Source organism: Paraburkholderia heleia NBRC 101817 (genome assembly GCF_000739775.1).
GTDB lineage: Bacteria > Pseudomonadota > Gammaproteobacteria > Burkholderiales > Burkholderiaceae > Paraburkholderia > Paraburkholderia heleia.
Genome location: NZ_BBJH01000007.1, coordinates 1 through 57671, shown reverse-complemented (window position 1 = coordinate 57671; position 57671 = coordinate 1). Strand labels below are relative to the sequence as shown.

General features: G+C 61.5%; 45 protein-coding genes (1 of these 45 running past the window's edge). 33 read left to right on the top strand and 12 right to left on the bottom strand.

Annotation, left to right across the window (positions count from 1 at the left end; all coding sequences use genetic code 11):
* The 3 genes from BHE01S_RS07545 to BHE01S_RS07535 form a co-directional block, all read right to left on the bottom strand.
* Window positions 1–230: the beginning of a condensation domain-containing protein gene (locus BHE01S_RS07545; protein WP_042262271.1), read on the bottom strand. Its footprint begins 2071 nt before the window's first position; 230 of the gene's 2301 nt are visible here — the first part of the coding sequence; its start codon is at window positions 228–230; its stop codon lies beyond the left edge, outside the window.
* A 3-nt stretch (window positions 231–233) separates the two neighbouring features.
* On the bottom strand, window positions 234–10178 hold the full coding sequence (locus BHE01S_RS07540) for a hybrid non-ribosomal peptide synthetase/type I polyketide synthase (protein ID WP_052405758.1): 9945 nt from the start codon (window positions 10176–10178) through the stop codon (window positions 234–236).
* Window positions 10179–10608: 430 nt separating this feature from the next.
* Entirely contained in the window at window positions 10609–11376 is a 768-nt protein-coding gene (locus tag BHE01S_RS07535; RefSeq protein WP_245639666.1) for a 4'-phosphopantetheinyl transferase family protein, read from the bottom strand.
* Between the two features lie 606 nt (window positions 11377–11982).
* On the opposite strand from BHE01S_RS07535, the gene BHE01S_RS07530 reads away from it, so the two are divergent.
* The 3 genes from BHE01S_RS07530 to BHE01S_RS07520 all read left to right on the top strand — a co-directional run bounded on the left by BHE01S_RS07530 (window position 11983) and on the right by BHE01S_RS07520 (window position 16402).
* Window positions 11983–12891, top strand: coding sequence for a glycosyltransferase family 2 protein (locus BHE01S_RS07530; protein ID WP_245639665.1), 909 nt, complete (start codon window positions 11983–11985; stop codon window positions 12889–12891).
* Window positions 12892–13188: 297 nt separating this feature from the next.
* On the top strand, window positions 13189–15060 hold the full coding sequence (locus BHE01S_RS07525; RefSeq protein ID WP_052405756.1) for an HAD-IIIC family phosphatase: 1872 nt from the start codon (window positions 13189–13191) through the stop codon (window positions 15058–15060).
* Window positions 15061–15205: 145 nt separating this feature from the next.
* Window positions 15206–16402 (top strand): acyltransferase family protein, encoded by a 1197-nt coding sequence (locus tag BHE01S_RS07520; protein ID WP_052405754.1) that lies wholly within the window; start codon window positions 15206–15208, stop codon window positions 16400–16402.
* Window positions 16403–16489: 87 nt separating this feature from the next.
* Here BHE01S_RS07520 and BHE01S_RS07515 read toward each other — a convergent pair whose 3' ends face one another.
* The 7 genes from BHE01S_RS07515 to BHE01S_RS07485 all read right to left on the bottom strand — a co-directional run bounded on the left by BHE01S_RS07515 (window position 16490) and on the right by BHE01S_RS07485 (window position 24463).
* Window positions 16490–17644: a hypothetical protein gene (locus BHE01S_RS07515; protein WP_157025211.1), complete on the bottom strand. Its 1155-nt coding sequence runs from the start codon at window positions 17642–17644 to the stop codon at window positions 16490–16492.
* Window positions 17645–17872: 228 nt separating this feature from the next.
* Entirely contained in the window at window positions 17873–19303 is a 1431-nt protein-coding gene (locus BHE01S_RS07510; RefSeq protein WP_042262693.1) for a UbiA family prenyltransferase, read from the bottom strand.
* Between the two features lie 150 nt (window positions 19304–19453).
* The gene (locus BHE01S_RS07505; RefSeq protein WP_174479493.1) at window positions 19454–19879 is read right to left on the bottom strand and encodes a GtrA family protein; all 426 of its coding nucleotides are present in this window, start codon (window positions 19877–19879) and stop codon (window positions 19454–19456) included.
* Window positions 19876–20619, bottom strand: coding sequence for an SDR family oxidoreductase (locus tag BHE01S_RS07500; protein WP_042262263.1), 744 nt, complete (start codon window positions 20617–20619; stop codon window positions 19876–19878). The genes BHE01S_RS07505 and BHE01S_RS07500 overlap by 4 nt, the downstream gene beginning before the upstream one ends.
* Window positions 20619–21938: an FAD-binding oxidoreductase gene (locus tag BHE01S_RS07495; RefSeq protein WP_042262261.1), complete on the bottom strand. Its 1320-nt coding sequence runs from the start codon at window positions 21936–21938 to the stop codon at window positions 20619–20621. Before BHE01S_RS07495 ends, BHE01S_RS07500 begins: the two co-directional genes overlap by 1 nt.
* A gap of 549 nt (window positions 21939–22487) precedes the next feature.
* Window positions 22488–23576 carry a TAXI family TRAP transporter solute-binding subunit gene (locus BHE01S_RS07490; protein ID WP_042262259.1) on the bottom strand — a complete coding sequence of 363 codons (1089 nt, stop codon included), beginning with the start codon at window positions 23574–23576 and terminating at the stop codon, window positions 22488–22490.
* A 59-nt stretch (window positions 23577–23635) separates the two neighbouring features.
* A complete protein-coding gene (locus tag BHE01S_RS07485; RefSeq protein WP_042262257.1) occupies window positions 23636–24463 on the bottom strand; it encodes a RodZ family helix-turn-helix domain-containing protein in 828 nt (275 codons plus the stop codon).
* Between the two features lie 916 nt (window positions 24464–25379).
* Here BHE01S_RS07485 and groES point away from each other — a divergent pair.
* Both groES and groL read left to right on the top strand, forming a co-directional pair.
* Entirely contained in the window at window positions 25380–25670 is a 291-nt protein-coding gene (gene groES / locus BHE01S_RS07480) for a co-chaperone GroES (RefSeq protein WP_028202123.1), read from the top strand.
* 44 nt (window positions 25671–25714) lie between these two features.
* Window positions 25715–27355: a chaperonin GroEL gene (gene groL / locus BHE01S_RS07475; RefSeq protein ID WP_042262253.1), complete on the top strand. Its 1641-nt coding sequence runs from the start codon at window positions 25715–25717 to the stop codon at window positions 27353–27355.
* Window positions 27356–27500: 145 nt separating this feature from the next.
* On the opposite strand, the gene BHE01S_RS07470 is transcribed toward groL, so the two are convergent.
* Window positions 27501–28346 (bottom strand): hydroxymethylpyrimidine/phosphomethylpyrimidine kinase, encoded by an 846-nt coding sequence (locus tag BHE01S_RS07470; protein ID WP_042262690.1) that lies wholly within the window; start codon window positions 28344–28346, stop codon window positions 27501–27503.
* A gap of 285 nt (window positions 28347–28631) precedes the next feature.
* Between BHE01S_RS07470 and BHE01S_RS07465 the strand changes: the two genes are divergently transcribed.
* From BHE01S_RS07465 to BHE01S_RS07430, 8 genes are all read left to right on the top strand, one after another.
* Window positions 28632–28802: a rubredoxin gene (locus BHE01S_RS07465; protein WP_008342674.1), complete on the top strand. Its 171-nt coding sequence runs from the start codon at window positions 28632–28634 to the stop codon at window positions 28800–28802.
* A 172-nt stretch (window positions 28803–28974) separates the two neighbouring features.
* Window positions 28975–30477 carry a hypothetical protein gene (locus BHE01S_RS07460; RefSeq protein WP_042262249.1) on the top strand — a complete coding sequence of 501 codons (1503 nt, stop codon included), beginning with the start codon at window positions 28975–28977 and terminating at the stop codon, window positions 30475–30477.
* A 233-nt stretch (window positions 30478–30710) separates the two neighbouring features.
* Entirely contained in the window at window positions 30711–31289 is a 579-nt protein-coding gene (locus BHE01S_RS07455) for a YqgE/AlgH family protein (RefSeq protein ID WP_042262247.1), read from the top strand.
* Window positions 31286–31720, top strand: a complete 435-nt coding sequence (gene ruvX, locus BHE01S_RS07450) for a Holliday junction resolvase RuvX (RefSeq protein WP_042262245.1) — start codon at window positions 31286–31288, stop codon at window positions 31718–31720. Before BHE01S_RS07455 ends, ruvX begins: the two co-directional genes overlap by 4 nt.
* Window positions 31721–31739: 19 nt before the next feature.
* The gene (pyrR, locus tag BHE01S_RS07445; RefSeq protein WP_042262243.1) at window positions 31740–32261 is read left to right on the top strand and encodes a bifunctional pyr operon transcriptional regulator/uracil phosphoribosyltransferase PyrR; all 522 of its coding nucleotides are present in this window, start codon (window positions 31740–31742) and stop codon (window positions 32259–32261) included.
* Between the two features lie 91 nt (window positions 32262–32352).
* Window positions 32353–33372 (top strand): aspartate carbamoyltransferase catalytic subunit, encoded by a 1020-nt coding sequence (locus BHE01S_RS07440; RefSeq protein ID WP_042262242.1) that lies wholly within the window; start codon window positions 32353–32355, stop codon window positions 33370–33372.
* Between the two features lie 26 nt (window positions 33373–33398).
* On the top strand, window positions 33399–34682 hold the full coding sequence (locus tag BHE01S_RS07435; protein ID WP_042262240.1) for a dihydroorotase: 1284 nt from the start codon (window positions 33399–33401) through the stop codon (window positions 34680–34682).
* A gap of 84 nt (window positions 34683–34766) precedes the next feature.
* The gene (locus BHE01S_RS07430) at window positions 34767–35540 is read left to right on the top strand and encodes a lysophospholipid acyltransferase family protein (protein ID WP_084068647.1); all 774 of its coding nucleotides are present in this window, start codon (window positions 34767–34769) and stop codon (window positions 35538–35540) included.
* Between the two features lie 36 nt (window positions 35541–35576).
* Here BHE01S_RS07430 and BHE01S_RS07425 read toward each other — a convergent pair whose 3' ends face one another.
* Entirely contained in the window at window positions 35577–36428 is an 852-nt protein-coding gene (locus BHE01S_RS07425; protein ID WP_042262238.1) for a symmetrical bis(5'-nucleosyl)-tetraphosphatase, read from the bottom strand.
* Window positions 36429–36847: 419 nt separating this feature from the next.
* Between BHE01S_RS07425 and rfbB the strand changes: the two genes are divergently transcribed.
* From rfbB to BHE01S_RS07330, 20 genes are all read left to right on the top strand, one after another.
* Window positions 36848–37909, top strand: a complete 1062-nt coding sequence (gene rfbB, locus BHE01S_RS07420; protein WP_042262236.1) for a dTDP-glucose 4,6-dehydratase — start codon at window positions 36848–36850, stop codon at window positions 37907–37909.
* 10 nt (window positions 37910–37919) lie between these two features.
* Window positions 37920–38813: a glucose-1-phosphate thymidylyltransferase RfbA gene (gene rfbA / locus BHE01S_RS07415; protein WP_042262235.1), complete on the top strand. Its 894-nt coding sequence runs from the start codon at window positions 37920–37922 to the stop codon at window positions 38811–38813.
* Window positions 38798–39349 carry a dTDP-4-dehydrorhamnose 3,5-epimerase gene (gene rfbC / locus BHE01S_RS07410; RefSeq protein WP_042262232.1) on the top strand — a complete coding sequence of 184 codons (552 nt, stop codon included), beginning with the start codon at window positions 38798–38800 and terminating at the stop codon, window positions 39347–39349. The genes rfbA and rfbC overlap by 16 nt, the downstream gene beginning before the upstream one ends.
* A complete protein-coding gene (gene rfbD / locus BHE01S_RS07405) occupies window positions 39346–40239 on the top strand; it encodes a dTDP-4-dehydrorhamnose reductase (protein WP_042262230.1) in 894 nt (297 codons plus the stop codon). Before rfbC ends, rfbD begins: the two co-directional genes overlap by 4 nt.
* 30 nt (window positions 40240–40269) lie before the next feature.
* Window positions 40270–41094 carry an ABC transporter permease gene (locus BHE01S_RS07400; protein ID WP_042262228.1) on the top strand — a complete coding sequence of 275 codons (825 nt, stop codon included), beginning with the start codon at window positions 40270–40272 and terminating at the stop codon, window positions 41092–41094.
* Entirely contained in the window at window positions 41084–42466 is a 1383-nt protein-coding gene (locus BHE01S_RS07395) for an ABC transporter ATP-binding protein (RefSeq protein ID WP_042262226.1), read from the top strand. The genes BHE01S_RS07400 and BHE01S_RS07395 overlap by 11 nt, the downstream gene beginning before the upstream one ends.
* The gene (locus BHE01S_RS07390; protein WP_042262224.1) at window positions 42463–45819 is read left to right on the top strand and encodes a methyltransferase domain-containing protein; all 3357 of its coding nucleotides are present in this window, start codon (window positions 42463–42465) and stop codon (window positions 45817–45819) included. The genes BHE01S_RS07395 and BHE01S_RS07390 overlap by 4 nt, the downstream gene beginning before the upstream one ends.
* Window positions 45820–45829: 10 nt before the next feature.
* A complete protein-coding gene (locus BHE01S_RS07385; protein ID WP_042262221.1) occupies window positions 45830–46873 on the top strand; it encodes a GHMP family kinase ATP-binding protein in 1044 nt (347 codons plus the stop codon).
* Window positions 46873–47454, top strand: a complete 582-nt coding sequence (locus BHE01S_RS07380) for a D-sedoheptulose 7-phosphate isomerase (RefSeq protein WP_042262218.1) — start codon at window positions 46873–46875, stop codon at window positions 47452–47454. The genes BHE01S_RS07385 and BHE01S_RS07380 overlap by 1 nt, the downstream gene beginning before the upstream one ends.
* The gene (locus BHE01S_RS07375) at window positions 47451–48158 is read left to right on the top strand and encodes a nucleotidyltransferase family protein (RefSeq protein WP_052405752.1); all 708 of its coding nucleotides are present in this window, start codon (window positions 47451–47453) and stop codon (window positions 48156–48158) included. The genes BHE01S_RS07380 and BHE01S_RS07375 overlap by 4 nt, the downstream gene beginning before the upstream one ends.
* 4 nt (window positions 48159–48162) lie before the next feature.
* Window positions 48163–48732 (top strand): D-glycero-beta-D-manno-heptose 1,7-bisphosphate 7-phosphatase, encoded by a 570-nt coding sequence (gene gmhB / locus BHE01S_RS07370; RefSeq protein ID WP_042262215.1) that lies wholly within the window; start codon window positions 48163–48165, stop codon window positions 48730–48732.
* 187 nt (window positions 48733–48919) lie between these two features.
* Window positions 48920–49780, top strand: coding sequence for an acyltransferase family protein (locus tag BHE01S_RS07365; RefSeq protein WP_042262213.1), 861 nt, complete (start codon window positions 48920–48922; stop codon window positions 49778–49780).
* Between the two features lie 401 nt (window positions 49781–50181).
* Window positions 50182–50955 (top strand): glucose-1-phosphate cytidylyltransferase, encoded by a 774-nt coding sequence (rfbF, locus tag BHE01S_RS07360; protein ID WP_042262211.1) that lies wholly within the window; start codon window positions 50182–50184, stop codon window positions 50953–50955.
* Window positions 50952–52019, top strand: coding sequence for a CDP-glucose 4,6-dehydratase (gene rfbG / locus BHE01S_RS07355; RefSeq protein WP_042262209.1), 1068 nt, complete (start codon window positions 50952–50954; stop codon window positions 52017–52019). The genes rfbF and rfbG overlap by 4 nt, the downstream gene beginning before the upstream one ends.
* Window positions 52020–52032: 13 nt before the next feature.
* On the top strand, window positions 52033–53346 hold the full coding sequence (gene rfbH, locus BHE01S_RS07350; protein ID WP_042262207.1) for a lipopolysaccharide biosynthesis protein RfbH: 1314 nt from the start codon (window positions 52033–52035) through the stop codon (window positions 53344–53346).
* Window positions 53347–53359: 13 nt separating this feature from the next.
* Entirely contained in the window at window positions 53360–54406 is a 1047-nt protein-coding gene (locus BHE01S_RS07345; protein ID WP_042262205.1) for an NAD-dependent epimerase/dehydratase family protein, read from the top strand.
* Window positions 54403–55209 (top strand): transketolase, encoded by an 807-nt coding sequence (locus BHE01S_RS07340; protein ID WP_042262204.1) that lies wholly within the window; start codon window positions 54403–54405, stop codon window positions 55207–55209. The genes BHE01S_RS07345 and BHE01S_RS07340 overlap by 4 nt, the downstream gene beginning before the upstream one ends.
* Entirely contained in the window at window positions 55206–56123 is a 918-nt protein-coding gene (locus tag BHE01S_RS07335) for a transketolase family protein (RefSeq protein WP_042262201.1), read from the top strand. Before BHE01S_RS07340 ends, BHE01S_RS07335 begins: the two co-directional genes overlap by 4 nt.
* Window positions 56110–56562, top strand: coding sequence for a GtrA family protein (locus BHE01S_RS36565; RefSeq protein WP_084068646.1), 453 nt, complete (start codon window positions 56110–56112; stop codon window positions 56560–56562). The genes BHE01S_RS07335 and BHE01S_RS36565 overlap by 14 nt, the downstream gene beginning before the upstream one ends.
* On the top strand, window positions 56559–57539 hold the full coding sequence (locus BHE01S_RS07330; protein ID WP_042262199.1) for a glycosyltransferase family 2 protein: 981 nt from the start codon (window positions 56559–56561) through the stop codon (window positions 57537–57539). Before BHE01S_RS36565 ends, BHE01S_RS07330 begins: the two co-directional genes overlap by 4 nt.
* Window positions 57540–57671: the final 132 nt, after the last annotated feature.

Genomic DNA, 57671 nt, shown 5'->3' with positions numbered 1-57671 from the left:
CCCGTGCGCAATATCTCGTGCCGCGCGACCAGTTCGCCGAGCACCTGTTCGATGCCCGCGGCCGTGAGCGGCCCCGACAATTGCAGCCGGAAGGCGATGTTGAGCGCGGAGGCCTTCGGCGACGCCTTCTGCTCGTGCCAGTAGCGTACCTGGCAGGCGGTCGCCGGGAACAGGGCATGGCCCGCTTCGACCTCCTGCACAGGTGCGATATTCAAGGCTATCGAGTTCATCGCTCAGGCTCCCTCGGCAATCCTGCGCTTGAAGTTGAGGATCGACGGCCTCGCCACGGCAGGCGCTTCGACCAGCGCGTCCGTCTGCGTGCCGTCGAGGCTCGCGGCCAGCTGCTCGATCGTGACGTTCTTCATGAGCTGACGCGCATCCACGCCCAGCCCCCGTTCGTTCATTCGCGCGACGATGCGAAAGAGCTGCAGGCTGTCCGCGCCGAGGCTGAAGAACTTCTGGTCGATACCGACCTGCTGGAGGCCGAGCACGTCGCCCCAGATCGCGGCGATGGTGGACTGCGTCGGCGTCAGGGCCACGGGTGCGGCCTGGGCGACGACGATCTGCGCCGGTTCGCCCGGCTGCGGCTCGACAGCCGCGGATTCGACCGGCATCGGCGCTGGCGGCACGACCTTGAGCGCGGCATGCGGCTGGCGCACCGGGGCGGCTACCATATCGGCCGTCGGCACGGGCAGGGCCTTGCGGTCGAGCTTGCCGTTCGGGGTCTGGGGCAGCGCATCGAGCGTCATCCATAGCGTCGGCACCATGTAGGACGGCAGTTGACCGGCGGCATACGCTGCGACCGCGCTCTGGTCGGGCTTGTCAGAGCCCGTGCCGACCAGGTAGCCCACGAGGCGCGGGCTGTCGCCCACGGTGTGCAGGGCGACGGCGGCTGCGGCAACGCCGGGCGCCCGGCGCAAGGTGGCCTCGATATCCTCGATCTCGATGCGGAAGCCCCGCAGCTTGATCTGCTGGTCGCGACGGCCCAGGTGCTGCAGCGAGCCGTCGGCGAGCCGCTTCGCCAGATCGCCGGTGCGGTAGAGCCGGCGCGGCGCGGCGCCTTCGATGGCGACCGACCTGAACGCGGCATCCGTCAGGTCGGGGCGGTTGAAGTAGCCCTTCGCCAGGCCTTCGCCGCCGATCCACAGTTCGCCGCTCACGCCTTCGGGCGCCAGATGCAGGTCGTCGGTCAGCACGTGCAGGTCGGTATTGGCGAGCGGTGCGCCGATCACCACCGGTGCGTTCGCCATGACGCGCGAGGCGGAAGACCAGATCGTCGTCTCGGTCGGGCCGTAGAGGTTCCACACCTCCGCACCGGTCGCGAGCAGTTCGTCGGCGAGGTCGCGCGGCAACGGCTCGCCGCCGCACAGGATCTTGAAGCCCTTCGGCGCCTTGAAGCCCGCCTCGAGCAGCATGCGCCACAGCGAAGGCGTCGCCTGGAGAACGGTGGCGGCTTCTTCCTTCAGGCGCGTCACCAGCTCGAAGCCGGTGCGCACTTCCGCGTGCCCGGCGATAAAGGTCCGCCCGCCCGCGATGAGCGGCAGGAACAGCTCGAGACCCGAGATATCGAAGGAGAACGTCGTCACCGCGACGATGCTGTCCCTGACCGTGAAGCCCGGCGCGTGCGCCATCGAAAGCAGGAAGTTGCTCAGCGCGCGATGGCCGATCTCCACGCCCTTGGGCTGACCCGTCGAGCCCGACGTGAAGATCACGTAGGCCGAATCCGCATCCGTTACGGCGGGCAGCGCGACAGTCTCGTCGTCGTCCTGCGCGAGGAGCGCCTCCACGTCCAGCACGCGATGCGCGCCCGGTTCCAGCAGCGTGAGGCTCGCTTCGTCGCTGAGGACGGCGGCGATGCCTGCGCCATCGAGAATCTGGCGCAGGCGCGCAGGCGGCATCGTCATGTCGAGCGGCACGTAGGCGCAGCCGGCGCGCCATACGCCGATCATGGCGGCCACGGTCGTCGCCGTGCGCTCCATCGCGATGGCGACGCGCGAGCCCGCTGCGATTCCCGCCGCCACGAGCCGGCGGGCGATCTGGTTGGCGCGCGCGTCGAGTTCGCCGTAGGTGAGGCTCGTCGATTCGTCCGACACGGCCGTCGTATCCGGGGCCTGCCAGGCCTGCGCGGCGATCAGCGCCGGGGTCGTCTGCGAGAGATCGTAGTCGCGCCGGGACGCGTTCAGCTCGTCGCGCAGATGGTGGATTTCAGCGTCGCTCAGCAGCGGCAGGGCGGCGACCGGCGTTTCGGCGTCGCGTGCGATCGCCGTCAGCAAGGTTTCGTAGTAACCGAGCCAGCGCTGGATCGTCGCTTCGTCGTAGACGTCGGTGTTGAAGTCGCAATCGAGCCGCAGGCCCTGCGCCGATTCGATCACGTTCAGGAACAGATCGAAGTTGCTGTAGGCCTTCGCGTTCGGCGTGAAGTGCGTGGTGACGCCTGCCATGTCGAGTTCGCCGTCGACCTTTTCCAGGTTGAACTGCAGATCGGTCAGCGGCAGCCGGTTGAGATCGCGCTTGATGCCGAGATCGCGCACGAGCGCGCCGTAGGTGTAGTTCTGGCGGTCGCCTGCGTCGTAAAGATGGTCGCGCACCGCCTTCATGTGCGTGGCGAAAGGCTTCTCGCGGTCGAACTTCACGCGCAGCGGCAGGAAGTTGACGCAGTGCCCGACCAGCAGCGCTTCGCCTGCTTGCGACTGGCCGGCCATCGGTGCGGCGATCACGACATCGTCATTGCCGGACAGGCGGCCGAACAGCACCTGGGCCGCGCCGAACAGCGTGGCGAACAGCGAGCAGCCCTGCTTCGAGGAGGCGGTCTTGACCTGCTTGAGCAGGTCGGCGCCCAGATGGCGGGTCGTCGAGGCGCCGCTGAAGCTCTTGCGTTCCGGGCGCGGACGGTCGCCGGGCAAATCGGGTTGCGGCGCCGGGTTGCGATGGACGTTCATCCAGAACTCGCGCGTTTCCTTCTCGACGCCGATTTCGTCCTGCGCCTTGGCGAAGGCGAGGAAGCTCTGCACTTCGTCGAGTTCGGGCTGCGTGCCCCAGACTTGCGCAGCGTACAAGGCGGCCAGATCGCGCAGGATGATGTTGATCGACCAGCCGTCGCAGACGATGTGATGCGCCGTGAACACGAACGCCCACTTCTGCGCTTCGAGGCGCACCAGTGCGGCGCGCGCGAGCGGGGCCTGGGTGAGATCGAAGACCTCGCGGGCTTCCGCGTCGATGATGGCCTTGAGCTCGCCCGCCGGATCGGCGTGGCCCGAAAGGTCGATCGGGACCAGCGGCACGGTCGTCGCCGGTTCCGCGAACATCCTGTCTCCCACGCGCGAGAAGTGCACGCGCAGCGCATCGTGGCGGGCGACCGTCGCGGCGAAGGCGCGTTCGAAGGCGGCCTCGTTCAGCTTGCCGTTGAGTTCGAGCGTGAACGACTCATTGAACGCGAGCGAGGCCTCGTGGCCCTGCTGGGCCGACATCCAGATCTCCTTCTGCGGCTCGGTGAGCGCCGACTGCGTGAGCGGCGGCTCGGCCTGCGCAAGCGCCGCGGCGTCGTGCGCGCCGCCGAGAATGCCGACGCGCTGGAGCGCGTCGATACTCGCGATGAAGGCGTCGCCGATCTTGCGGATGTCCTCGTCCGAGTGGCTCGTCGTCAGGAAGCAGGGGAAGCCTTCCATGATGTGCACGCCGAGGTAGCGCATATACGGATAGAAGAGGCTGCCGAGGCGATCCTCGCCCGCGAGATTCACATAGAACCAGCTCGAGAAGGACTCGGCGCGCGTGGCGATGCCGACCTTCTCCAGATGCGCGTTGATGCGCTGCACGAGGCCGGCCATGCGCTCGCCGAGCCCTTCCTGCAGTGCCGGGCCCGCTTCCTTGAGATGCAGCAGGACGGCTTTCATCGCGGCCAGCACGACGGGGTGGCGCACGAACGTGCCTGCGAAGAACGTAGGCGGCACTTCGGGTACCGAAGCATCGCCGAACTGCCATTGACCGCCGTCGAGCGCGTCCATGTACTGCGTGGTGCCGGCGAGCACGCCGATGGGCAGGCCGCCGCCGACCACCTTGCCGTAGGTCGCCATGTCGCCCTGGATGCCCCACAGGCCTTGCATGCCGGCCGGATGGACGCGAAAGCCCGTCACAACCTCGTCGAAGATGAGGGCCGAGTCATTGGCGGCCGTCACGTCGCGCAACTGCTGCACGAACTCCTTCGGACGCAGATTCGGATGGCGCGACTGCACGGGCTCGATGAGCACCGCTGCAATGTCGTCGATGTTGGCCTTGATCCACTCGAGGCTTTCGGGGCGGGCATACGGCAGCACGACCATGTTGCCCACGGAGGTCTGCGGGATTCCGGGGGCGAGCGGGAACGCGCGCGGCACGCCCGCTTCGCTGCCGGGCTTCACGAGCACTTCGTCGAACTGGCCGTGATAGTCGCCGTCGAAGCAGACGACCTTGTCCTTGCCGGTCACCGTGCGCGCGAGGCGCATCGCCGCCATCACGGCTTCCGAACCGGTATTGCAGAACGTGACGCGCTGATGGCCCGTCATCTCCGAGAACATCTGCGCGACTTCGCCCGCGAGCGGCGACTGCGGTCCGATAGCGAAGCCTTCTTCCAGTTGCGCGTTGACCGCGGCGACCACGAAATCGGGCGTGTGGCCGAACGCGGTCTGGCCGTAGCCGTTGACCACGTCGATGTATTCATTGCCGTCCACGTCCCAGATTTTCGAGCCCTTCGAGCGCTGGGCGACGATCGGATAAACAAGCTCCTTCCATTCCTCGCGGAAGCCGCTGGCGGTGCGCGGGTCGGCGAGCACGGCCCGGCAGGACTGCGTGCGCGCCTTGGAGGTGGCGGTTTTGGCCGAGTAGCGCGCGGCCAGATCGGTGATGAACGCCTTCTGGGCGTCGGTCATCTGGGCCGAATGCGTGGCGCCGGGCTTGTACGCGGTGAAGCGCGAGGGGCGGTTTTCCTCGAACTTGATCTCGGGGCCGGCAGCGTGCGCGGGCGCGGCGGCGGGTGCGGGCGCTGCCGTTGCAACGGCCGGGGCGGCTGCCACGGCTGCCGGTGCCGCGATTTGTGCCGCTGCAGGTTGCTGCACGGCCAGTGGCGTACCTTGGAGCACCTCGAGTTGACGCGCCATCACCGACTGCATCGCGGCGAGCTGGTCGCGGATCACCGACTGGAGGTCGCCCGTGGCCGGCGCAACAATCGCTTGCACTGCTACAGGCGCGCCCACCTGAACTGCCGCAACGGCGGCAGGCGCGGCCGCAGCCTGAACCGCGACCGGCGCAACAGCAGATGCCGCAACAGGCGCAGCCTCGGCAGGCACTTCCGGATCAGGCGGCATGGCGCCATCGAGGAACTGCGCGAGGGCAGGCAGCGTCGGATAGTCGCTCATGATCTGCCGGAAGCTGATCGTGACGTCGTAGCGGCGGCGCAGCTGGCGGGACACTTGCCCCATGAACAGCGAGTCGTAACCGAGATCCCAGAAGGTCACGTCCGGATCGGACGTATCGGGTGCTTCGCCGGACATTTCGGCGAGCAGTGACGCCAGTTCGGCAATGAGACGCGGTTTGCGGTCGATTTGGACGGTTTGGGCCATGGCGGTCTGAGGAATATCGATTAGGGCTTCGGACGGGGCTGGTGCGGCAATCGCTGGAACAACGGTCGTCGGCTGGCGTGAAGAGGCGGGTGCCGGGGCGTCAATCCAGTGCCGTTCCGGCTCGAAGGGATAGGTCGGTAGCGAAACGCGGCGGCCGGCTTGCGCCCGCAGCGTTTTCCAGTCCGGCTTGACGCCGTTCAGCCACAGGCGCCCGGCTGCCTCGGCGAGGACGGCGAACTCGCGCTCGCGCGTGGCGAAATCGGGCAGCGAGGTAATCGCGCCCTGATGCCGGTCCTTGGGCAAGCCCTGCAGGACGAAGGTCGAGAGCGTGCGTCCGGGGCCGATTTCGAGCAGCAGCGGCTTGCCCTCTGCCGTGACCGTGGCCAGCGCGTCGCTAAAGCGCACGACATTGCGGCAATGGCTGGCCCAGTACTGTCCCGGGACCGGCTGATCCATCGCCGCCCACTGCCCGGTCACGCAGGACACGTAGGGGATCTTCGGTCTCGCGAAAGAAAGGCCGTTGGCCACTTTCGCGAGATCGTCGACGACGCCCGACATCATGCGCGAGTGGAACGCGTGCGAAGTGTGCAGACGCCGATGCTCGATATCGCGCGCCTTGAGCGTGGCCTCGAAGGCCTCGATCGCGGCGAAGGGGCCTGCCACGACGCTGAGCGCGGGCGCATTGATCGCGGCGAGATCGACGTCTGCGGGCAGCATCGGGCTGAGCTCGGCCTCCGACAGGCGCACGACCAGCATCGCGCCCGGCTCGGCCGACTGCATGAGCGCGCCGCGTTGCGCGATGAGGCATAGCGCATCCTCGAAAGCGATCGCCTCTGCCACGCAAGCGGCCACCAGCTCGCCGACGCTATGGCCGATCATGGCTGCCGGCCTGATGCCGCGCGAGATCCACAACTGCGCCAGCGCATATTCGACGAGGAAGAGCGCAGGCTGCGCGTAGATCGTCGAGCGGATCGGGTGTGGGGTGTCGTCGCCTTCCGGGACTTCGCCGAGCAGCAGCGTGCGGATGTCGAGGCCGAGGTGGGGCGCGAGCGCCTCGGCGCCCTTGTCGATCCATTGGCGATAGACCGGCTCGGTGCGATAGAGCTCGGCGCCCATGCCCGGATACTGCGCGCCCTGGCCCGGAAACATGAAGACGACCGTCGGCGTGGCCTGCGGCGCCTGCGCTTCGATCGCGCCTTTCTGGAGCCTCGCCTGGGCCTGCTCCACGCTCCCGGCGATCACCACAGCACGGTGCGCGAAATCGCGGCGCCCCGTTTGCAGCGTCGCGGCGACGTCGGCCAGCGCGATCTCCGGATGGCTAGCGAGATGGGTCGCGAGATTCGCCTTTGCGCGTTCGAGTGCGGCGGCGCTGCGGGCCGATACGGGCAGGATCTGGAGTCCTTCGCTTTGCGCGTTCGAGGCGCTACCGCAAGGCGCCTCCTCCAGCACCATATGGACGTTCGTCCCGCCGACGCCGAGCGAACTCACGCCGGCACGGCGCGGCGTGGCGCCATCGGTCCAGGGACGCACGGCCGTATTGAAGAAAAACGGACTGTTGCTCGGGTCGATGCCCGGATTGGGCGAACGGAAATGCGTGAGCGGCGGCAAGGTGCGGTTGCGCAGGGCGAGCGACGCGGCGATGAAACCCGTCACGCCCGCAGCCGCGTCGAGGTGCCCGACATTGGCCTTCGCGGAGCCGAGCGCGCAGAACTGCCCGCCCTCGGCGCCGCCCAGGCGAAACGCCTGCACGAGGCCCGCGAATTCAATCGGATCGCCGAGCGGCGTCGCCGTGCCGTGGGCCTCGATATAGCCAATCGACGATGGATCGATGTCGGCCTCGGCGTGCGCGATGGCAATCGCGCGAGCCTGGGCATCGACGCTCGGGGCAGTGAAGCCGACCTTGTCGGAGCCGTCGTTGTTGATGCCCACGCCGCGGATCACGGCATAGATCGGATCTTCGTCGGCGATGGCGTCTTCGAGACGTTTGAGCAGGACCACGCCCGCGCCGCTGCCGAATACCGTGCCCTTCGCATCGGCATCGAACGGACGGCACACGCCGTCGGGCGCGCCCATGCCGCCTTCTTCGTAGAAGTAGCCGCGCTTTTGCGGGAAGGTGATCGAGACGCCGCCGGCCAGCGCCATGTCGCAGCGTCCCGCGCGAAGATTTTCGACCGCGAGGCTGATCGCCGTGAGCGACGTGGAGCATGCCGTCTGTACCGAGATGGCCGGCCCCGTGAGCCCGAGCTTGTAGGCGGTGCGGGTGGCGACGAAGTCACCGGCCCCCATCAGCTTTTGATACTCGCCGATCTGGAACTGGCTCGTAAATTCGTCGATGACCGCGCGATCGGACAGGACGTGCTTGAGGAAGTAGGTGTTCATCGACGTGCCGGCGAACACCCCGACGGCGCCGGCGATCGTTGCCGGGTCGTACCCGGCATCTTCGAACGCTTCCCACGCGATTTCGAGGAAAAGGCGTTGTTGCGGGTCGGTCAGCGCCGACTCGCGCGCCAGCATGCCGAAAAAGCCCGCATCGAAGCGGTCGACATCCGCGAGTATCGGCCGCGCCTTGACGTAGCTTTTATCGCGGCGCGAGCCGTCATCGAAGCTGTCCTCGAGTTCCGCCACGTCGAAATGCGTGACGCAGTCGCGCCCAGCGAGGATGTTGGCCCACAGTTCGGAGACATTGCGCGCGCCCGGAAACCGCCCGGACATGCCGACGACTGCGATGGCTCCGCCTTGCGCCCCCCGGCGCTGGCGGATTGCGTCTTTGTCCGGTGTTGGGAGTGTCGTGCGCAGTTGCGCGGCCAGTGCCTCGACATTGGGGTGGCGGAACAAGTCCACCAGCGCGACCCTGGCCGCGACGTCGCGCGCGATGATGGCGTGCGCGCGCATCAGATCGAGCGAGCGCAAGCCGAGGTCGAAGAAGTTCGCGCGGCGATCGACGGGCTTGCCGAGAAGCCCTTCGAACACGGATGCGAGCCTGTCTGCAACATCATCGTCCACGGGTGGGGCCGCTGCCGATGCTTCGGATTGCGTATCGATTTGTGCAAGCAGCGCTTTGCGGTTGATCTTGCCATTGGGCGTCAGTGGAAAGTCCGGCAGCACACGCAGCTCCGACGGCATCATGTAGTCGGGCAGCGCGGACTTGAGATAAGCGCGGATTTCCTTCAGGAGGCCGGCGGCGTCCGCGGCATCGGCTTTTACGAAGCCCGCAATGGCTTTGCCCATGCGGCCGTCGAACGCCGCCACGGCCGCGTCGGCCACGCCGGGCGCCACGCGCAGTGCATGCTCGATTTCGTCGAGTTCGATGCGTTTGCCCGCAATCTTGATCTGCCGGTCGTTGCGGCCCAGGAATTCGATCGCCCCGTCCGGGCGGCGGCGCACGAGGTCGCCCGTGCGGTAGAGCCTGGCGCCGGGTGCGAAAACGTCGTCGACGAACTTCTCGGCCGTCAGCTCGGGACGGTTCAGATAACCGAGCGCGACGCCGTCGCCGCCCGTGACCAGTTCGCCGACTTCGCCGTCGGCAACCGGCACGAGCTTGTCGTCCACGATGTAGGCGCTCGTGCCCGCGATGGCGTAGCCGATGGGAATGGCGTCGCCATTGGCGAGCGCCTCGCCGTCGCGCGGAATGCGGTAGCAGCAGGTAAAGGTCGTGTTCTCGGTCGGGCCGTAGCCATTGATGATCTGCAGACCCGGATGAGCCTCCATGACCTTGCGTACGTGGACGGGGGACAGCACGTCCCCGCCCGTTAGCGCCTCCCTGAGCGGAAGAAAGGCTTCCAGCCGATAGTCGGCGAGCGCATTGAAGAGGCCAGCCGTGAACCAGGCGCTGGTAACGCCGAGTCGCGCTATCTCGGACGCGATCGTGTCGAGAGAGGGCTGGACCTCGTTGACGATGGCGGCGCAGCCGCCGTTCAGGAGCGGTCCCCAGATCTCCAGCGTGCTCGCATCGAAGGCGAGCGGCGCGAGGTTGAGGAAACGCGTGTGGGGCGCGAGCTCGGTAAAGGTCTGGCCCTGCACGAGGCGCAGAATCGCGCGCTGCGGCACGATCACGCCCTTGGGCTTGCCGGTCGAGCCGGAGGTGTACATCACGTAGGCAGCGTCGTCACGGCTGCTCGCGTGGAGCGGTGCGGGCTCGGCCGCTTCGGCTGCCGCCACGACATGCTCGAGATCGACCGAGACGCCGTTCAGTTCGCCGACGCTGGCGAGCGCCGCCGCTTCGGCGATGATGAGCCTGGGTGCGCAATCGGAAACGATAAAATCGAGCTGCGCCTTGGGATAGGCGCGGTCGAGCGGCACGTAGACGGCGCCCAGCCGGAGGATCGCCAGCATCAAGGCGAGCGTGTCGCGGCTGCGCGAAACCATGATCGCGCAGCGCTCGCCCGGCTCCAGTCCCATTTCATGCAGGACGGTTGCGAGCCGCGCCGAACGTGCGCCGAGGGCGGCGTAATTTTCTTCGCCCGTGGCGTCAATCACAGCAAGATGATTGCCGAACCCGGCACATAGGGCATCGAAGCGCGCTGCCACGCCGGGCACATGATCGGTCCCGTCCGGCAAAACGCCTGAAAGTCCATCTCTGTGTGACATTTGCTACTCCCCCACAATTTCGACGAAGGTCCCGTACCGGGCAAGGGCTGGCGATGGGCTCGCGGCACTTGCGCAGAACGGCAACCGGTCACGGGAAGCACAAGCGCCAGGCGGCTTTGCGCACCTGGCTCGTGTCCCAAGTTTGAAATTTGCTGTAGGAGGAAGGTAATCTTCCGCGGGATGCCTATCCGTTCGCCGTCGCACACACGATGTGCTGCAGCAACACGTCGCGCTCGGACTGCATGGGCGTGGGGGCGCGCGGGCTGTGGCCCGCCTTGCGCCGTGCGGGTGGGTTTGGCGGCAATCGCGGCGCGGGTCCTGGGTGCGCTCTTTCGGGGCGAAAAGCGGCGTGATGTTGTGCGTCACAACAACCGGATCGCGCGCTGGACGCTGGACGCGACGATGACGGTGCGCCCGAAGCCTCGCGAGATCAGTTCATGTCGACGATCGACCAGCCACTGTGGCGGGCCGCCACGGCCCCCGCGCAGGTTGCGCTGGGTGACAGGGCGCGAATGCACCAATGCGACGCTTCTGCCGCCTCGCCGCCGACGAACCGGGGTGTCGTGTCGCCGTGAACGGAAAGATCGAACTCGAAATGCTCCGGCGGCAGGATGAAGCCCGTGCCGAGCGCTTTCAGGCTGGCCTCCTTGCGCGCCCAGGTTTCAAAGAAAACCGTTTGCCGTTCCGATGCCGGGAGCGCGTCGAATTGTTCGCGCTCGCGAGCGGAGAAGACTTCGAGCGGCAGGCTTTCCTCGATCGGACGATGATGTTCTACATCGATGCCCACTTCGAAGCCGCTCGAAACGGCGAGCGCCGCCGTGTTCTCGCTGTGGCTCAGGTTGAAGCAGATCCTCCATCCAGCGGGCTGGCTCGTGCAAAACGGTTTGCCTTCCGGACCATATTCGAGTGCGATCGCCCGCGGGGAGCGCGCGAGATAACGGCCAAGAATCTGTCTGAGTTTTCCGCGTCCGCTCACGTAGCGGCGGCGATGCCGTTCGAAGCGAAAGTTGCCGGCCCGCTCGTGCTCCTGTGCGGATAGCATTTGCCAGTACCGATCAAAATCACTTTCGCAGGCGTCAAGGTCCCATTGCCAGACGTGGACTTCCTGCGGGGCCGGCGGCGTGAGTGGCGACGAGGACATTGAGGGCCTGATTCGACTTGGAGACATGCCGGTGCGGCACGGGGCTTCGCGCACCACCCGGTTGAGTCCGCAACGAGTGTCACACGCACCAGAGAATGTACAGATACAACTCTCGCGGATTTGTTGGGCAACCCACGGAACCGCACCGGCGACACGGCCTACGATTCATCAAGGCGTGATGCAATTACGCTGCACTGCGTGCGCGCATCCGTGCGGGGATCGACGAGTCGACGCGGCAATTGCCGGAACAAGGTGTCGAGCAAACCTGTGGCGCTCACCGGAAGTAGCCAGGCTGCCTGGTTCTTTGCGACACGACGCGGCGCTGGACGAATCATCTATGGCCTTGGCTTCCAGAACGCCGGTCGATTGCCTTCGTTATTGAACTGCGTCAGCGTTGGCGTTCGAGAGAAACCGGGCCGAAGTCCGCTGGAGGAAGATTTGCCGTCAATATCCGTATGATTCTGGAAAGTAATATCAATATTTTTGTAATGTTTCTCGCCAAACGAGTGTGACCTGCTTATGCGAACGATGTGGCAATGCAAGGCTGAGTGTAATTAAAGCGCTACCAGAGCAGGCCGGATGGTTTTGCTCTCTGCGCAAGGAAGTTGTCGAAATTCAGATTCGAGGTGCGGGATGCGGTGTGATTTTGACAATGCCTACAACGTGAGTGTGATCATTCCACACTACAACAGCCTTGATTTGCTGTGGGTAGCAATAGAATCGATATCCAGTCAAACCGTTGTTCCGCAGGAAATTATCGTCGTAGACGATGCATCGGGGCTGCAGTTCGAACTGCCGGGTCGTTGCGGAAACAACATTGTCTTGCGCCTCATTCGCGAAAGCGAGAACCATGGTGCGGCGTGGTGTCGGAACCGGGGCATTGAAGAGGCCACCGGCGATCTGATCGCCTTCCTCGACGCCGATGACCGATGGCTCCCTAACAAGCTCGAGCGCTGCATCGCCGCGTTCGGCCCAAAGCCCGCCGGAAACGAAGCGAAGGTTCTCTTCAGCAACGTCGTGCTAACGGATGCGGGGCGGCGTATCCTGGGCAACCGTTCCCCCTATGATGGGCAGTCGATGCTCGACTTCATCCTGCTGGAGGGGGGCTATATTCAGACCTCGTCGATCATGATGTGGCGTCATCAGTACCCGCTGATCAGCTTCGATGGATCGCTGCGCCGTCATCAGGACTGGGATTTCGCCATTCGGGCCGAAATGGCTGGCTGCGTATTCGTTTATTTGCACGATGCACTGGTGGAGTATTCCCTGAGCGAAAGTCCCGCGAGAATATCGAAGGCGATCAGTTGTGAACCCAGCCTGGTATTTTTTGAAAAATACAGCAAGCTGATGTCCAAAGGGCATGTCTCATCATTTATATTTAATGTTCTGATTTACAAGAAAATGAGTATTGCCTTGAGACTTGCCATTGTCGAGCGGGTTTTGTTGAGAGAGGTAGAGCTTCCCAGCAAGGACTGGGCGTCACTGTTTGCGAGGCTGGTTATCGGTTGGGGAGGTGTGAATTTAATCAAACAGTTGATACGGATATTCCTCGACCAGGATTATTCGGCTTGATTTGCATCGGCCTCGAAAAATAAAAGTTTCAGCCGGCGGCCCGGCAAGCTTGCAGACCCAGTTTCCTCCCCTCCCGTTTGACCCGCCTTTAATTTCGAAGCGCTAGACCAGGACTGGTTCTTCCCCTTTATATCTCCCCGATCGCCCGATTATGTCGTGGACGTTCATAAACGTCGAGCGCGCCATATCCGGTTGGGGTTGTGTATGTCGGCGCACAGATGGTGCATCTGCGCTCTGCTCTAATCTCAGAGCCGATACCGCCTGCGTGTGGAGAACGTTTCGACTTCGAGGTCCCAAATGCGTCAATTTGTCCGCGATTTGTTTTACTCGTCTGTCGCCGATAAACAGGTCAATCTACCGCTGCCGCCGACGTCGCTCGCGATCCATTCGCGCAAGCTCAATATCCTGCTGCTCGGCACCTGTTCCGTGGAGATGCTCGTCAAGCGAAGCGCAAACTCCGGGCACACCATCCGCCACATACTGATGGGCTCGAGACGCCACGCCCCGATCCCGGAGGCTGCGCCAACCGATGACGTCGTCGTCGTGAATTTCACGCTCCGTCACATTCTGGGCGAAGTGACACAAACGCCCGAACCGGTGGTGGACATGGTTTTTGCGCGTTTGCGTTCAGACGGCGAAGTTCGCTCCTTTCTGGAGAGAACGGGGGAATATCTCGCCCAGAAGGTGGCGCAGGTCGCCGCGCAGATCACGACGGCTCCGATTGTCTTCATGTCGTTTTTCGAGCCGAGCTTCAATTACGACGGCGATCTCATCGATCCATTCGCGATGACATCGCCTGGATATCTGGTGCGTGAGATCAACCGGCTTCTGTCTGACGCCGTGCGCAGGACGAATAATTGCTATTTTCTCGATGCCAACGAAATATTGAACTTTGTCGGCCGCCGGCACCTGCAGGACGACGTCCTGCTGAGCAGCTCCCATGCCTCGTTCATCAACGACTGGGATTTCAAGCTGGACGCGAATCGGCTGATTGCGCCTAAAGCAATTGGGAATATCGTGACCTATGAGGTCGCGTCCCGCGAATTTACTCTCGCGTTCCTTTCCCGGATCGAAGCGATAGTCAAGGTTATCGAGCAGCGAGACCCGGTGAAGCTGATTATCGTCGACCTCGACGACACCATGTGGCGCGGCGTGGCAGCGGAAGGCGAGAGCGTGAGTCTCGAACAACGCATCGAAGGCTGGCCGATCGGTCTAGCCGAAGCTTTGCTCTTCTTCAAGAAGCGCGGCGGATTACTGGCGATCTGCAGCAAGAATGAAGCAGCGCCCACCATTGAACGGTTCAACGCCATCTGGCGCGGCGCCATTACCATGGACGACTTTGCGTGCGTGCGCATCAACTGGAAGCCCAAGTCGCAGAACATCCTTGAAATCCTCGAGGAGGTGAATCTGCTTCCGGGCAACTGTGTCTTTATCGACGATAACGACCGTGAGTTGTCGGAGGTGAAGGCGGCGATCCCGGCCATTCGTTGCCTCGGCGGCAACCATTACGACTGGCGGCGCATCATTTTGCGGTCGGCCGAAACGCAGGTCCCCATCGTCACCGAAGAGTCATCGCGCCGCACCGAACTCGTGCGCGCGATCTCGCAGCGCGAAGCCAGCGCCGACACCGGCAATGGCGTTTCGCGGGAGGCGTGGCTAGCTTCGCTGCAACTGCGCCAGTCGTTCTTCCTGATCAGGACACCGCAATCGAGGCACTTTGATCGCGCGTTCGAACTGATCAACAAGACGAATCAATTCAACACGACCGGGAAAAGATGGGAGCGGTCGGAGTTCGAGACGTTCATCAGGCAGGGCGGATACTGCGTGGTCTCTTCGCTGCGGGACAAACTGATCGACAACGGCATCATCTCCGTTTGCCTGATTCGTGGCGAGAAGATCGTCCAGGTCGTCCTGTCGTGCCGCGTGTTTGGGCTTGGCGCGGAGCTGGTCGTCGGGGCGATTGCGACGCGCCTGGCGCTGAAGTCCGGCGCCGAAGTCCGCGCCGAGCTGGTCGATACGGGAAGGAACGCAACCTGCCACGACTATTTCAAGAGGCTCGGGTTCTCCCAAACGGCTGCGGGATTGTACTCGCGCACCGCGAACGAACTGCCGTCCTATATCGAGATCGAGAATAGGGGCGCGGCCGAGTTTCCACCTGTGCGGATTTAGTGCAGCGCTCGATCGAGGCGTTTGCAAGACAACGCAAGCTCTCGACCGCCATCCACGGCCCCCAATGAAGGTGACCGGGTGGGAAGGCCCGGTATGCTGACGTGGCTGCTCCCGCAGCGCTGGTTCTACAGAGAGGTCAAAAAGAATGATTAGCCCGACCAGTCCCTTCCCGGTTTTTGCCGCTGTGCTCCTCGCACTCGCGACTGCCAAAGTCTTGATCTGGCGATTCGGCGCTCCCAACGCTGCGGGACGCTTTGCGACGATCGACGGATTGAGAGGATACCTGGCGTTTTTCGTTTTTCTGCACCATTCCTGCATATGGTACTTCTACATCAGAACCTCGCAGTTTGACTCACCCCCAACGAATTTCATGGCGAATATCGGACGAGCCAGCGTGTCACTGTTTTTCATGATTACCGGCTTTCTGTTTTCGACGAAAATAATCAATGACAAAGAGAAGGGCGTTGACTGGGTCAAGCTTTACGTCTCCCGGGTCCTGCGGCTGACGCCATTGTATCTGTTCGCCATGCTACTGCTTTTCGTAGCGGTCGCTTGCATGTCGGGTTTCACGCTGGCGCAATCTCCTTTAACGCTGACGGTCAATGCATTGAGATGGATAGGCTTTTCAAGTTTTGGTGAGCCGGATCTCAACGGAGTAGAGGGCACGAAACTCATTTTATCCGGTGTGCCGTGGACACTCGCCTATGAGTGGGGATTCTATCTTTGCCTCCCGCTGCTGGCGGTCGTAATTGGAGCGATTCCGCCATTTGCGGTATTGATTATCGGACTTTTCGGCGTGCTTGACCTAGTTCATTTTCACGCAGAATCAAGATTCCTGGCGCCGTTTCTTGGGGGGATCATTGCGGCACTTCTTTGCCGTCACGCCTGGTTCCGCAACCTTTCACAGAAGAAGATCGTCTCGCTCGTTGCAATCGCCGCGATCGCCGGGGCGATCATCCTGTTTCCGACGACCTATGCGCGCATCCCGTTGGCGCTGCTCTCCCTGAGCTTTGCCGTGATTGCCGGCGGCGCCACCTTGTTCGGCGTCTTGACCAGCCAGCTATCCCGCATGCTGGGAGAGCTTGCTTACAGCATCTATCTCCTGCACGGGTTCATTCTGTTTACGCTTTTCAACCTTGTCGTTGGAAAGCAGGGCGCGAGAATATTCACCCCTCTGGAGCACTGGTTCACGATCCTGCTGACCACCCCCGTCTTGATTCTCGTCAGCTATACGACCTTTCGATTGATTGAGAAGCCCGCCATGCAATACACCGAAAGCGTTAGCAAATGGGTGCGCCAGGTCGTATTGACGAAGCGCGGCGCGTTGGAAGAGTCGCTTTGAATGCATGCGCGCGGCTTCCACTTTGACCGGCACCAGCAGCAACCCGTAGTGTTCGAATCTGCAGGGGAATATCGGCCGGCAGCCGGGTCAGGAGGACCGGGTCAGGGGGAGTCGCAAGGGCCAACGGCAGGCCACCGCCGCAACCAGCAGAACGTAGGTTGCGAGGAAGTAGTAGGTTAGAGAATGCACCCGAATATCAAACAATCCTTCGAGGCATAGAGGCACGATGGTCAGGAAAGGGAAAATCTTTAAAAACAATCCCACCCACCCATCGCCTCGTGACGAAAGGATCATGGACAAATAGAGGCAAACCGCAAAAACGCTGAAATCATAGGACATCAACCTCGGGTTGAGCAGAATGAGAATGGCGAGGAAATAAAACAACTCGCTCGCCGAGCTGATCTGCACAGCGCGTTGCCCATGCCTGACCCGCAGAACTACCGAAATCAATATGACGAGAAGCATCAGGAAAAGATGGAGGACGAACCCGACCTTTCCCATCCCAAACCTGGAAAACACACCAAAAATAGTCAGCCCTGCGTCCCCATGCTGGACGATCTGATTGTAGATGGCGCCCTGGAATCCCGCCCACAGTTGTGGGTAGAGGGCAGGTTGGGCGATGTAGATGCCGGCAACCGACAGCAGCACCGCGACGAATGCGAACCAGCTGCGGCGGGGCAGAACGAGATAGAGCAACGCATAGGCAAGGAAGTAGGGCTTGATGGCAGAAAATAATATGATCGCGATCGCATGCGGCACCAACGTGTAGACGGACCGCTTCGTGTATAGAAAGTAGGATAGCGACACGAGGAGCAGGTGAGCGAAGACGCTGATGTTTCCCGTCTGGATCGAAGCAAAGCCCGATCCGCCAATCAGGAAGCCAAGAATCAGGCAAGGCGCCAGGCGATGATAGGGGATCAAGGACTTCAGACTCAGGCTAACGCAGGCAATGCCTGCCGCCGAGGCTAGAACCAGGAAGGCAAATGCTGTCGGGAAGTCGACAACGGAAAATACCTTGAGGAAAGCGGGCGGGTAAACAAATGGAAAGTCGCCCGATGCGCATACGTAGGGGTCCGGTCCCTGCGAGTAGCAACTCAGGCCTTTCTCATAGACATGGTAGTCCCAGAAAAACGAGCCGCCTGTTCCGCTGAATGCGAGAACCAGTAAGAAACAGGTGGCGGCAGACAGGCTCCATAGAGGCCATGACTTGTCGTCGGTAACGCTCGCGATATCCAGCTTCAAGGACGCCCCCATTTCGGCTGATGATCATCAAATGGCACGGCAGCCGTGCGGCTTACGCATTACTCGCAGCTTCATTGGAAGCCTCACACGCGCTTTGCCAGATTCAGAGGACTACCGTAGGCGATGGCAGGGCCTGGGTCTGTGCACTAGCGCACGTCGCCGGATGGTGGCTGGCATATGGGAAGGCAATATGGGAAGGCAAAAAACTCGAGGTGCCCTGATGCGATATCAGATCGCGAGCAGCATGCTCAAGCCCGATAGTGCGATCACAGCGAGGCTCGCACGATCCTTGAACGCGAATACGATCGGGTCGTCGTGCATCGTGCCGCGAAACGCGCACATCCAGATCCGGCTCACCCAAAAGAGCGTGAGCGCAAAGGTGGCCCACAACGCTTGTGGATGGAGGTACAACGCCTTCATCTCCGGCGTATTCAGGTAGAGAGCGAGCACGAGCACGGCGAGGTAGGCGGAAGCCGTGCCGAACGAGCGCAGGATCGAGATGTCCTGGGTGATGTAGCCGCGTCCGGCGGCTTCAGTCTTGCCTTCGCGCAGGATCATGTCGAGTTCGACATAGCGCTTGACCATGGCGAGCGAGAGGAAAATCGGCACGCAGAAGAGGATCAGCCAGTACGACAACGGAATACCGGTTGCCGCTCCGCCCGCGATGACGCGCACGGTATACAGGCACGCGAGCGTGAATACATCGACAAGCGTCACGCGTTTGAGTGCGAACGAATAGGCGACAGTGGTCGCGAAGTAGGCGGCCAGCACGGCTCCAAACTCCCACGGCAGGAGTGCCGCGAGGCCGCCGCCGATGCCGAGCAGTGCGATCGTGAGCAAGATGCCGAACTTCAGGGACAGCTTGCCGGAAGCGAATGGCCGGCTGCGCTTGCGTGCGTGGCGACGGTCGGCGTCGAGATCGAGCATGTCGTTGAGCAGGTACACCGACGACGCGGCCAGGCTGAACGACAGGAAGGCGATGCACGCGGCGGAGAGCGTGGAAAAATCCGTGAAGCGGTGGGCAGTGAGAAGCGGCACAAAGATCAGTACGTTCTTCACCCATTGATGCACGCGCATTTCCTTGAGTACGAGTGGAATCAGCCGGCGCTTCTCTTCGAAAAAGATGACGGCGGCATTTGCCTTGCGGGCTGCAGAGGCAATGTGACTGTCACCCACCACGATCGCCTTGCGAGCCTGGCGCCATACCGGCAAGTCCGCGCGTGCGTCGCCACAATAGTCGAAGCCGTGGTCGCCAAACTGCTCGACCAGCGCCCGCGCCTTGTTTTTTCCGAGCAGGTTGTTGGTGACCGTGCTCGCGAGCACGCCGCTAAAGAGTCCAACGTGTGCGGCGATCTGGGAGGCGAGGCGCTGGTTCGTGGCCGTGCACAGATACAGATCGCGCCCGCTAGCCCGCTCGTCTCGCAGCCACGCGAGCAGCTCGGTGTTGTAGGGCAGGACGCCGACGTCCATGTTCACCCGCTGTGCAATCTGCTCCTTCAGATAAGCACGACCGCGCAGTGCCCAGACAAGGCACAGGAAGATCGACAGCGGACTCTGCTTGACGAGTACGAAGAAGGCTTCAAACAACAGGTCGGTGCGAGTGAGCGTTCCGTCCAGGTCCACGCACAGCGGGACTGGGTGGGCGGCGGGCGTGGCCATGTTCATTCTCCGTGCCGGGACAGGAACAGGGGGGTCCCCTGATGGAACCTGGTCGGAAGCGGGGCACCGGCGGCACGTGCGCGGTCCTCGATCCGGGACAGCATCGTAACTACGGCGGCGCGCAGGCTCTGTGCTGCAACGCACACGTACTCATGCAAACACGAAGCGTTTGTCGAGCTGGTATTTCGTGACATAGCCGATCACCAGGCCGAGTGCGCCGCCGGCGAGGCGCGCGATTTCATCGTGAAAGAGCGCATCCGCGGCGAACTCTACTGCCCAGAAAACGACGGTCGTACCGAGTCCCATGGCGACGTACAGCGTGAACGTCCGTACGCCGTGTGCGACGCTGCGGTGCTCGTAGCGGAATATCCAGGCCTTGTCGAGCAGGTATTTGACGATGAGCCCGACGCCCGTGCCCACGCATACCGAAATGGGCACGGCAAATTCGCCCTGGTACAGATGGAACGCCAGGCTCTGGCTGCCTAGGTTCGCGCCGATCGAAATGGCCGCGAACACCGCGTACCAGAAGACGAGGCGGGGGCGGCTCAGCACGACGCCGGTGGCCGGGCTGCTCATAGGGAAATCCTCTTGAATACGAAGCCGGGCAGCGAGCGGATGACGAGCATGATCTCGGCCCAGAACCACGGCGTATAGATCGAATCCTTGCCGCGCTCCACGGCGCGCACGATGTCCGCCGCCACGCGTTCCGGTGAAGCGACGAGCGGACCGGGCAGCGCGAGTCCGGCCGTCATGGGGGTGTTCACGAAGCCCGGCTTGATCGTCAGAACTTTCACGTTCGACTTGAAGAGCCGCGCGCGCAACCCTTCGCAGAAGGTTGTCACTGCTGCCTTGGCGGCGCCGTAGACATAGTTCGAAGGGCGCCCGCGGTCGCCTGCCACCGACGAGATGACGGCGATCGATCCGCTCTTCTGTGCTTCGAACACACCGGCGAGCAGTGTGAGCAGGGCGATTGTCGAGAGCGCGTTGACGGTGATTTCACGCACGGCGGCTTGCGGATCGCGTTCGCATTCCGACTGGTCGGAGAGCGTGCCGTGTGCGAGTAGAACGATGTCGATGCGGCCAAGCTCGGTCGTGGCGGCGTCGAGCATCGGGCGGTGCTGTCCGAAATCGTTGACGTCGAGAACGAAGGTGCCGACTCGCCCTGCGCCACGTACGCGCAGATCCTGCGCGACGGCCTCGAGACGCGTCGCATGGCGGCCAGCCAGCATGAAGTTCGCGCCGCGCTTGATCCATTCTCGAGCGCAGGCCACTGCGATGGCGGAGGAACCGCCGATGATCAGAATGTTCTTGTCCATTAGCGGGTTGTCCGTTGCCAGAAGCGCGACATCAAGGCCGGATCGCGCAGTTGTTCGAGCGCCTGCCACGCAGGGTAGGCGGCGCGAAAATCCGCACCGCTCATGTGAGCATCTTTGGCCGGATACTGGCGGCCGCCAGCGTCGCGCACGATCGCGTCGAGCCGCGCGAAAAGCGTGGCGTTGCGCGTGTCGTGCTGGGGAAAGTCGAGTGCGAGCGAGATGCCCTGCATCGGGAACGAGAGCAGCCCAGGGGACGCCAGCGGACCACAGCGTTTGAGCACCGCGAGGAACGAACCCGCGTGGGTCGAGGCGATCGCGTCGAGGAATGCGTGCAACGCGTCGCGAGCGGTTGCATCGGGCACGACCAGTTGATACTGCTGGAAGCCGCGCCGTCCGTAGAGGCGATTCCAGTCCCTGATGCTGTCGAGCGGATAGAAGTAGCTCGCGCAATTGACCACCCCGGGGCCCGCCCTGGCTGCCGCCCGGCGGTAATAGAGCTCGTTGAAGAGCTTGAGCGTGAAGCGGTTGACAGGCGACCAGGGCGGCGCGAACGGTACGCTTCGCACGGCTCGATTCGGCATGTCGAAGCATTGGTCGCTCGCATGGTCGGCGCAGACATAGATGCCGCGCCCAAGAGACGTGCCGCGCCCCAGACAGTCGATCCATGCCACGCCGTACTCATGCTGCGCGTCGTACTCGTGTGACAGTGCGAGAAACGCGTCGAGATTGCCGAACGGAATCGTCTGGGTGGCGAGGCGGCTCGACTGGACGGGCATCAGCTGCAACTCGACCCATTCGACGATCCCCGTGAGGCCAAGACCGCCGATCGTTGCGCGAAAGAACGCAGCGTTTTCTTCGGGCGCGCATTCAAGTGGCTCGCAATCGGAGCGCAGCAGCGAAAATCGTCGAACGTGTCGGCCGAACGTGCCGCGCACGTGGTGGTTCTTGCCGTGGACGTCGTTGGCGATCGCGCCGCCGAGCGTGACGAATTGCGTGCCGGGCGTAACGGGCAACATCCAGCCGCGCGGTACCGCGAGCGCGAGCACTTCGCCGAGCGTGACGCCCGCCTCGGCGCGCACGACGCCGGTTTTCCAGTCTGCGGCAATGAAGCGGTCGAGACCACGCAGCGCAACAACGTGATCGGTGGCGGCGAGACAACTGTCTCCGTAGCTGCGCCCATTGCCGAACGGCAACGTCGTGCCGAAGCGCGTTCCCGCGTCGCGAAGCGCGGATTGCGCGTTCTCTCGCCAACCGGGCTCGCGGCCGGTTTGCGGTGCGTACGGGTAGTGGCCCCAGGAACTGAGCTTCGAGACGCTCATGTGCAGTCGCCGGACAATGAATTGACAGTTGGCGCATGTTAGGCGGGATGCCTCGGAATTACCGTTCGCCGGAGCACAAAGCCCGCCTTCAAGCACGCACGTGCTCCCTCGCTGACAGCGTTCGGGATCACGGGCGAATCCAGTTGATCGCGAGACGTACCAAAAAACGATCTGTGGCGTAGCCAAACGCGACGGGAGTGCGCCGCGTGGTCATCCGTGATCGACGCGCTGTATTTCTAGCGCATCCGAGGGCGCGGCTGCGTCACGTGGCGGAACAAGCCTGTCATTTGTCGGGGCCTCGGCAATTGCGGTCACTCATATGGCCGCGCTTGGCATTGCCGATTGCGACCGGGCCCTGTTGGTGAATTTAGCCATCGTGTGCGGGAATCGTCGTCCAGTCAGCTCCTGGCCAGCGATATTGCGCAATGATTGAGTGCTATTTCAGCATTTGTAAATTCGAACTTTTTTCGCTTTGGTGCATTTGCCTCGAAACTATTTCCGTGTCGCCCTGTTCCGCCGCCTGTTAGCAGATGTCCATTCCATGTCCCATTACTTGCAAAGCAACAGCAGTCGCTCCTGGTCCGGACACGGCCGCGCATTGACCTGTTCCATGGCGGCGGTGCGCGGCGGCGCGGCCGCCTGCGCAGCGGCACGATGTGCGAAACAAGCCTTCAGACGTTGCTCAACGGGCGGATAGTATTGCCAGCCTTTGCCGAGGCCCGGCAGTTCGAGTTTCACCTGCTTCCACTTTGGATGGCCGTGCTCCTGCAGGTTGGTGAAGTTCTCGCAGAGCGAATCGCCAAAGCGCTTCAGGTTGCCGACCGTGCCGCGCAGGTTGTAGTCGTAGGTGACGAGAAAGGCCTTGACCGTCCACGTCGGCACGTCTTCTTTCAGCCAGTTCGGGTAGCTCGACACATGGATCGTCGCGGGATAGTAGGTTTGCTTCGCGCGCGCCGTTTCTGGCGCGTTCGGATCGACGCGCAGGAAGCGGATCTGCTGCAGCAGTTCGGGATTCATGTCGGTAAAGAGCTTGGCGGGCTGCCCGGCGACGATGATCGCCACATCGATCTTTTTGACGATGAGCGCAGCCAGTGCGTCTTCGTTGCTCAGGTGCTGCGCGTTCTGCTCGGGAATCGGCTGGCCGAACATGAGTCGGTACAGCGTCGTTGCCGACTGCGCGGTGCCGCTGCCGATCAGGCCGACGCTGATCACCTTGTCCTTGATCTCGTTGATCGTCTTCATCGGCGAGTCGCTACGCACGACGAAGTAAATCTCTTCGTCATAGAGCGGCATGATGAGCCGCAGCGGCCGGATCAGCTTGCCCGCCTCTTCGTTGCCGGAATTCGCCATATCGACGTAGGCCTGGTAGACGTCGGATTGCACGAGCGCGAGTTTCACGCCGCGCTCGAAACGCATGCGCTGCACGTTTTCCGCAGAGCCTTTCGACGGGATCACCTTGAGGTCGATGCCCGCCGGCAGCGCCACCCATTTCGCCAGGTCCTGGCCGATCTGAATGTAGGTGCCGCGCTCCGGACCGGTCACGATCTTGTAGTTCGCGTCTGCTGCGGCGGCGAGCGCGGCCGTCGAAAAAAACTGGATGATGAGTACCGCCAGTCCCGCGAGTATCGCTTTCGGCATGGTCTCTCTCCCGCCTTTGTATGCGTTGTACGGCAGACCTGAATATCCGGAAATCCTCTTCAATGACTGGTTTCGGAGGATGCGGCGTGCTTCCACCCAAGTTGGAGAATCGCGCGCTCCTGGGCATCGGCACCGTTTTCGTCACTGGCCGGACTGGCGGCGGATGTCGTAACGCTCGCGCTCGCACTGCCGAGGTCCGGTGGATTCCCATTCGCCGATGCGCTCGTCGCGCCCGGCAGCGGGGGAGGGGAGGCGGCTGTGACCGGGTCGTTCGGTACGGCCGGTCTGGCGGCGTGCCAGTCTTGCGAAGAAGGCAGCGGTACGGTGCTTGCACCGCGCGGCAGTGGCGCGCTCGCATCCGCTTGCGCGGCGCCATTTGGCGAACGCAGCGGGGACCAGCCCGTCGCTACGATGGCTCGCTCCATCAACGAGCGCGCGTGCAGGCTGCCTGGATCCATTGCCAGCGCCTTCGATGCCTGTTCTCGTACACAATCCCAGGCACGTTGCGAGGCACATCGTTCCGCGCCTTGCAACGCGCTATCGCGGCGTTGCGCCGGTGCGCTGTCGCGCTGTATCTCGCGCGCCTGATTGTCTGAGTCACGCGCGAGTGCGGCATTCGCGTTCGGCAAGCCTTTCTCCACGAGGCTCGCACGAGAGGCGCGTACTTCTCTTTCCTGCCCGCGCCTTTCGCCGTACAGCAGAAACGCAGCGTATGCGATTGCGGCGATCAGCCAGATCAGCAATACGCCCTTCACGAAAAGCCCTTTCCCGGTGCGCCAGAACGGCCGCTGATCCTCGAGTCGATAGTGGTGCAAATAGTCGGCCTGCACCGACGGGCGAGGGGATGCGGCCGCGCCGGCAAGCGATACCTTTGCGACGGCAGGCATGGGCGCTGCCGCGGAACGAACGACTCCTGGCATGGCTTTCGGGCGCGCGTGCGCAGCCGTGCCGAGCGGGCGATCCGTGCCGCAGTAAGGGCAGGAATCGACTTGCTGGTAGAGGGCCCCGCCGCAGAGCTTGCACGGTGTGGGAAAACTCCGGTTCCAGGTCATCTGAGCGGACATGCTGTCGCTCCACCGTCATGGCGACGCCATTTCGGCATGTTCAGGATCGTCGTTGAAGCGATCGGCGAGGCCTCGCGGAACCCACGATCTGCATGCGCAGGAGAGCGGCGGTGCCTGATCAGGCACCGCCGCTTGAATGATCATATGAGTGATTTTCCATTCATACGCAAATTGCCAGTGTTGTCTACCGCACATATGCGCTGCCCGCCGGACGAACGGACCCGAGTCGGGCCCGCCGTGGTCCTGGCAACGAAGCCGGTTTGACCGACGACTCGCGAACTGGAGCGCGGTTTGCTGTGTGCCATGCCTGCACAGTGATATGGCACTCAAATGGATCGGCGTTGGGGATTTCCCCGAGAGGCGTCCCAAATGGCTCAGCAGGCCGGGGTCTGCCTGCTGAATATATCTCCCCCCAGATTCATGCGGTTCCCTGAGGAGCCGAGCGTCATGGAGGTCTATCGTATTGTTTTAATTGAAGAATATTTCAATGTGGCACTCAAATTGGGCGGCCGATAGTGCTTAACTTCACTCAGCCAAAGTGGCTCCAAGGCTGTCTCGATCTAACGAAAATTCCCCATTCCGCCCCTTCTTGAATTTGTCATTCCTCGTCCATATAATTAGCACTCACCGCACGGGAGTGCTAACAACGCTCGGTGCACAAACTTCTCTGGCTGGCGGTTACCGGCAGCCAGGTTTTCTTGAGTCGCTTCAAGTCCTAATCAAGAGAGAGGATCTATCCATGAACCTTCGTCCTTTGCATGATCGCGTGATCGTCAAGCGCCTGGATCAAGAAACCAAGACCGCTTCGGGCATCGTGATCCCGGACGCAGCGGCAGAAAAGCCGGATCAAGGCGAAGTCCTGGCCATCGGCCCGGGCAAGCGCGACGACAAGGGCGCCCTGATCGCGCTCGACGTGAAGGTTGGCGATCGCGTCCTGTTCGGCAAGTACGCTGGCCAGACCGTCAAGGTCGACGGCAACGAACTGCTCGTGATGCGCGAAGAAGACATCATGGCCGTGGTGAACAAGTAAGTTCATTCCACCGCTCACTATTCAAGAATCCAAGGAGTTAGAAGATGGCAGCTAAAGACGTCGTGTTCGGCGATTCCGCCCGTTCCAAGATGGTTGAAGGCGTGAACATTCTCGCCAACGCAGTGAAGGTCACGCTGGGTCCGAAGGGCCGCAACGTGGTTCTCGAGCGCTCGTTCGGCGGCCCGACGGTCACCAAGGACGGTGTCTCGGTCGCGAAGGAAATCGAGCTCAAGGACAAGCTCCAGAACATGGGCGCGCAAATGGTCAAGGAAGTCGCTTCCAAGACCAGCGACAACGCCGGTGACGGCACGACGACGGCTACGGTTCTGGCCCAGTCGATCGTCCGCGAAGGCATGAAGTACGTCGCATCGGGCATGAACCCGATGGACCTCAAGCGCGGCATCGACAAGGCCGTCGCAGCAGCAATCGAAGAGCTGCGCAAGGTCAGCAAGCCCTGCACGACCAACAAGGAAATCGCGCAAGTCGGCTCGATCTCGGCAAACAGCGACACGTCGATCGGCGACCGTATCGCTGAAGCGATGGACAAGGTCGGCAAGGAAGGCGTCATCACCGTCGAAGACGGCAAGTCGCTGCAAGACGAGCTGGAAGTCGTCGAAGGTATGCAGTTCGACCGCGGCTACCTCTCGCCGTACTTCATCAACAACCCGGACAAGCAAGTCGCCGTGCTGGAAAGCCCGTTCGTCCTGCTGTTCGACAAGAAGATCTCGAACATCCGCGATCTGCTGCCGGTTCTGGAACAAGTCGCGAAGGCTGGCCGTCCGCTGCTGATCATCGCTGAAGACGTCGAAGGCGAAGCTCTGGCAACGCTGGTCGTCAACAACATCCGCGGCATCCTGAAGACCGTCGCCGTCAAGGCTCCGGGCTTCGGCGACCGTCGCAAGGCCATGCTGGAAGACATCGCGATCCTGACCGGCGGCCAGGTCATCGCGGAAGAAACCGGTCTCACGCTCGAGAAGGCAACGCTGGCCGAGCTCGGTCAAGCCAAGCGCATCGAAGTGGGCAAGGAAAACACGACGATCATCGACGGCGCAGGCGAAGCCGTGAACATCGAAGCGCGCGTGAAGCAGATCCGCACGCAGATCGAAGAAGCGACGTCGGACTACGACCGTGAAAAGCTGCAAGAGCGCGTTGCCAAGCTGGCAGGCGGCGTGGCAGTGATCAAGGTCGGCGCTGCGACCGAAGTCGAAATGAAGGAAAAGAAGGCACGCGTGGAAGACGCGCTGCACGCAACCCGCGCTGCCGTTGAAGAAGGCATCGTCCCGGGCGGCGGCGTTGCGCTGATCCGTGCACGTACGGCAATCGCCAGCGTGAAGGGCGCCAACGCAGATCAGGACGCCGGTATCAAGATCGTCCTGCGCGCGATGGAAGAGCCGCTGCGCCAGATCGTCACGAACGGCGGCGAAGAAGCGTCGGTGGTCGTGGCAGCGGTTGCAGCTGGCCAGGGCAACTACGGCTACAACGCAGCGACCGGCGAGTACGTCGACATGGTCGAAGCCGGCGTGGTCGACCCGACGAAGGTTACGCGTACCGCGCTGCAAAACGCAGCTTCGGTTGCTGGCCTGCTCCTGACGACGGACGCAGCTGTCGCTGAAGTGCCGAAGGAAGATGCTCCGATGCCTGGCGGCATGCCCGGCGGTATGGGCGGCATGGGCATGGACATGTAATCCAGGCGCACGCCTGAGTTACATCGAAGTGCAGGGGACACGTCGCGAGACGTGTTTCCCTGGCCCGAAAAAAACCCGCAGCGATGCGGGTTTTTTTTCGTGTGTGCGGCTTGCGTATTTTGCGCGGGCCGCCGCGCCGCGAGCGTTATGGCTTCGCTTCGCCGGGCGAGGCCTCGTCCGTGTCGGCGTCGTTGCTCCGCGCCCAGAAGAACCGATCGGGCAGCCACGCGCCCATGCCCGGCCTGAACGCGCTCTGCACGGCCTGATACACATACTCCTGCGCCTCGCGCACGGCCTCGGGCGGCTCCTGGCCGTTCGCGAGCAGCGCGGCGATGGCGGCGCCGAGCGTATCGGTCAGGCCCATCATCGGCTGCATGGCGCGGTCCCACAGGTCCTGGCGCAACTGGCCGTCTTCGCAGTACAGCGTGTTGACGACCCGATGCGTGCCCGTTTCCATCGCCAGGATGTACTCGCAGCCCATGGCGAGCAGGTGCGCGATGGCGGCGTCGACGCTGGGCGCTTCCGCGTCGCCGTCCGGCTGCGCGAGCGCGATCAGCGTGGCGGAGTCGGCCACGAGCAGCGTGGTCTGCGGCACGAGCAGGTCGGCCATCGCTTCGCGCAGTTCGTCGGCGGCGAGCACGTGCTCGTCGTCGAGCGTGAAGTCGGGAGCGAGGATGAGCGGCAGGTCGTCATAGTCGGCGACCACTTCCGCAATCGCGCTCACGACTTCGGCACGCGCGCCTGCGCCTACCTTGAACGCCGCGATGGGCATGTCTTCGAGCAGCATGCGCGCCTGGGTGGCGACGGTTTCCGGATCGAGCCCGGTCACTTCGTCGCAGCCCGCGGAGTCGCGCACCGTGTAGCCGGTCAGCGCGGTGACGCCATGGCATCCCATGCTGGCGAGCGTGAGCAGGTCGGCTTGCAGTCCGCCGCCGCCCGTCGGGTCGGAAAGGCCGAAGGTGAGGACGATGGGAGGGGTGTCGCTGGGCATGAACGTGGCGAGATGGATTTGGACTTCAGGCACGGCGTACCGTGCCGTCATAAGAGAATGCTTTAATTATGCGGCTTATCGATGAATCCGGGGGACGGATGCCCCCGGCGCACGCAAGGATTTTTTCGCACGACACGGGCCGTTCGCGGCGACGCATTTCGTTTGACCCCGTGCAGGCCAGATTTCCTCTTGCTAGGCATGGAAACGGCAACAAGGTACCATCATGGCTCTCGTTTCCCCGATTTTTTTTCCGACTGGTTTCGGACTTTTCGACGCGGCATAAGAATGGAATATAGAAGCTGGATGTGCCTGATCTGCGGCTGGATTTACGACGAAGAAGCCGGTTTGCCAGACGAAGGCATTGCCCCGGGCACGCGCTGGGAGGATGTCCCGATCAACTGGACCTGCCCCGAGTGCGGCGCGCGCAAGGAAGACTTCGAGATGGTCCAGATCTGAGCGCGTTGCTCAGGTAGCTGGCGATTGCCGGCGCGCAGTCTGGCTGCAGATTCCAGAAGTGTGGCGGGTGTGGAGTGCGGTGTCGCAACGGCGGGCATCGTGTTTGCGCCTGCCGTCGCGATTGTCGAGATCGCCCGCCTGGTCGGCCCGCTCACGTTTTCGGCGCTGCCCTATGAGTCATCCTTCAAGCTCTGATGTGCGGTTCGAAGCGTTGCCGAATCCGCGCGGCGGCACGGTGCCGTTCGCGCTCGGCGCGCTCGCCCAGGCGCTTGCCGCGCTCGACGAGCAGCGCGACGTCGCCCGGCCGCTGCGCCAGGCCGCCCGCACGCTGCACGACGCCGGCTGGCTTGCCGCCGCGCGCTTTGCCGACACGCTGCTCCTTGCTTCCCCGCTCGCGCTCGCCGCGCCGGTGCCCGTTGCGCCGCCGCCCGGCTTGCCCGCGCGGCCACTGCACGCGTCCGAGGAAGAGCCCGGCGCCGAAATCCGTCTCTTGTTCAGTGAAGCGCTCAAAGAACTCGTCGCCGCACTGGAACGCCGCAATCTGCGCGAGCTGGCGTGCTCGCCCGCGCTTTTCGCGCGGCAGCACGCGATGGTGGCCGCGCTCGCGGCGCACATGCCGGGTGTCGGGCTCGCCTACGAGGACATCGCGCTGCTGGGCCGGCCGCTTGCGCCCGCCACGCTGCATCCGCAGCCGGCGCAGCGCTTTGGCCAGGTGCGCGCGCGCTTCGAGCAGGCGCTCCTGCATGCGCTGAAATCGCAGTTCGGCAACGGCAGCCGCGCGGCCAGCGCGCTCGCGCTCGCCGCGTTCGACGAGATGGACGCCTGCATGGCCGAGCTATCGAGCTCCGATCCTTACGACTTCTGGCGGCTTGCGGCGGCGTGCGGACGCGCGCTGCGGCGCGGCGTGGCGTCGTGGGGCGACGAGGGCGTGCGGCGCCTCTACGCGCGTTGCAATCTGCTGATCGGCGAACATGCGCGCGGCCTGCGTTTCGCGCCGCAAACGCTCGTGCGCTCGACGCTGGCGTTGCTGTGGCGCGACTACGCGCTGTTCGGGGCCGCCGCGGAAGACACCGCGGATGTCGATCTGCTGCATGACTACGGCTTGACCGTGGAATGGCACATCGCCGGCACGCAAGCTTCGGAAGCGCTGTGGGAAGCCGGCAGCGCGCAGGCCGGCGCGCTCGCGGCGCGCGTGGCGCCCACACGCGAGCTGGGCGCGCTGGTCGTGAACGGCAACGCGTATGAGGATTTTCTGCAGACTGCCGATGCGGCGATGATCGCGCTCGGCACGCACTCGCGCACCCTGACGTTACGCGGCGTGGGCGCGCCGGAGTCCGCCGAGGCGCTGGTCGCAGCCGAAGCGGCGTACCGCATCGGCGCCGCGGCCTGGGCACTCGGGCTCGGCCACATCGGCCAGCTCGCGGATGCGCTGGGCCTCGCCTGGCGGCGCACCGCGCACGCGGCAACGCTCGCGGCCCTCGAGGCGCGGGGCGCGCCGTCGGTTCAGGCGCCCGGCGCCGAGGCCATCGAGCACGCCAGCGAGGCGCTGCGCGCCATGCTCCACAAGGTCGCGGCGGGCGTCGCGCAGCCCGATGCCACGCCCGCAGTACGTGCGCTCGGGGCGGCGATCGTCAACGGCGCGGCGCAAGTTGCCGTGCAAAATATTGCCCACTGACCGCCTCCGGCCTCTGGATTCGCGACGCGGGCCGTACGTCGCAGAGTCAGGCATCGGCCTTGCGCCACCGGCCCATTGCCTTGCAAGGTCACAGCATGCGCGTGTTAGAGTGAGCCATTCCGTGCAATGCGCAACGCGTAGCGGCTGGCAGGGTGCGAGGCGGCCATCGGGCGCCCGACCTCCGGCCCGGCCGCGCGCCGCCATTGCGCATCGTCTTTGCTAGAATTCAAACCATGTCCAAGAGTACCGATCGCATCAATCTGACCAACCAGTTCCTGATCGCCATGCCGAACATGGCGGATCCCACGTTTTCAGGAACGGTGGTCTACCTTTGCGATCATTCGGAGCGCGGCGCGCTCGGTCTCGTCATCAATCGGCCCACCGACATCGATCTCGAGGCGCTCTTTTCCCGCATCGACCTCAAGCTCGAAATCGAGCCGCTCCTGCATGTGCCCGTCTATTTCGGCGGCCCGGTGCAGACCGAGCGGGGTTTCGTGCTGCACGCGCGAGCCGAGGGCACGAGCTATACGTCTTCGATGTCGGTGCCGGGCGGCCTCGAGATGACCACGTCGAAGGACGTGCTCGAAGCCGTCGCCAACGGCAACGGCCCCGATCGGTTCCTCCTCACGCTCGGCCATGCCGGCTGGGGCGCGGGTCAGCTCGAGGACGAAATTTCGAAGAACGGCTGGCTCACGGTCGAGGCCGATCCGAAGATCGTTTTCGACGTGCCCGCCGAAGAGCGCTTCGAGGCGGCGCTCGCGTTGCTCGGCATTTCTTCTTCCATGCTCTCGGGCGAGGCGGGTCACGCATGAGCGTGGCCGCTGGGCGAGGGGCCGGCGAGGCCACCTTGCTTGCGTTCGATTACGGCGAAAAGCGCATCGGCGTCGCGCTCGGCAATGCCCTCACGCGCAGCGCCCGGGCGCTCACCGTCATTCCGAACAAAAGCCGCGACTACCGTTTCGAAGCGATAGCCGAGCTGCTGCGCGAGTGGCAGCCGGATCTGCTCGTCGTTGGCTTGCCGTGCCATCCGGACGGCACGCCGCACTTCATGACGCAGCACGCGAAGCGCTTCGGCAACCAGCTCAATGGGCGCTTCGGTTTGCGGGTGGTGTGGGTGGACGAGCGCTATTCGTCCGTCGACGCCGAAGCGCGGCTGCGCGAGCGCGGCGAACGCGTCGAACATGTCGACGCCGAAGCGGCCTCCGTGATTCTTCAGCAGTACCTCGACGAACTCCCGCTCTGACCAGCCTGCGAGTGGCCCGATGATCATTCCCGACGCTGAAGCGCTGTATTGCGCCCTTCTTGACGAGATCCGCGCGGCGTACCACGCCGATGCGTTCGGCGCGCCCGGCGGCGTGGCGATCGTCGGCATTCATAGCGGCGGCGCGTGGATCGCCGAGCGGCTCGCGCAGGATGTCGGCGCGCCCGAATGGGGCGTGCTCAACGTCGCGCTGCACCGCGACGACTACGCGAAGAAGGGCTTGCACAGCAAGGCAAGCCCGACGAAGCTGCCCTTTGCCGTGGAAGGCCGCCACATCCTGCTCGTCGACGACGTGCTGTACACGGGCCGCACCGTGCGCGCCGCGCTCAACGAGCTGTACGACTACGGGCGTCCGGCTTGCGTCGAACTCGCGGTGCTTGCCGAGCGCGGCGGGCGAGAGCTGCCGGTGTCCGCGCGTTTCACCGGCGGCGCGGTGAGCGTCGGTGCGCGCGAAACGCTTGTGCTCGCACACAGCGCGGACGGTCTCTTCGCTTTTCACGTCGAGCCGGGCAGCGGCGACTGAGGCACGCATCGAACACCTTCAGCGGCAGCGACGGCAGACGTCCGGGCGTCTACGCCGGCCACGCGCCGCCCATCAGATCAGGAATCACGCGATGAACACACAACCCGCGCCCGCAGCGTCCCCGGCGGACGACACGCGTTTTCGCTACGGCTTTCTCAAGGGCAATCCGCAGCTCACGAAGAACGGCGAGCTCAAGCACCTGCTGTCGATAGAGGGCCTTTCTCGCTCAATCCTCACGCACGTTCTCGACACCGCCACGCAGTTCGTGAGCGTGACCGACCGCGAGGTGAAGAAGGTGCCGCTCTTGCGCGGCAAGTCGGTGTTCAACCTGTTTTTCGAGAACTCCACACGCACGCGTACCACGTTCGAGATTGCGGCCACGCGTCTTTCGGCGGACGTGCTCAACCTGAACATCAACGCTTCGTCGACGAGCAAGGGCGAATCGCTGCTCGACACCATCGGCAACCTTTCGGCGATGCACGCCGACATGTTCGTCGTGCGCCACGCGTCGAGCGGCGCGCCGTACCTGATCGCCGAGCACTGCGCGCCGCACGTGCACGTGATCAACGCCGGCGACGGCCGCCACGCGCACCCGACGCAAGGCCTGCTCGACATGTACACGATCCGCCATTACAAGCGCGACTTCACGAACCTGCGCGTGGCGATCGTGGGCGACATCCTGCATTCGCGCGTGGCGCGCTCGGACATTCACGCGCTCACCACGCTCGGCGTGCCCGAGGTGCGTGCCATCGGCCCGCGCACGCTGCTGCCGGGCGGCCTCGAGCAGATGGGTGTGCGCGTGTTTCATAACCTCGATGAAGGCCTGAAGGACGTCGACGTGATCATCATGCTGCGTCTGCAAAACGAGCGCATGAGCGGCGCGCTGCTGCCTTCCGCGCAGGAGTACTTCAAGAGCTGGGGCTTGACGCCCGAGCGCCTCGCGCTCGCCGCGCCCGACGCGATCGTCATGCATCCGGGGCCGATGAATCGCGGCGTGGAAATCGACTCGCAGGTCGCCGACGGCCCGCAATCGGTGATCCTCGATCAGGTGAGCTTCGGCATAGCGGTGCGCATGGCGGTGATGGGCATCGTCGCCGGGAACAACGACTGAGACGGCGAGAACGACAAGGGCAGCAGATGAAAATCCGTATTCAAGGCGGCACGCTGGTCGATCCGGCGGCCGGCACCGGGCAGCAGCAGGACGTGTACATCGAAGCGGGCAAGATCGCCGCGCTTGGCGCGGCGCCCGCGGGCTTCCAGGCGGACCGCACGCTCGATGCGCGCGGCCTCGTGGTCGCGCCCGGCCTCGTCGACCTGAGCGCGCGCCTGCGCGAGCCGGGCTACGAGCACAAGGCCACGCTCGACTCGGAGATGAACGCGGCGCTCGCGGGCGGCGTGACGAGTCTCGTGTGTCCGCCGGATACGGACCCCGTGCTCGACGAAGCCGGCCTGGTCGAGATGCTCAAGCACCGCGCGGGCAAGCTCGCGCGTGCGCATGTGCATCCGCTGGGCGCGCTGACCGTGGGCCTGAAAGGGCAGGTGATCACCGAGATGGTGTCGCTGACCGAGGCGGGCTGCATCGGCTTCACGCAGGCCGACACGCCGATTGCCGATACCCAGGTCCTGCTGCGCGCGCTGCAGTACGCGAGCACCTATGGCTACGCCGTGTGGCTGCGGCCGCAGGACGCGTATCTCTCGAAGGGCGGCGTGGCCGCGAGCGGCGCGGTGGCTTCGCGCCTGGGCCTCTCCGGCGTGCCGGTGAGCGCGGAGACGATCGCGCTGCATACCCTCTTCGAACTGATGCGCGTGACGGGTGCACGCGTGCACGTGCAGCATCTGTCGTCGGCGGCGGGCGTGGCGCTCGTACGCGCCGCGAAAGCCGAGGGCCTGCCGGTGACGTGCGACGTGACGGCCAACCATCTGCATCTGATCGACATGGACATCGGCTATTTCGACGCGCAGTTCCGGCTCGACCCGCCGCTGCGTCAGCAGCGCGATCGCGAGGCGATTCGCGCGGGCCTTGTCGACGGCACGATCGATGCGATCTGCTCGCAGCACACGCCTGTGGACGACGACGAGAAGTTGCTGCCTTTCGCCGAAGCGACGCCGGGCGCGACGGGCCTCGAGCTGTTCCTCTCGCTTACCGTGAAATGGGCGCAGGAGGCGCGTGTGCCGCTTGCGAAGGCGCTCGGCCATGTGACGTCGGCGCCGGCTGCCGTGATGCAGCGTGACGCGGGACGGCTCGCCGTGGGCGCGAACGCGGACCTCTGTGTGTTCGATCCCCATGCACACTGGCGCGTCGAGCCGCGCGCGCTCAAGAGCCAGGGACACAACACGCCGTTCCTCGGCTATGAGTTGCCGGCCGTGGTGCGCGCCACGCTCGTGGCGGGGCGGGTAGGCTTCGAGCGTGGGTTCGATTGAGTGGCGAATGAGGTTTCGAGCGCGCATGACAGATTTGTGTCATGCGCGTCTGCTAGGATCACGCGATTCAGCCTATCGTCAAACATGAGCCTTTTCATCCGCAAGACCCGGTTGCTCGCGCATCTGCTGCGCGGCGCCTTGACCGTCGCGCTGCGTTTTCCACGCGCAAGCGCCGACCGGCGCCACGCCATGAACCGCGCATGGTCCCTCAAGATGCTCGAGCTGTGCGGCATGAAGCTCGTCGTGCACAACGACTCGGCGCGGCTCGACACGGGCGCGCTCGTCGTGAGCAACCACATCTCGTGGATCGATATCTACGTGATCAACGCGTGGCGTCCCACGCCGTTCGTCTCGAAGGCGGAGATCCGTAACTGGCCGCTGATCGGCTGGTTTGCCCAGAACCTCGACACCGTGTTCATCGAACGGGAGAAGCGCAGCGATGCGAAACGCATCATGCATGAACTGGCCGGGCGTCTGACGCGCGGCGAGCTGATGTGCGTGTTTCCTGAAGGCACGACCTCGGATGGGCTCGCGCTCAAGCCGTTTCACTCGAACATGTTCCAGGCGGCGGTGTCGGCCGGGAGGCCCGTGCAGCCGCTTTGCATTTTGTATGAGGACGCGCAGGGGCGGCAGTCGGTCGCGCCGGCGTATATCGACGACCTTTCGCTCAAGGATTCGCTCGACGCGATGCTCAAGGCTGGGCCGCTGACCGCTCATGTTTATGTGGGCGAGGCGATCGAGGCGGGCGATGATCGGCGCAAGCTGGCGGCGCGTGCGCAGGAGGCGGTGGGGCAGGCGTTGGAGAGGATGCAGGCGGAGCCGGCGGCACATTCGCACGGCGTGGCGCAGGCGACTTGACGCCAGAAGGCGTGCGCCCGCGCGAATTCGTGTGTTTTAGCCGTTCGTCGCGCGGCAACTCTCGCAGGGCACCTGCGTGAGGATGCGTTCGCCCGGATCGCCGACAAGATGGATTGCCGAAAGCTGCTCGCCCCAGACGCAGCCCGAGTCGAGCCCGACCAGGTTCTTGCGCAGGGTGAGGCCAAGGGCGGCCCAATGGCCGAATACCACGGTGGTGTCGGCCGTTTTGCGCCCGGGCACGTCGAACCACGGCATGAACCCAGGCGGTGCGGAGTCGAGGCCGCCGCTGGTTGAGAAGTCCATCACGCCCTCGCTGTCGCAAAAACGCACGCGCGTAAGCGCGCTGCAGGTCACGCGCAGCCGCTCGATGCCCTTGAGATCCCTGGACCAGCGGTTCGGCTGGTTGCCGTAGAGACCGGCGAGCGTCTCTCGCCAGTTGTCGCGGCGCAACGCTTTTTCAAGTTCGTGCGCGAGTTCCATCGTGAGTTCGACGTCCCACTGCGGCAAAACGCCCGCATGCACCATCAGCATGCCGTTCTCGTAGTGGGCGATCGGGCGGTGGCGCACCCAGTGCAACAGATCTTCGGCGTCGGGTGCGTTCAGGATGTCGTCGATGGTGTCGTCTTTCTTTGACTTACGGATGCCCGCCGAAACCGACAGCAGATGCAGGTCGTGATTGCCCAGCACTGCCACGCCGCGCTCGCCGAGATTGATCACCTCGCGCAACGTTTCGAGCGATGCGGGACCGCGATTGATCAGGTCGCCTGCGAACCAGAGCGGCGTGTCCGGGGACGGAGCGGCTTTAGCGAGCAGTTCGCGAAACGGGGTGAGGCAACCCTGGAGGTCGCCGAAAGCGAGAGGGGCTGTGAACGGCGCTTGCTTGGTCATTGAATCGGGATCAAATGCGGGATGACGCGGGACAAGAGGATGACGGTAGCACAGGAATAGTTTTGCCGCGTGACGTGAAGGACAAATGATGGGAGCGATCAATGCGGCCTGACGATATGGCCCGGAAAACGGGTGACTTCATTGTTACCGAGCGGCAGGTGTGAGCGTTGTCCGCAGTGGCATGATTACGTAAATGTTAAATCGCAATTTGTCAAGCTGTTTCAAGATGTTAGCAGTATGGCATTCGCTCAGGCTGGCCTTATAATTATGGGTCATAAAATCAGAGCTAGAAGTATGCCAAGTGGTTGAAAGCGGGTATTCGCTCGTCAAGCAGCCAGTCTTAAGCATTCTTTAGAGCATTCTGCTGTCGGGGTCTGCAGGGCAGATTTGCTGTCAAACTCGCGCTATAAAGGAGTTCCATGATTCTCGTAACGGGCGGCGCCGGCTTTATCGGCGCCAACTTTGTGCTTGACTGGCTGGGTCAGTCTGACGAAGCGGTGCTGAACGTAGACAAGCTGACCTACGCAGGCAATCTTGGAACGCTGCAATCCCTGCAGGGCAATCCGAAGCACGTCTTCGCGCGCGTGGACATCTGTGACCGGGCGGCGCTCGACGCGCTCTTCGCCGAGCACAAGCCGCGTGCGGTGCTGCATTTCGCAGCGGAAAGCCACGTCGACCGTTCGATCCACGGTCCGGCCGATTTTGTTCAGACCAATGTGGTCGGCACCTTTACGCTGCTTGAAGCGGCGCGGCAATACTGGAACGATTTGCCTGAAACCGAAAGGGCGGCATTCCGCTTCCTGCATGTGTCTACCGACGAGGTGTTCGGTTCGCTCTCCATAACCGACCCGCAGTTCTCTGAAACTACACCGTACGCGCCCAACAGCCCGTACTCAGCGACCAAGGCCGGCTCGGACCATCTCGTACGTGCTTACCACCACACGTATGGCCTGCCCACGCTCACCACGAATTGCTCGAATAACTACGGCCCATACCAGTTCCCCGAAAAGCTCATTCCGCTGATGATTGCCAATGCACTCGCCGGCAAGCCACTGCCCGTGTACGGCGACGGTCAGAACGTGCGTGACTGGCTATACGTGGGCGACCACTGCAGCGCGATCCGCGAAGTGCTCGCGCGCGGTCAGAGCGGCGAAACGTATAACGTTGGCGGCTGGAACGAAAAGAAGAATCTCGAAGTCGTGCATACGTTGTGCGATTTGCTTGACGAACTGCGCCCGAAGGCTGCAGGCTCGTACCGCGACCAGATCACCTATGTGACGGACCGCCCCGGCCATGATCGCCGCTACGCGATCGATGCGCGCAAACTCGAGCGTGAACTGGGTTGGAAGCCGGCCGAGACGTTCGAGACGGGTCTGGCAAAGACTGTGCGCTGGTATCTCGACAACCAGGCGTGGGTCGACGAAGTGGCTTCCGGCGACTACCGCAAGTGGGTTGAGACCAACTACGCGCAACGCGCGTAAAGGTACCGTCATGGCACGCAAGGGCATCATTCTCGCTGGCGGGTCGGGAACCCGTCTCTATCCCATTACCCACGTCGTATCGAAGCAGCTGCTGCCGGTCTACGACAAGCCCATGATTTATTATCCGCTGTCCACGCTGATGGTGGCGGGTATTCGTGACGTCCTGATCATCTCGACGCCGCAAGACACGCCTCGCTTCGAGGCCATGCTCGGCGACGGCAGTCAGTGGGGCATGAATATCCAGTACGCGGTTCAGCCATCACCCGATGGTCTGGCCCAGGCCTTCATCATTGGCCGCGATTTCGTGGGCAACAATCCGTCGGCGCTGATTCTCGGCGACAACATTTTTTACGGTCACGACCTCGCGAAGCAACTCGAGCACGCGAACGGACAGGAAGACGGTGCAACCGTGTTCGCGTATCACGTGCACGATCCCGAACGCTATGGCGTGGTGGAGTTCGACAAGCAGTTTCGGGCCCTCTCGATCGAAGAGAAGCCAGCGAAACCGCGCTCCAACTACGCGGTCACGGGCCTGTACTTCTACGACAAGCAGGTCTGCGATATCGCGGCGGATATCAAGCCTTCGCCGCGCGGCGAGCTCGAAATCACCGATGTCAATTCGCGCTATCTCGCCAACGGTGCGCTCGATGTCGAGATCATGGGGCGCGGTTACGCGTGGCTCGATACGGGCACGCACGATTCGCTGATCGAGGCAGCCACTTTCATTGCCACGCTGCAAAAGCGCCAGGGTCTGGTGGTCGCGTGCCCTGAGGAGATTGCGTTCCGGCAGCGCTGGATCAGCCCGCAGCAACTTGAGACGTTGGCTGCTCCGCTGTTGAAGAACGCCTACGGGCGCTATCTGCAAAATCTACTTTCGGACCCCCTGGCATGGCCATCAATGTAATAGCGACTGCTTTGCCGGACGTCAAGATCATCGAGCCCAAAGTGTTCGGTGATGAGCGAGGCTTCTTTTACGAAAGTTTCAATGCACGTGACTTCGCGAGCGCAGCGGGCGTTCGTGCAGAGTTTGTCCAGGACAACCATTCGCGCTCTGTGAGGGGCGTGCTGCGCGGCTTGCATTACCAGATTCAGCACCCGCAGGGAAAGCTCGTGCGCGTGGTGAGTGGTGAAGTGTTCGACGTGGCGGTCGATATCCGCCGCAGTTCGCCGAGCTTCGGCAAGTGGGTGGGCGTGTACCTGTCTGCCGACAACAAGCGACAACTTTGGGTGCCTCCCGGTTTCGCACACGGATTCTGCGTGACCTCAGAAAGCGCCGAGTTCCTTTATAAGACGACCGACTACTGGTACCCGGAGTTCGAGCGCAGCCTGCTGTGGAACGACCCGGCGCTAGGAGTCGAATGGCCGCTCGACGGGGCGCCTCAAGTTGCCGCGAAAGATGCGGCAGGGCGGTCACTCGCCGAAGCAGAGGTATTCGCATGAGGATTCTGCTGACTGGCCGCAACGGGCAGGTCGGATGGGAACTTCGCCGTGCGCTGTCGCCGCTCGGCGAGATCGTCGCGTTTGATCGCAATGAAGCTGATCTGGCGAAACCGGAGACGCTGGCGAAGCTGGTCGCTTCGGTGCGTCCGCATGTGATCGTCAATGCGGCGGCTTATACAGCTGTTGACAATGCGGAGACCGACATGGCGCTCGCATACCGGGTGAACGCTGAAGCGGTCGGAGTGCTGGCAGAGGCCGCGCGCGAGCAAAACGCGCTGATGATCCACTACTCGACCGATTACGTGTTCGACGGCTTGTCGAGCACGCCGTACATCGAGACCGATCCGGTGGCGCCGTTGAACGCCTACGGCGCAAGCAAGCTGGCCGGCGAGCGGGCGATTGAAAACGCGGCTGGCGACTGGCTCACGCTGCGCACCACTTGGGTGTACGGCCCGCGCGGGCGCAACTTCCTGCGAACCATGCTGCGCGTGGCCGGAGAGCGGGACAGCCTGCGCGTGGTGGCCGATCAGACCGGTGCACCGACCTCGGCGCGCATGATTGCGGATCTGACGGCCCATGTGGTGTCGCAGGCACAACGCGAGCGCAACGCCGGCGAATTCGAGTCTGGCTTGTTCCATATGACGGCAGCGGGCCAGACGACGTGGCATGGATTCGCGAGCGCGATCATCGAGGGCGCGCGTGCGTCAGGGAAGATGGCGATCAAGGCAACGTCGATCGAGCCGATATCTTCGGCCGAGTATCCGACGCCGGCTCGTCGTCCGCTGTACTCCATGCTCGACAACGATAAGTTCGACCGGCGCTTCGGGCTCGGTCGCCTCGATTGGCGCGAAGGGCTGGCGCTGGCGCTTGGCGATCTTCTGGAGCAGTAAGCGCGTTCGGTATTGAAAACAGGAACAGGTATGGAATCACCAAAACGGCTGCTGCATCCGCTTGCAGTCGTGTACTCGCTCACAGAGAACTGGCATCTCATCGTGGAGTTTGTCAAACGCGAGGTTGCCGGCCGCTACAAGGGTTCGTTTCTCGGACTCTTCTGGTCGTTCATTACGCCGCTGTTGATGTTGAGCATCTACACATTTGTGTTTGGCTTCGTGTTCAAGTCGAGATGGCGGGCGGGCTCCACCGATCACATCGAATTTGCCGTTGTCATGTTCGTGGGTGTGCTTACGCATACCTTGCTGTCGGAGTGTCTGACGCGTGCACCGATGCTCGTTGTCGGCAATCCGAACTACGTCAAGAAGGTGGTCTTCCCGCTGCAGACGCTGCCGTGGATCGCGATTGGAACAGCGTTGTTCCATATGCTGGTGGCGTCCGTGATCCTGTTAGTCGCGATCCTGCTGTGGCAAGGTCATATTCCCTGGACGGTGATTTTTGTACCCGTGATCCTGCTGCCCTTTGTCGTCCTGACAGCTGGCCTCGTCTGGTTCCTGGCGTCCTTCGGGGTGTTCATGCGCGACCTGGGGCAAGTGATGGGCATCGTGTCGTCCTTGCTCATGTTCATGGCCCCGGTCTTCTATCCGCTCTCGTCGGTGCCGCCGCGTCTGCAAGCGATCATCATGCTGAACCCGCTTACTTTCGTCATCGATCAAATTCGTACCGTCGCCATTTGGGGTGGCCAGGTCAACTGGGCCGGCTGGCTTTTGTACTCAGTGATCGCGTACGTCGTCGCATCGCTCGGTCTCCTCTGGTTTGAAAAGACGCGCAAGGGGTTCGCCGATGTCCTCTAATACTGCTCAGCCGATCGCAGTCGAGGTCAAGGGCCTCAGCAAACGATACGAGATTTATTCGGACCCGCAAGATCGTCTCAAGCAGATGATCTTTCCTCGTGTGTCGCGATTGTTCGGCAAACAACCGAAGGAGTATTTTCGCGAGTTCTGGGCGCTTCGCAAGGTCGACTTGACGATCGAGCGCGGGGAGACCGTGGCGATCATCGGACAGAACGGTTCCGGCAAGTCAACCTTTCTCCAGCTTGTGTGCGGCACGCTTTTCCCGACCGAAGGGCTGGTGGCACGCAACGGTCGTGTTGCCGCGTTGCTTGAACTTGGCGCCGGTTTCAATCCCGAGTTCACCGGTGAAGAGAATGTGTATCTCAGCGGCATGCTGTATGGGCTCACCGAATCGCAGTTGAAAGAGCGCTACGACTCCATCATCGAGTTTGCGGAGATCGGCGATTTTGTGTCGCAGCCGGTGAAGACCTATTCGAGCGGCATGTACGTCCGGCTGGCATTTGCCATTGCGGCACACGTCGACGCGGATGTCCTGGTGGTCGACGAAGCATTGTCTGTCGGCGATGTGCGTTTCACGCAGAAATGCATGCGGTTCTTGCGCGGATTTCAGAAGACAGGAACGCTACTGTTCGTGAGCCACGATGTCGGCGCGGTGACCAGCCTGTGCTCTCGCGCTGTCTGGCTCGATCATGGTTCGGTGCGCATGGATGGGTCGGCCAAAGAGGTGGTCGAGGCTTATCTTGCCGAGCAGCATGTGCTCGATCGCAAGGCACAGGGCGTGGCCGTGACCGCGGCAAAGTCCGAGCGGGCTAAGGCCAAGATGAAAGCACTTGATGTTGTCGATCCGCGGCTCGATCAACTGAGGCCCGCGAACTCCATCAAGGTATTTGAATTCGATCCGGAGGCGCATGAGAGCGCATTCGGTGCGGGCGGGGCTTCGATCGTCGATGTCGCTCTGATTGACCAGGATGGACGGCAGGGGCAACTCATGCAGGGCGGGGAACTGGTTACCCTTCAGCTGAAAGTCGCCGTGCACAAGCAGATGGCTGGACTGATCTTTGGCTTCTACGTGAAGGATCGTTTGGGGCAACGGTTGTTCGGCGATAACTCGCACCTGAGTTACGAAGACGTGATCGAAGGAAGCGAGGGCGACGTCTTTGTTGCCTCTTTCCGGTTCCGCATGCCGATCCTGCCAGTTGGTGCGTACTCCATCGACGCGGCGGTTGCATCCGGCACCCAGGACGATCACACACAACAGCATTGGCTCCACGACGCATTGCAGTTCCGCACCGTCGACAGCACGATGCGTCACGGCTTGATTGGCATCCCTATGCTCAGTATTAGCGTCGAAAAAGAGAGGTCACTGGCGTGATCGAGTTCACCGGTGAACGGTATGTCCCGACCGAAGAAGGGGACATGCGCTATGAACATTTGCACCGTTATGGTTGGGCCGCGCAGACCGTCAAGGGTTTGCATGTGCTGGACATTGCCTGCGGTGAAGGATACGGCTCGGCCATTCTGGCCAAATATGCCAAGGCTGTGACTGGCGTCGACATTTCGCAAGAAGCGGTCGACCATGCAGTCGAGTTGTACGGCAATGTCTCGAATCTCTCCTTCAAGCAGGGAAGCGCAACGGAGATTCCGTTGGCCGACGCGAGCGTCGACGCGGTCGTCTCGTTCGAGACACTCGAACACCTGACGCAGCACGACGAAATGCTTGCGGAGATCCACCGTGTACTTAAGCCGGGCGGTTTTCTCATACTGTCGTCGCCCAACAAGCAGGTGTACTCGGACGATCGCAACTTCCATAACGAATTTCACGTTCGGGAGTTGTATTTCGAAGAACTCGACGCGCTGGTGAAACGCTATTTCGGCGGCGTCACTTACTATGGACAGCGCCTGGCCACGAGTTCGGTCATTCTCCCGGAAGACCGGCAAGACGCTGCGTATTCCGCGCTCACACTCGATCAGGCGGGCGTATCCGTCCGGACACCGAAACTCGGCGCGATCATGTACTACCTGGCGGTCTGTTCGAAGGATGCTGAGCATGGGCAGCCCAGGCTGGAGGCATCGGTTTTCTTCGAAGAGGGTAGCGATCTCTATGCCCGGCAAGAGGAACTTGCGGTATGGGCAAATAGCCAGACCAGTGAAATCGAGGCGCGCGACATTGAGATTCGCCGATTGCAAGGTGAATTTGCTGACCGGACAGCTTGGGCCTTGTCGCTTGACGAGGAACTTCAGCTGCTGAAAGCGACCGGGAAGACTGACACGTCCAGCCTCCGCGAAATGCATGAGGCACTTCAGCGCGAACGCGACGAATTGCGAACGGTACTCGGCCGAATGCAAGTTGAACTCCAGCGGCTCAGATTGATTGAAAGCGGCGACAGCTCCGCCATCCTCGAGAGGTATGACGCAATTCGCCATGAGCGCGACGAATTGCAGACGGGTCTCGGCCAATTACAGGGCGAACTGGTAAGGCTCCACGCGTCCACCTCGTGGAAGATCACACGCCCGCTGCGCGGCTTGGTGCGGCTCGCCCGAGGCGATTTTTCGCCGATACTGCAGCCGCTTCGCCCCCACGCCAAACGCTGGGCGCGTTCGGCTTACAAGTCGCTGCCGCTCAGTCACGGACAAAAGAGCAAACTCGCCAATTTGCTATTTCGCGTTGCTGGCCCGTTGTTCGAAGGCGTGGTGTTTTACGAAACATGGAAGCGTCAGCGCGCGCCGCTGACCCAGATTTTGGGGCGCCCGAAAATCAAGCCGGAAGAGTTCGACTCGGTGCTCGCCGCCTTGAAGCTGCCGGTGGTGGAGAATCCACTGGTATCGGTTGTCATACCGGCGTACGGTAATTTGCCGTACACACTCGCCTGTGTTCGGTCGATCGTCGAGCATATGCCAGCCGTTTCGATCGAAGTCATTGTTGCCGAAGACGCGTCCGGAGACACAGATATTCTGCGGATGCAAGAGATCCCGGGTCTTCGCTTCCTGTCGAACCCGACCAATCTGGGCTTCATCGGTTCGTGCAATCACGCGGCGACGCACGCTCGCGGCGAGTACGTTTACTTCCTGAACAACGACACGGAAGTCACGTCCGGCTGGCTCGACTCGATGATCGCATTGTTCAACGCGCGACCCGATTGCGGCATGGTGGGTTCCAAGCTCGTCTATCCCGATGGTCGTCTGCAGGAAGCGGGCGGGATCATGTGGAAGGACGGCTCCGCGTGGAATTTCGGGCGTCTCGACGATCCGTCGAAAAGCGCCTACAACTATGTCAAGGAAATCGACTACGCCTCGGGTGCGTCGTTGCTGCTCCGAAAGGAGCTATGGGACGAACTGGGTGGTTTCGATGAGTACTATCTGCCGGCCTACTGCGAAGACTCCGATCTGGCATTCAAGGTCCGTCAGGCGGGTAAGAAGGTCTATTACCAGCCGGAGTCGGTCATCGTCCACTATGAAGGGATTTCGAACGGAACGGACACGGGATCTGGCATCAAGGCTTACCAGGTCGAGAACCAGAAGAAGTTTCGTGAGCGTTGGCACGAGGTCCTCAACTCGCAGCACTTCGATAATGGCACGCATGTGAGTGCGGCGCGTGATCGCACGCGTAACCGCAAGACCGTTTTGATCGTTGACCACTATGTTCCGCAGCCCGATCGCGATGCGGGATCTCGCTCGCTGATCTGCTTCATTCGCGTGTTTCTCGAGATGGGGCTTAACGTCAAGTTCTGGCCGCAGAATCTCTGGTACGACGAAGCCTACGTGAAGCCGTTGCAGCAAATGGGCGTCGAGGTCTTTTATGGTCCACAGTTCATCGATGGCTTTGATGAATGGATCAAGAATACCGATCAAACCATCGACTTCGCATTTTTGAATCGGCCGTATGTCAGCGAGCCGTTCATCGAGCCGCTGCGCAAGTATGCACCCACTGCCAGGTTGCTCTACTACGGCCACGATCTGCACTTCGAGCGCACCTTGAAGCAAGCGGAGGTATCGGGTGAGCAGAAATTGCTGCGCCAGGCCGAAAGCGAGCGCCAGCTTGAGCTGAAAGTCTGGAACTCAGTCGATCGGGTGTATTACCCATCGGCGACGGAAGCCGAGACCGTCAACAAGATGGCGCCTGGCGTGGCAGCGCGTGCATTGCCGCCTTACTTTTTCGAGCCCCGTCCGGACAACGAGAACGAGGATACGTTGCACGAGCGCAGCCAGATTGTTTTCGTCGCTGGGTTTGGTCATCCACCCAACGTCGACGCGGCGAAGTGGCTCGTGAACGAGATCATGCCGCGCATTAGTGCGGAACTGCCGCACATACAGCTTTCGCTGGTCGGCTCCAATCCGACCGACGAGGTGAAGGCGCTGGCCGGGCCCAAGGTGGTGGTAACCGGGTATGTGACCGACGAGCGGCTGGCCGAACTGTATGAGCTCGCGCGCGTGGCCGTGGTGCCCTTGCGCTTTGGCGCGGGTGTCAAAAACAAGGTCGTTGAGGCAATGAACTTTGGCACGCCGCTTGTGACGACTCCCGTTGGCGTTCAGGGGCTGGCGGGTCTCGAAGACATTCTGCCTGTGACCGACGATCCGGCTGTGTTTGCCTCCAGCGTGATCGAACTGGTGCGCAATGACGCGAACTGGTTCCGTGTTGCAGAGGCGGGGCGGGCTTACGTCGCCGCGAACTTCTCGAGCGCGGCAATTCGTGAAGTGTTTGCGCAAGATCTGGATTTCAACCATTGATTTATCGCTTATGACGACCTCTTACGTACCCGGAACGGTGCGCGCGCGCGCACCGCTGCGACTTGGACTTGCTGGCGGTGGCACGGACGTTTCTCCGTATTCCGACGATTTCGGCGGGCTTGTGCTGAACGCCACCATTGACAAGTTCGCGTATGCGACGATTACGCCCCGCCAGGACGGCATCGTCGAGCTGGTGGCCGCGGACAACTCCGTGCACTGGTCGGGCACGGCTACGGCCTCCCTTGACCTGGTTAAGGGCCTGGAGTTACACGTCGGCGTGTACAACCGGATCGTTCGTGACTACAACGCGGGCGAGCCGCTGTCCGTGCATGTGACGACGCACTCCGAAGCGCCGCCTGGATCGGGGCTGGGCTCGTCGTCGACGATGGTGGTGGCGTTGGTCCATGCCTTCGTTGAGTACCTGCAGATTCCGCTCGGCGAATATGACATTGCGCAACTTGCTCACGATATCGAACGCGTGGATCTTGCGTTTGCTGGCGGTAAGCAGGACCAGTACGCCGCCACGTTTGGCGGCTTCAATTTCATGGAGTTCTACAAGGACCGGGTGATCGTCAACCCGTTGCGCGTGAAGCATTCGGTGCGCGCGGAACTCGAGTCTTCGTTGGTCCTGTTTTACACGGGCGTGTCCCGCGAGTCTGCGCGGATCATTCAGCAGCAGACCGATAGCGTGAAGAGCGGCAACTCGACGTCGCTTGACGCATTGCACCGTGTGAAGGAAGAAGCCGTAAAGATGAAAGAAGCCATCCTCAAGGGTGACTTCGACAGTTTCGCCGAGTCGATGCGTCTCTCGTGGATCTCGAAGAAGCTGATGGCTACGAGCATCAGCAACGCGAGCATTGACGCCATTTACGACGCGGCAATTGCGGCTGGCGCGCGTGCGGGTAAAGTGTCCGGCGCAGGCGGCGGCGGTTTCATGATGTTCATCGTTGACCCGACAAAGCGACCAGACGTGATTCGCGCCCTGGAACAATTCAACGGTCAGGTATTTACCTGCAATTTCACCGAACATGGTGCGTATTCCTGGAGGACCTAATGAAAGACACGATCCGGAATGAAATTTCGAAGGCAATCGACCTCTTCACCGCAATTCACGCCGACGAAGTCCTGCTGGATAAGGTTGCCGGTTTCGCACAGAAGATCGTCGACACGTTCAAGGCCGGCAACAAGGTACTGATCGCCGGTAACGGCGGCAGCGCGGCCGATGCGCAGCACATTGCGGGCGAATTCGTCAGCCGCTTCAATTTCGACCGCCCAGGTTTGCCCGCGTTTGCGTTGACCACCGACACTTCGGCATTGACGGCCATCGGCAACGACTACGGCTACGAGAAAGTGTTTGCGCGCCAGGTCCAGTCCGGTGGCGTCAAGGGTGACTTTTTCTGGGGCATCTCGACGTCGGGCAAGTCGCCGAACGTCCTGCTCGCCATGGAAGAGGCCCGCAAGAAGGGTATGTACGTTGCGGGCTTCACCGGTGCAAGCGGCAATGCGATGCTGGAGCTGTGCGACTTGTGCATTGAAGTACCGTCGCGATCGACGCCGAAGATTCAGGAAGGTCATATCCTGCTGGCCCACATCATCTGTGGACTGGTTGAATCGAGCTTGTTCACCCCGGCATGATTCCCGCAATCGTTCTCGCTGGCGGACTCGGAACGCGCCTTCGTTCGGTTGTGCCTGATCTGCCAAAGCCGATGGCTACGGTGGCGGGCAAGCCGTTTCTGTGGTGGGTCCTGCGCCGTCTCGAGCAGCAGGGTATTGCCGATGTCTATTTGTCCGTGGGCTACAAGCGCGACGTGATTGAGGACTACTTCGGCGACACCTTCGGGGCACTGAAGGTGCACTACGTCGTCGAAGACGAGCCGCTTGGTACTGGCGGGGCCATCGCCCGGGCGATGGCCCAGATTGGTGGCGGCGAAGCGTTCGTGCTCAACGGCGACACGATGACCATTGTCGATTTCGACGAACTGCGCTCCGCGGGTGCATCGGGTGAGGCCGACGTCGTTATGGCGGTGGCGCAGCTTGATGATGTAGCCCGGTACGGTGCAGTGGATTTCGACGCCGCCGCGCCGCGCCGCGTTACCGCATTCCGCGAGAAGGGGCAGACGGGTGCGGGCTACATCAATGCCGGGGTCTATCTGGTCAAGCGAGCCTCGTTCATGGGCTATGTGAATCAGGAGCGCTTCTCGTTCGAGCAGGATTTTTTGCATGCGCATCTTGCCGAGCTTCAGGTGCATGCGGTTCCGGCTGTTAGTCAGTTGATCGATATTGGTGTGCCGGAAGACTACGCGCTGGCACAGACGCTCGTACCGCAGATGGTGGCTTGAGACAATGGCAGCATTGAAACGCGCGCTGTTTCTCGATCGCGATGGGGTCGTCAATGTCGATATTGGTTACCTGCATCGCGCAGAGGACTGCGTGTTCGTACCGGGAATTTTTGAGCTGGTGCGTGAGGCGCGTGAAGCGGGCTACGACGTGTTCGTCGTGACCAACCAGGCGGGGATCGCACGCGGCTACTATAGCGAAGAGACGTTTGCGGTTTTCACGAAGTGGATGCTTGAGCAATTCGCTGCGCAGGGTGCGCCGATCACGCAGGTGTATTACTGTCCGCATCACCCGACCGCGGGGATTGGTCAGTATGGAGTAGTCTGCGACTGCAGGAAGCCAGCGCCGGGGATGTTGTTAAAGGCGGCGCGTGAACATGGAATTGATTTGAGTCGATCGGTTATGGTCGGCGATGCGATCACCGACATGGAGGCGGCCCGCGCGGCGGGAGTGTGCCAGTGTTACTGGCTGCAAAATCCAGCGGGTGGCGATGAGGCAGGTGAGGACGTTGTGCGCGTTTCGGCGCTTGCCGACGTTTCACAGCGAATTGCTCCACCAACTGACGCGTCGAGGTGACCGTGCGGTTGGGCCGTGTTGCAAGCGCTATGACTTCAGCCATCGTGTGTCCGCGGTTTTTCAGCTGGAAGCGTGCCCTGAGCTTTGGGGCATCGGTTGGTGAAATTTGGACCAGGTTGGCTGGTGGCTTATTGAGTATATTGGCCCCCAAGCAGTCGCAGTGGGGTGGCGTCGAAGACGACGGCTGATGACTAGCCACGTCGCGTACACGATGTTTTTTGCCGGAGCGTTCACGTTTGGCGCCTCGAAGTGGATCGTTCCGCACTTATGGCATGGCGTCGCATTGGCGCTGACGCTGTATTTGACGAGCGGTACGGCGCACGTGATCGCATTCTACTTGTTCGTAATCTGGGCGATTCTCTTTGTCGGTGGCCTGCAATGGCTCGGACGGCTGGTTCGTCCCAGGAACGATGTGAGCTATGGTGTCTATATCTATGGCTGGCCGAGTGCCCAGATCATACTGTTGACAGTCACGGCTCATATGAGCCCCTATATTTTGGCTGCGCTGTCGCTTTGTCTCGCCGGTTTTTTCGCTGCCCTCAGTTGGCGTTTGATCGAGAAACCCTCTATCACCATGGGAAGGCATATTGCCTCGCTCAACTTTCGTGGGTGGATTCGCTTTTTGTGTGGTGCTAGGATGATTGAGGACATTTATGCGAAGCGGGTTTTTGGCTCGATGTGCGCCCTGCTGGTCGTTTGCGTACTTATGCAGCACATCACGTATAGCCATGCATTCGTACCGGTGACGAATATGGCAATGAAAATACGCGCGTTTGGGCCCACGGAAGGCAAGGCTGGCGTGCCGTTGAATGTGCAACCTGACGGCTCTTCCGCAATGTGGATTTCCGTTGATTCGGTGCCTCAAGAAGGGGCAACAGTCGTCTTTGCCGGACGCCGGCTGGTTACAGCATTAGGAAAGGATGTCGTGACGGCTACGGTAGACCAGAATCTGGTCGCGCATGCCGGAGAGAAACCGATCTTTATTGAGCGTCGACTTCTGGATCATGTCGAGCGGTCGAACGCGGTCGCAATGAATATCACCCAGTGACTGGTTCGGGAAGCGAACCAACGGGTGGGTTGGTTGTTCGGGCCATCGGATAGGTTGCTTAACCAGCGCGCCAGAGCGAGTGGGGCGGATCCTGAATGGCTACACGCTCTGAAGGGTACCCGGAATCCGCTGACTTCCGATGTGTTGATCGCTATATAATTTCGAGATACCGCTTTACCAGCAACGAACTAAGGCGACGATAGCTTGTTGTCCCAAATCGACTCCGGGAGCCTCCGCGGGGACCGGCAAGGGTTACCGCGCGCGGTACGGCGCCCGAAGAACCGCCGGGCGCGTTTGATGCAGTCGCAAAGCATAGTCGGTCAGTTTGAGAGAACGCGAGGCGCAGTTGGCGCTGCAACACAAACGCCCAGCGGCAGAGTAAGACATACATAGGGATTTTGATGAAAGCAGTCATTCTTGCCGGTGGCCTTGGCACGAGGATTTCCGAGGACACGATTAATCGTCCCAAGCCAATGATTGAGATTGGCGGCAAGCCGATCCTTTGGCACATCATGAAGGTCTACTCGACCTACGCAATCAACGAGTTCGTCATTTGCTGCGGTTATAAGGGCTACGTCATCAAGGAATACTTCGCGAACTACTTCCTGCACACCTCTGATGTCACGTTCGACATGCAGACGAACGCCATGGAAGTGCATCAGCGATACGCGGAACCTTGGCGCGTGACGCTCGTCGACACGGGCGAAAGCACCATGACCGGCGGCCGCCTGCGGCGTGTCAAGGACTTCGTCAAGGACGAGGACGCTTTTTGCTTTACCTACGGCGACGGGGTGAGCGATATCAATATTGCCGACCTCATTGCTCACCACCGGCGCAATGGGACAATGGCGACGTTGACTGCTACTTATCCGCCTGGCCGTTTCGGAGCACTCGACATCCGCGGCGGCAGGGTGCATTCGTTCCGGGAAAAGCCGAATGGCGACGGGGGGATGATCAATGGGGGATTTTTTGTGCTATCCCCGAAGGTGATCGACTTGATTCAGGATGACTCGACGGTATGGGAACGCGAGCCGCTCGAGCAGCTTGCGGGCAGCGGTCAATTGACCGCCTACGAGCACAACGGATTCTGGCAGCCGATGGACACGCTAAGGGACAAGAATTTGCTCGAGTCCCTTTGGCAAAGCGGCAATGCGCCTTGGAAGACCTGGAAATGACGCCCTCTTTCTGGCAAGACAAGCGCGTCTTTCTTACCGGGCACACCGGTTTCAAGGGGAGCTGGCTAACCCTTTGGCTGCAGTCTATGGGTGCTCACGTCACCGGTTTCGCGCTGTCGCCTAACACCGAGCCCAATCTGTACACGCGTGCTCGCGCAGCCGACGGCATCGACTCCGTTATAGGGGACATCCGCGACGCGGTAAGCCTGCGCAATGCAATGGAGCGTGCACGGCCTGACATCGTCATCCATATGGCGGCTCAACCGCTGGTTCGAGAGTCTTATCTGAATCCGGTTGATACGTACGCGACCAATGTGATGGGCACGATCAACGTGCTCGAGGCGATACGGAGCCTCAGTACAGTTCGTGCGGCGGTGATAGTCACGACTGATAAGTGCTACGAAAATCATGAGTGGGAGTGGGGCTACCGCGAAAACGAGCCGATGGGTGGTTACGACCCGTACAGCAGCAGCAAAGCCTGCACGGAGCTGGTGACTTCGGCCTACCGGAACTCGTTTTTTAATCCGGCTCGACATGCGGAGCACGGCGTAGCAATTGCAAGCGCACGCGCGGGAAACGTAATCGGCGGAGGCGATTGGGCGACCGATCGGCTGGTGCCGGACATCGTCCGCGCCCTTCGCCGCGGCGAGGCAGTGAAAGTTCGGAGCCCTCGCGCGATACGGCCGTGGCAGCATGTTCTCGAGCCACTGGCGGGATATCTGCGGCTCGCCGAAGCGCTCTATGCCAGCGGGCCACAATTCGGCGAGGCTTGGAATTTCGGGCCATACGATTCGGACGCCCAACCTGTCGGGTTCATTGTGGCGGAACTGGTGCGGCAGTGGGGAGGGGATGCAAGCTGGGTTCTGGATACCGACCAGCATCCCCACGAGGCGGCGTATCTAAAACTAGACTGTTCCAAGGCGCGCGCCAGACTAGATTGGAAACCGCGATGGAACCTTGCACTGGCGCTTGAGAACATTGTCAGTTGGTACAAAGCAGAAGCGCGCGATGAAGATATGCGCGCATTCACGTTGAATCAAATTGATCGCTACGTGCGACTTTGAAGTAAGTATAGCTATGAATAAAGATCAGCTCCGCGAACAAATTGCCCATCTCGTCCGTCAGTATGGAGAGATGGCTACCAAAGCCCCAGAGTTCGAACCTGGAATCACCGTCGTGCCGCCTTCCGGAAAGGTCATTGGCGCGCGCGAAATGGAACTGATGGTTGAAGCTTCCCTGGATGGCTGGCTGACGACAGGGCGCTTTAACGAACAGTTCGAAAAAAAGCTGGCCGAGTACATTGGCGTCCAGTACCTGATGACGGTGAACTCCGGCTCTTCGGCGAATCTCATTGCGTTCTCAACGCTGACCTCTCCGAAGCTTGGCGAGCGTGCCATTCGCCAGGGAGACGAAGTCATCGGCGTCGCGGCTGGATTTCCCACGACGGTGAATCCGATCATCCAGTTTGGTGCTGTGCCCGTCTTCGTCGACGTCGAACTGGGCAATTACAACATCGATCCCAGCAAGATCGAGGCCGCCATTTCGCCGAAGACGAAAGCGATCATGCTCGCGCATACGCTTGGTAATCCCTACAACCTGGATGTCATCGTCGCGTTGTGCAAGAAGCACAATCTGTGGTTGATCGAGGACTGCTGCGACGCGCTGGGATCGACGTATCGTGGTCAGCGAGTCGGTACGTTCGGTGACATCGGTACGCTCAGCTTCTACCCGGCGCATCACATTACGATGGGCGAGGGTGGCGCGGTGTTCACGAACAATCCCGAACTGAAGCTCATCGCGGAATCGTTCCGCGATTGGGGGCGTGACTGCTATTGCGCGCCTGGCAAGGACAATACCTGCGGGAAGCGTTTTTGCTGGAAGCTCGGCGATCTTCCGGAAGGATACGACCACAAGTACACCTATTCTCACTTGGGTTACAACCTGAAGATCACGGACATGCAGGCCGCCTGTGCGCTGGCGCAGCTTGACCGGCTCGATGGCTTTGTGCAAGCACGTAAGGACAATTTTGCGTTCCTTCACGAGCGTCTTCAGTCTTGCAGCGAATTCCTCATCCTTCCGGCGGCGACGCCGGAATCTGATCCTTCCTGGTTCGGTTTCCCGATTACCTTGAAGCCGGATGCCGGGGTGCGCCGCGTCGATCTGCTCGGTTACCTCGATCAGCACAAGATCGGGACACGACTCCTCTTCGCGGGCAATCTTACGCGTCAGCCCTACATGAAGGGTCGTGAGTATCGCGTGAGCGGTACGCTCGAAAATACCGATGTCGTAATGAATGAGACGTTCTGGGTCGGAGTCTACCCGGGGTTGAGTTGCGAGATGCTCGAACACATTGCCGAGAAGATTGAAACCTTCCTTGGCGTGAATTTCTGAGCCGAAGGGCAATATGCGCCAAGCGCTACCACGAGAGGATCTTGACCACGTCGTTGGTTTGACTAGCGACATCTGGCGCAATCTGAGCGGAACCCGGTGGTTCGTGACCGGTGGTACCGGGTTTATCGGATCGTGGTTTCTGGAAGTGATCCAGCACGCGAACGAGTCTGTGAATGCCGACATTGACGTGGCGGTACTGAGTCGCACACCTCAGCGGGCGATAGAGTCGGCTCCGCATCTTTTTGACCCACGTAGCCGGATCACGTTGGTCGCTGGAGATGTCACGAGCTTTGCCACCAACATTGGTGCTATCGATGTGTGCGTACATGCGGCAACGGACGTGGGCGATACCACTAAAGCGGCCGACTATCAGCGCATATTCGACTCAGTGACACTCGGGACGCGGCGTGTTCTCGATGCTGCGATCGATAATGGAGCATCGCAGTTTCTTCTCACGTCGAGCGGTGCGGTATACGGAACGCAGCCTCCCGAGCTCGAGCGGATTCCTGAATCGTATGGCGGCGCCCCCGACCTGCTCGATTACCGCACGGCTTATGGGCAGGGCAAACGCGCTGCCGAGTGGCTGGCGACAACCGCTCTCAGTCGTGGCCTGCCTCGCGTCGCTATTGCCCGTATATTCGCGTTGCTCGGTCCTGGCCTGCCGCTCGATGGCCCGTTCGCCGCGGGAAACTTCATCCGCGATGCCCTGGCTGCGCGGCCGATCGCGATCCGCGATGGCCGTCCAGTTCGCAGCTATCTCTACGCTTCGGACGCTTGTATCTGGCTGTTGCGCATCCTCCTAAGCGGCGCAAACGGAGGCGCCTATAACCTCGGATCGGAGCGACCGGTATCGATTGCGGAACTCGCCAGCGCAATCGAGCGCTTGTTTGATCGCGAACCGCGAGCGGAGGCTTCAGACACTCCGTCAAGCGCTTTACCGCCAAGATACGTGCCGGACACAACGAAAGCCCGGGCTGGACTTGGCTTAGCCGAATACACGTCGCTCGAGGCGGCATTGACGAAGACCATAAACTGGAGCCGCGCAGCGGCAATAGCATGACGCGATTTAATTCGAAGCGTATTCGAAAGGCCATCCTTGAGATGGCGTTCAGCGGCTCTACCGTCCATATCGGTTGCGCTTTTTCGATTGTCGAGTTGTTGGCTGTGCTTTATCGCGGGCATCTGCAGGTTGACCCCAAAAACCCGGACTGGTCGAATCGCGACTATCTGGTTTTGAGCAAAGGCCATGGCGTCATGGCGCAATACGCTTGCCTTGGCGAATTGGGATGGATCGGTTCTGACGAACTCGAGAGGTACTTCGGCAACGGCACGCGGCTTAAGGGACTGGCAGATGCGCATGTGCCGGGTGTCGAAGCGACCACTGGATCGTTGGGGCATGGGATGCCGGTCGCCGTTGGTCTGGCGCTTGGTGCAAAGCGAAGCGTCACGAACCAGATGTGTTATGCACTTGTCGGCGATGGTGAGCTCAATGAAGGAACAATCTGGGAAGCGGCACTCTTCGCCAGCCAGTTCAAACTGGATAACCTGATAGTTATCGTCGACGTCAACGGCTTTCAGGCGATGGGCCGAACTGACGAAGTCATTGGACTTGGCGATATCCGAGCCAAGTTCGATGCGTTTGGCTTTGAGACTGTCTTGATCGACGGGCACGATGAAAACGCCATCGACGCGGCGTATGGTCGGCTCCGGATTTCGAAAAACGGCAAGCCGAAGGCGATCGTCGCACAAACGGTTAAGGGCAAGGGAGTTCCGTTCATGGAGAACAACAATGTCTGGCACTACACGCGTTTGAACGCTCAGACGTTTGGCGCTGCAATATCAGCACTGGAAGGCGACGCATGAGAGCAGCTTTTTCCGACGCGCTTGTCGCTCTCGCAAAGCGGGATCCGAAGGTCCTCTTGTTGACTGGCGACCACGGGTACGCGCTTTTCGATCCGTTCATCAAGGCGTGTGCCGATCAATACATGAATTGTGGCATTGCCGAGCAAAACATGGTCGGCGTTGCTGCCGGTCTCGCGAAAGCGGGATATAGACCATTCGTGTATGGACTCAGCGCGTTTGTGCCTATTCGCGTGCTCGAGCAGATCAAGATTGACGTCTGCTATGAAAATTTGCCGGTGACCCTGATCGGGGACGGTGCGGGCGTGGTGTACGCGCAACTTGGCACGAGTCATCAGTCCACAGAGGACATAGCGGTACTTCGCGCAGTTCCTCAAATCAATATTTACTCTCCCGCCGATCGGTTCGAACTCACCTCCTGCATGAACCGGATCTATGACGAAGGCCGGCCGGCGTATCTGCGAATGGGCAAAGCCGATCTCGGCGATGTCCATGGTGCGTTGCCCGATGCCGGGTCCGCGGACGATCTCGTTCCCGTCGGCGGCAACAGGGCGAGATACCTCTTTCTCGGAACCGGGTCGGGGGTCAAGCTGGCAGCACGAGTTGCACAGATTATCGGAGGCGCAGATGTCGTGTCGTGCCCCCGACTTAAACCGTTCCCTGAAGCCGCGCTGCATGAGATCGTCAAAGGCCGCGAGGGCATCGTGACATTCGAAGAGCATGCCATTGACGGCGGCTTGGGAAGCATAGTCGCTGAGCGTCTGCTCGGCTCGTATAGCGGCAAATTCCTTCGCATTGGCATCCAGGATCAGTTCAGTACACTGTGCGGCGACTATCGATTCCTGATGGAAAGCCACGGACTGGCGCCGGAAGCGGTGGCCGAACGGATTGTGAAGGCCTTTAATGCAGGCGCCTGAGACAGAGCAACCGCGTGCGGGCATAGAGGAAGAGGCTGCCGGTACGGGCAAGCATGGTGCGATCTCAATTACGCGTACTCACTGGCAGCTTCTGCGTTTTTTGATCGTCGGAGGCATCAATACAGTATTCGGATATTCCGTTTTTGCCGTCTTGACCTGGTTCGGCATGCGTTATCCCTTGGCTATTGGGCTCGCGACGGTTGCAGGCGTCAGTTTTAATTTTCAAAGCATTGGACGCCTTGTCTTTGGTGGTGCGCCGCGCTCCAGATTCTGGCGCTTTGTCGGCGTTTATTGCCTGGTTTACCTCTTCAATCTGGGCGGTGTTCGTCTTCTACTGGCTGCCGGCGCAAGTGTGTATGTTGCCAACGCCGTCGTCCTGCTGCCGCTCAGTCTGATTGCTTTTCTACTAAACCGCCGCTTCGTATTTCCACGCTCATGAAACATATCACAGTCGTTACGCCGTGCTATAACGAAGAAGAAAACGTCGAGGGTATCCACGAGGAGGTGCGTCGGATATTTTCCGATATTTCTACTGTGACGTACGACCATTTGTTTATTGACAATTGCTCTACTGACTCAACTGTTAGTAAGTTGCGTGCGATCGCTGCGAAGGACCCGGCGGTGGGGGTCATCGTGAATGCACGTAATTTCGGACACATTCGCTCGCCAATGTATGGATTGATGCAGGCAAAGGGTGATGCGGTAATTTTGCTGGTTGCTGATTTCCAGGATCCTCCGGAATTGATCACGCAATTCATCGACAAGTGGCTCGCAGGGGCGCCGATTGTTGTCGGGGTTAAACCGGAGGCGAAAGAGTCTGCAATCTTTTTTGCATTGCGACGCGCGTACTACCGGCTCGTCACGCGAATTGCAAACGTACGCCTGATTCAGAATTTCACCGGGTTCGGTCTCTATGATCGGAAGGTGATTGAGATAATTCGGAGGATCGATGACCCGTATCCTTATTTTCGCGGCCTGATTTGCGAAATAGGATTTAATGTCGTTCAGATTCCGTATGTCCAGCCGCGAAGAAAGCGGGGCATTTCGAAGAATAATTTCTATACGCTATATGACATAGCGATGCTTGGGATTACTTCTCATTCGAAAGTTCCGTTGCGGCTGGCGACGATCGCCGGATTTGCGATGGGGACACTAAGCCTGTTTGTATCAATCGCGTATCTGATTCTGAAGCTTGTTTTCTGGAACAAGTTTGCATTCGGAAGCGCCCCACTGCTCATCGGATTGTTCTTCTTTGCCTCTGTGCAGCTTTTTTTCACGGGGTTGCTCGGAGAGTATGTTGGAGCGATCCTGACGTATGTGATGAAGCGTCCCCTTGTTGTCGAGAGCGAACGAATTGGTCATGCCGCGAGCATGGCAGGCGACGCCGAACTGCCAAAGGATGAGATGTCCATATAGGGTTGGCATAGGGGGCCGAGTCGGGGAGCAATTCTCGACAGCGCGAGAGCTTTGGGTATTGGCTTTCACGAACTCCCTCCTCTGTGCCAGAGACGGCATTGCGCTGCTCGAGTTGCCTGGCGCTCCTGCCTA

Coding starts and splice junctions, on each gene's coding strand:
- BHE01S_RS36565 (WP_084068646.1), top strand. CDS start 56,110: ATGCAGGCGCCTGAGACAGAGCAACCGCGTGCGGGCATAGAGGAAGAG.
- BHE01S_RS07395 (WP_042262226.1), top strand. CDS start 41,084: ATGTCCTCTAATACTGCTCAGCCGATCGCAGTCGAGGTCAAGGGCCTC.
- BHE01S_RS07435 (WP_042262240.1), top strand. CDS start 33,399: ATGAAAATCCGTATTCAAGGCGGCACGCTGGTCGATCCGGCGGCCGGC.
- BHE01S_RS07385 (WP_042262221.1), top strand. CDS start 45,830: ATGACGACCTCTTACGTACCCGGAACGGTGCGCGCGCGCGCACCGCTG.
- gmhB (WP_042262215.1), top strand. CDS start 48,163: ATGGCAGCATTGAAACGCGCGCTGTTTCTCGATCGCGATGGGGTCGTC.
- BHE01S_RS07365 (WP_042262213.1), top strand. CDS start 48,920: ATGACTAGCCACGTCGCGTACACGATGTTTTTTGCCGGAGCGTTCACG.
- BHE01S_RS07540 (WP_052405758.1), bottom strand. CDS start 10,178: ATGTCACACAGAGATGGACTTTCAGGCGTTTTGCCGGACGGGACCGAT.
- BHE01S_RS07375 (WP_052405752.1), top strand. CDS start 47,451: ATGATTCCCGCAATCGTTCTCGCTGGCGGACTCGGAACGCGCCTTCGT.
- rfbD (WP_042262230.1), top strand. CDS start 39,346: ATGAGGATTCTGCTGACTGGCCGCAACGGGCAGGTCGGATGGGAACTT.
- BHE01S_RS07335 (WP_042262201.1), top strand. CDS start 55,206: ATGAGAGCAGCTTTTTCCGACGCGCTTGTCGCTCTCGCAAAGCGGGAT.
- BHE01S_RS07330 (WP_042262199.1), top strand. CDS start 56,559: ATGAAACATATCACAGTCGTTACGCCGTGCTATAACGAAGAAGAAAAC.
- rfbA (WP_042262235.1), top strand. CDS start 37,920: ATGGCACGCAAGGGCATCATTCTCGCTGGCGGGTCGGGAACCCGTCTC.
- BHE01S_RS07425 (WP_042262238.1), bottom strand. CDS start 36,428: ATGACCAAGCAAGCGCCGTTCACAGCCCCTCTCGCTTTCGGCGACCTC.
- BHE01S_RS07460 (WP_042262249.1), top strand. CDS start 28,975: ATGAGTCATCCTTCAAGCTCTGATGTGCGGTTCGAAGCGTTGCCGAAT.
- ruvX (WP_042262245.1), top strand. CDS start 31,286: ATGAGCGTGGCCGCTGGGCGAGGGGCCGGCGAGGCCACCTTGCTTGCG.
- BHE01S_RS07485 (WP_042262257.1), bottom strand. CDS start 24,463: ATGCCTGCCGTCGCAAAGGTATCGCTTGCCGGCGCGGCCGCATCCCCT.
- BHE01S_RS07510 (WP_042262693.1), bottom strand. CDS start 19,303: ATGGCCACGCCCGCCGCCCACCCAGTCCCGCTGTGCGTGGACCTGGAC.
- rfbF (WP_042262211.1), top strand. CDS start 50,182: ATGAAAGCAGTCATTCTTGCCGGTGGCCTTGGCACGAGGATTTCCGAG.
- BHE01S_RS07440 (WP_042262242.1), top strand. CDS start 32,353: ATGAACACACAACCCGCGCCCGCAGCGTCCCCGGCGGACGACACGCGT.
- groL (WP_042262253.1), top strand. CDS start 25,715: ATGGCAGCTAAAGACGTCGTGTTCGGCGATTCCGCCCGTTCCAAGATG.
- pyrR (WP_042262243.1), top strand. CDS start 31,740: ATGATCATTCCCGACGCTGAAGCGCTGTATTGCGCCCTTCTTGACGAG.
- BHE01S_RS07465 (WP_008342674.1), top strand. CDS start 28,632: ATGGAATATAGAAGCTGGATGTGCCTGATCTGCGGCTGGATTTACGAC.
- rfbC (WP_042262232.1), top strand. CDS start 38,798: ATGGCCATCAATGTAATAGCGACTGCTTTGCCGGACGTCAAGATCATC.
- BHE01S_RS07495 (WP_042262261.1), bottom strand. CDS start 21,938: ATGAGCGTCTCGAAGCTCAGTTCCTGGGGCCACTACCCGTACGCACCG.
- BHE01S_RS07490 (WP_042262259.1), bottom strand. CDS start 23,576: ATGCCGAAAGCGATACTCGCGGGACTGGCGGTACTCATCATCCAGTTT.
- BHE01S_RS07380 (WP_042262218.1), top strand. CDS start 46,873: ATGAAAGACACGATCCGGAATGAAATTTCGAAGGCAATCGACCTCTTC.
- groES (WP_028202123.1), top strand. CDS start 25,380: ATGAACCTTCGTCCTTTGCATGATCGCGTGATCGTCAAGCGCCTGGAT.
- rfbH (WP_042262207.1), top strand. CDS start 52,033: ATGAATAAAGATCAGCTCCGCGAACAAATTGCCCATCTCGTCCGTCAG.
- BHE01S_RS07520 (WP_052405754.1), top strand. CDS start 15,206: ATGATTAGCCCGACCAGTCCCTTCCCGGTTTTTGCCGCTGTGCTCCTC.
- BHE01S_RS07525 (WP_052405756.1), top strand. CDS start 13,189: ATGCGTCAATTTGTCCGCGATTTGTTTTACTCGTCTGTCGCCGATAAA.
- BHE01S_RS07470 (WP_042262690.1), bottom strand. CDS start 28,346: ATGCCCAGCGACACCCCTCCCATCGTCCTCACCTTCGGCCTTTCCGAC.
- BHE01S_RS07500 (WP_042262263.1), bottom strand. CDS start 20,619: ATGGACAAGAACATTCTGATCATCGGCGGTTCCTCCGCCATCGCAGTG.
- BHE01S_RS07340 (WP_042262204.1), top strand. CDS start 54,403: ATGACGCGATTTAATTCGAAGCGTATTCGAAAGGCCATCCTTGAGATG.
- rfbB (WP_042262236.1), top strand. CDS start 36,848: ATGATTCTCGTAACGGGCGGCGCCGGCTTTATCGGCGCCAACTTTGTG.
- BHE01S_RS07505 (WP_174479493.1), bottom strand. CDS start 19,879: ATGAGCAGCCCGGCCACCGGCGTCGTGCTGAGCCGCCCCCGCCTCGTC.
- rfbG (WP_042262209.1), top strand. CDS start 50,952: ATGACGCCCTCTTTCTGGCAAGACAAGCGCGTCTTTCTTACCGGGCAC.
- BHE01S_RS07430 (WP_084068647.1), top strand. CDS start 34,767: ATGAGCCTTTTCATCCGCAAGACCCGGTTGCTCGCGCATCTGCTGCGC.
- BHE01S_RS07455 (WP_042262247.1), top strand. CDS start 30,711: ATGTCCAAGAGTACCGATCGCATCAATCTGACCAACCAGTTCCTGATC.
- BHE01S_RS07400 (WP_042262228.1), top strand. CDS start 40,270: ATGGAATCACCAAAACGGCTGCTGCATCCGCTTGCAGTCGTGTACTCG.
- BHE01S_RS07345 (WP_042262205.1), top strand. CDS start 53,360: ATGCGCCAAGCGCTACCACGAGAGGATCTTGACCACGTCGTTGGTTTG.